General features: G+C 65.1%; 58 protein-coding genes and 4 pseudogenes (2 of these 62 only partly in view). 48 read left to right on the top strand and 14 right to left on the bottom strand.

Translation table 11 applies throughout. The features are described from left to right. Nucleotides 1-504, bottom strand: partial view of an ATP-binding protein gene (locus H276_RS0116145; protein ID WP_026357068.1) — the beginning only. It extends 609 nt beyond the left edge of the window; only the first 504 of its 1,113 coding nucleotides appear in the window; it begins with the start codon at nt 502-504; its stop codon lies beyond the left edge, outside the window. 158 nt (nt 505-662) lie between these two features. On the opposite strand from H276_RS0116145, the pseudogene sfnG reads away from it, so the two are divergent. The 6 genes and pseudogenes from sfnG to H276_RS0116115 all read left to right on the top strand — a co-directional run bounded on the left by sfnG (nt 663) and on the right by H276_RS0116115 (nt 7,206). Further along, a pseudogene (sfnG, locus tag H276_RS23120) lies at nt 663-1,854 on the top strand (dimethylsulfone monooxygenase SfnG). Between the two features lie 71 nt (nt 1,855-1,925). Next, nucleotides 1,926-2,768, top strand: a complete 843-nt coding sequence (locus H276_RS0116135) for a DUF5336 domain-containing protein (protein WP_019972334.1) — start codon at nt 1,926-1,928, stop codon at nt 2,766-2,768. A 60-nt stretch (nt 2,769-2,828) separates the two neighbouring features. Then, nucleotides 2,829-4,319, top strand: coding sequence for a DUF6350 family protein (locus H276_RS0116130; protein WP_019972333.1), 1,491 nt, complete (start codon nt 2,829-2,831; stop codon nt 4,317-4,319). Between the two features lie 10 nt (nt 4,320-4,329). Then, nucleotides 4,330-4,962 (top strand): phosphoribosylglycinamide formyltransferase, encoded by a 633-nt coding sequence (gene purN / locus H276_RS0116125; protein WP_026357067.1) that lies wholly within the window; start codon nt 4,330-4,332, stop codon nt 4,960-4,962. Between the two features lie 10 nt (nt 4,963-4,972). Next, complete coding sequence (gene purH, locus H276_RS0116120; protein WP_019972331.1) at nt 4,973-6,544, top strand: bifunctional phosphoribosylaminoimidazolecarboxamide formyltransferase/IMP cyclohydrolase; 1,572 nt, start codon at nt 4,973-4,975, stop codon at nt 6,542-6,544. An 11-nt stretch (nt 6,545-6,555) separates the two neighbouring features. Then, entirely contained in the window at nt 6,556-7,206 is a 651-nt protein-coding gene (locus H276_RS0116115) for a hypothetical protein (RefSeq protein ID WP_019972330.1), read from the top strand. 8 nt (nt 7,207-7,214) lie between these two features. On the opposite strand, the gene H276_RS0116110 is transcribed toward H276_RS0116115, so the two are convergent. Further along, complete coding sequence (locus tag H276_RS0116110; protein WP_026357066.1) at nt 7,215-9,023, bottom strand: LpqN/LpqT family lipoprotein; 1,809 nt, start codon at nt 9,021-9,023, stop codon at nt 7,215-7,217. 110 nt (nt 9,024-9,133) lie between these two features. On the opposite strand from H276_RS0116110, the gene H276_RS0116105 reads away from it, so the two are divergent. Continuing rightward, the gene (locus tag H276_RS0116105; protein WP_196807934.1) at nt 9,134-10,546 is read left to right on the top strand and encodes a sigma 54-interacting transcriptional regulator; all 1,413 of its coding nucleotides are present in this window, start codon (nt 9,134-9,136) and stop codon (nt 10,544-10,546) included. After that, complete coding sequence (locus H276_RS0116100) at nt 10,539-12,554, top strand: VWA domain-containing protein (protein ID WP_019972328.1); 2,016 nt, start codon at nt 10,539-10,541, stop codon at nt 12,552-12,554. Before H276_RS0116105 ends, H276_RS0116100 begins: the two co-directional genes overlap by 8 nt. On the opposite strand, the gene H276_RS23115 is transcribed toward H276_RS0116100, so the two are convergent. Further along, entirely contained in the window at nt 12,551-13,147 is a 597-nt protein-coding gene (locus tag H276_RS23115; protein WP_081625487.1) for a YdcF family protein, read from the bottom strand. The two genes, H276_RS0116100 and H276_RS23115, sit on opposite strands and share 4 nt — an antisense overlap. A 127-nt stretch (nt 13,148-13,274) precedes the next feature. Between H276_RS23115 and treS the strand changes: the two genes are divergently transcribed. Further along, nucleotides 13,275-15,545, top strand: a complete 2,271-nt coding sequence (treS, locus tag H276_RS0116090) for a maltose alpha-D-glucosyltransferase (RefSeq protein WP_019972326.1) — start codon at nt 13,275-13,277, stop codon at nt 15,543-15,545. Nucleotides 15,546-15,595: 50 nt separating this feature from the next. Here the strand turns inward: treS and H276_RS25340 are convergent. The 5 genes and pseudogenes from H276_RS25340 to H276_RS0116070 all read right to left on the bottom strand — a co-directional run. Beyond that, nucleotides 15,596-15,673 (bottom strand): annotated as a pseudogene (locus H276_RS25340) (hypothetical protein); the annotation flags it as partial. Nucleotides 15,674-15,716: 43 nt separating this feature from the next. Beyond that, complete coding sequence (locus H276_RS0116085) at nt 15,717-16,025, bottom strand: SDR family NAD(P)-dependent oxidoreductase (protein ID WP_019972325.1); 309 nt, start codon at nt 16,023-16,025, stop codon at nt 15,717-15,719. 462 nt (nt 16,026-16,487) lie between these two features. Further along, nucleotides 16,488-17,072: a DUF1707 domain-containing protein gene (locus H276_RS0116080; RefSeq protein ID WP_019972324.1), complete on the bottom strand. Its 585-nt coding sequence runs from the start codon at nt 17,070-17,072 to the stop codon at nt 16,488-16,490. Between the two features lie 95 nt (nt 17,073-17,167). Beyond that, nucleotides 17,168-17,929: an SDR family oxidoreductase gene (locus tag H276_RS0116075; protein ID WP_019972323.1), complete on the bottom strand. Its 762-nt coding sequence runs from the start codon at nt 17,927-17,929 to the stop codon at nt 17,168-17,170. 93 nt (nt 17,930-18,022) lie between these two features. Continuing rightward, the gene (locus tag H276_RS0116070) at nt 18,023-18,436 is read right to left on the bottom strand and encodes a DUF3060 domain-containing protein (RefSeq protein WP_019972322.1); all 414 of its coding nucleotides are present in this window, start codon (nt 18,434-18,436) and stop codon (nt 18,023-18,025) included. Nucleotides 18,437-18,611: 175 nt separating this feature from the next. Here H276_RS0116070 and H276_RS0116065 point away from each other — a divergent pair, with 175 nt between their 5' ends. The 9 genes and pseudogenes from H276_RS0116065 to H276_RS0116025 all read left to right on the top strand — a co-directional run bounded on the left by H276_RS0116065 (nt 18,612) and on the right by H276_RS0116025 (nt 26,456). Next, nucleotides 18,612-19,163, top strand: a complete 552-nt coding sequence (locus H276_RS0116065) for a DUF3558 domain-containing protein (RefSeq protein ID WP_026357065.1) — start codon at nt 18,612-18,614, stop codon at nt 19,161-19,163. 2 nt (nt 19,164-19,165) lie between these two features. Further along, entirely contained in the window at nt 19,166-19,681 is a 516-nt protein-coding gene (locus tag H276_RS0116060) for a DUF3558 family protein (protein WP_019972320.1), read from the top strand. Between the two features lie 34 nt (nt 19,682-19,715). Beyond that, a pseudogene (locus H276_RS24185) lies at nt 19,716-19,850 on the top strand (TetR/AcrR family transcriptional regulator); the annotation flags it as partial. Nucleotides 19,851-20,168: 318 nt separating this feature from the next. After that, nucleotides 20,169-20,543 (top strand): 30S ribosomal protein S12, encoded by a 375-nt coding sequence (gene rpsL, locus H276_RS0116050; RefSeq protein ID WP_003881867.1) that lies wholly within the window; start codon nt 20,169-20,171, stop codon nt 20,541-20,543. Further along, nucleotides 20,543-21,013, top strand: a complete 471-nt coding sequence (rpsG, locus tag H276_RS0116045) for a 30S ribosomal protein S7 (protein ID WP_018601866.1) — start codon at nt 20,543-20,545, stop codon at nt 21,011-21,013. The genes rpsL and rpsG overlap by 1 nt, the downstream gene beginning before the upstream one ends. Before the next feature lie 86 nt (nt 21,014-21,099). Continuing rightward, nucleotides 21,100-23,202, top strand: a complete 2,103-nt coding sequence (fusA, locus tag H276_RS0116040) for an elongation factor G (RefSeq protein ID WP_019972318.1) — start codon at nt 21,100-21,102, stop codon at nt 23,200-23,202. 165 nt (nt 23,203-23,367) lie between these two features. Next, complete coding sequence (tuf, locus tag H276_RS0116035; protein WP_019972317.1) at nt 23,368-24,558, top strand: elongation factor Tu; 1,191 nt, start codon at nt 23,368-23,370, stop codon at nt 24,556-24,558. Between the two features lie 242 nt (nt 24,559-24,800). After that, nucleotides 24,801-25,583 (top strand): cutinase family protein, encoded by a 783-nt coding sequence (locus H276_RS0116030; protein WP_019972316.1) that lies wholly within the window; start codon nt 24,801-24,803, stop codon nt 25,581-25,583. 69 nt (nt 25,584-25,652) lie between these two features. After that, complete coding sequence (locus H276_RS0116025) at nt 25,653-26,456, top strand: SHOCT domain-containing protein (RefSeq protein WP_019972315.1); 804 nt, start codon at nt 25,653-25,655, stop codon at nt 26,454-26,456. Between the two features lie 39 nt (nt 26,457-26,495). Here H276_RS0116025 and H276_RS25535 read toward each other — a convergent pair whose 3' ends face one another. The 3 genes from H276_RS25535 to ddaH form a co-directional block, all read right to left on the bottom strand. Next, nucleotides 26,496-26,624, bottom strand: a complete 129-nt coding sequence (locus H276_RS25535; RefSeq protein WP_019972314.1) for a hypothetical protein — start codon at nt 26,622-26,624, stop codon at nt 26,496-26,498. A 98-nt stretch (nt 26,625-26,722) separates the two neighbouring features. Beyond that, nucleotides 26,723-27,958, bottom strand: coding sequence for an ornithine--oxo-acid transaminase (rocD, locus tag H276_RS0116015; RefSeq protein WP_036461201.1), 1,236 nt, complete (start codon nt 27,956-27,958; stop codon nt 26,723-26,725). A 2-nt stretch (nt 27,959-27,960) separates the two neighbouring features. After that, nucleotides 27,961-28,815 carry a dimethylargininase gene (gene ddaH, locus H276_RS0116010; protein WP_196807933.1) on the bottom strand — a complete coding sequence of 285 codons (855 nt, stop codon included), beginning with the start codon at nt 28,813-28,815 and terminating at the stop codon, nt 27,961-27,963. A 118-nt stretch (nt 28,816-28,933) separates the two neighbouring features. Here ddaH and H276_RS0116005 point away from each other — a divergent pair, with 118 nt between their 5' ends. Then, on the top strand, nt 28,934-29,380 hold the full coding sequence (locus tag H276_RS0116005) for an Lrp/AsnC family transcriptional regulator (protein ID WP_019972311.1): 447 nt from the start codon (nt 28,934-28,936) through the stop codon (nt 29,378-29,380). 134 nt (nt 29,381-29,514) lie between these two features. On the opposite strand, the gene H276_RS0116000 is transcribed toward H276_RS0116005, so the two are convergent. Both H276_RS0116000 and H276_RS0115995 read right to left on the bottom strand, forming a co-directional pair. Beyond that, nucleotides 29,515-30,843, bottom strand: coding sequence for a VOC family protein (locus H276_RS0116000; protein WP_019972310.1), 1,329 nt, complete (start codon nt 30,841-30,843; stop codon nt 29,515-29,517). Further along, a complete protein-coding gene (locus H276_RS0115995; RefSeq protein WP_019972309.1) occupies nt 30,840-31,355 on the bottom strand; it encodes an RNA polymerase sigma factor in 516 nt (171 codons plus the stop codon). The genes H276_RS0116000 and H276_RS0115995 overlap by 4 nt, the downstream gene beginning before the upstream one ends. A 732-nt stretch (nt 31,356-32,087) precedes the next feature. On the opposite strand from H276_RS0115995, the pseudogene H276_RS0115985 reads away from it, so the two are divergent. The 7 genes and pseudogenes from H276_RS0115985 to H276_RS0115965 all read left to right on the top strand — a co-directional run. Then, nucleotides 32,088-32,449: pseudogene (locus tag H276_RS0115985) on the top strand (alpha-hydroxy-acid oxidizing protein); the annotation flags it as partial. 147 nt (nt 32,450-32,596) lie between these two features. Next, nucleotides 32,597-33,241 (top strand): mycofactocin biosynthesis peptidyl-dipeptidase MftE, encoded by a 645-nt coding sequence (mftE, locus tag H276_RS0115980; RefSeq protein WP_196807932.1) that lies wholly within the window; start codon nt 32,597-32,599, stop codon nt 33,239-33,241. Continuing rightward, the gene (gene mftF / locus H276_RS0115975) at nt 33,238-34,650 is read left to right on the top strand and encodes a mycofactocin biosynthesis glycosyltransferase MftF (RefSeq protein ID WP_019972306.1); all 1,413 of its coding nucleotides are present in this window, start codon (nt 33,238-33,240) and stop codon (nt 34,648-34,650) included. The genes mftE and mftF overlap by 4 nt, the downstream gene beginning before the upstream one ends. 157 nt (nt 34,651-34,807) lie before the next feature. Then, a complete protein-coding gene (locus H276_RS25700) occupies nt 34,808-35,191 on the top strand; it encodes a hypothetical protein (RefSeq protein ID WP_369758490.1) in 384 nt (127 codons plus the stop codon). After that, on the top strand, nt 35,125-35,739 hold the full coding sequence (locus H276_RS25695; protein WP_026357062.1) for a GMC family oxidoreductase N-terminal domain-containing protein: 615 nt from the start codon (nt 35,125-35,127) through the stop codon (nt 35,737-35,739). Before H276_RS25700 ends, H276_RS25695 begins: the two co-directional genes overlap by 67 nt. Then, nucleotides 35,679-36,158, top strand: a complete 480-nt coding sequence (locus H276_RS25690) for a hypothetical protein (protein WP_369758493.1) — start codon at nt 35,679-35,681, stop codon at nt 36,156-36,158. The genes H276_RS25695 and H276_RS25690 overlap by 61 nt, the downstream gene beginning before the upstream one ends. Then, a complete protein-coding gene (locus H276_RS0115965) occupies nt 36,091-37,626 on the top strand; it encodes a carboxylesterase/lipase family protein (protein WP_196807936.1) in 1,536 nt (511 codons plus the stop codon). The genes H276_RS25690 and H276_RS0115965 overlap by 68 nt, the downstream gene beginning before the upstream one ends. A 68-nt stretch (nt 37,627-37,694) precedes the next feature. On the opposite strand, the gene H276_RS0115960 is transcribed toward H276_RS0115965, so the two are convergent. Beyond that, nucleotides 37,695-38,180, bottom strand: coding sequence for a hotdog fold domain-containing protein (locus H276_RS0115960; RefSeq protein ID WP_019972304.1), 486 nt, complete (start codon nt 38,178-38,180; stop codon nt 37,695-37,697). A gap of 473 nt (nt 38,181-38,653) precedes the next feature. Here H276_RS0115960 and rpsJ point away from each other — a divergent pair, with 473 nt between their 5' ends. From rpsJ to H276_RS0115850, 22 genes are all read left to right on the top strand, one after another. After that, nucleotides 38,654-38,959 carry a 30S ribosomal protein S10 gene (rpsJ, locus tag H276_RS0115955; RefSeq protein WP_003883485.1) on the top strand — a complete coding sequence of 102 codons (306 nt, stop codon included), beginning with the start codon at nt 38,654-38,656 and terminating at the stop codon, nt 38,957-38,959. 27 nt (nt 38,960-38,986) lie between these two features. Next, nucleotides 38,987-39,640 (top strand): 50S ribosomal protein L3, encoded by a 654-nt coding sequence (gene rplC, locus H276_RS0115950; RefSeq protein WP_026357060.1) that lies wholly within the window; start codon nt 38,987-38,989, stop codon nt 39,638-39,640. Then, nucleotides 39,640-40,296, top strand: a complete 657-nt coding sequence (gene rplD / locus H276_RS0115945; protein ID WP_019972302.1) for a 50S ribosomal protein L4 — start codon at nt 39,640-39,642, stop codon at nt 40,294-40,296. Before rplC ends, rplD begins: the two co-directional genes overlap by 1 nt. Further along, nucleotides 40,296-40,598, top strand: a complete 303-nt coding sequence (gene rplW, locus H276_RS0115940; protein ID WP_019972301.1) for a 50S ribosomal protein L23 — start codon at nt 40,296-40,298, stop codon at nt 40,596-40,598. Before rplD ends, rplW begins: the two co-directional genes overlap by 1 nt. A gap of 28 nt (nt 40,599-40,626) precedes the next feature. Continuing rightward, on the top strand, nt 40,627-41,463 hold the full coding sequence (gene rplB, locus H276_RS0115935; RefSeq protein ID WP_018601838.1) for a 50S ribosomal protein L2: 837 nt from the start codon (nt 40,627-40,629) through the stop codon (nt 41,461-41,463). 12 nt (nt 41,464-41,475) lie between these two features. Beyond that, nucleotides 41,476-41,757 (top strand): 30S ribosomal protein S19, encoded by a 282-nt coding sequence (rpsS, locus tag H276_RS0115930; RefSeq protein ID WP_003892827.1) that lies wholly within the window; start codon nt 41,476-41,478, stop codon nt 41,755-41,757. Continuing rightward, nucleotides 41,757-42,248, top strand: a complete 492-nt coding sequence (gene rplV, locus H276_RS0115925) for a 50S ribosomal protein L22 (RefSeq protein ID WP_019972300.1) — start codon at nt 41,757-41,759, stop codon at nt 42,246-42,248. The genes rpsS and rplV overlap by 1 nt, the downstream gene beginning before the upstream one ends. Next, nucleotides 42,248-43,084 (top strand): 30S ribosomal protein S3, encoded by an 837-nt coding sequence (rpsC, locus tag H276_RS0115920; RefSeq protein ID WP_019972299.1) that lies wholly within the window; start codon nt 42,248-42,250, stop codon nt 43,082-43,084. Before rplV ends, rpsC begins: the two co-directional genes overlap by 1 nt. Nucleotides 43,085-43,086: 2 nt before the next feature. Further along, nucleotides 43,087-43,503, top strand: coding sequence for a 50S ribosomal protein L16 (gene rplP / locus H276_RS0115915; protein WP_018601835.1), 417 nt, complete (start codon nt 43,087-43,089; stop codon nt 43,501-43,503). Next, nucleotides 43,503-43,736 (top strand): 50S ribosomal protein L29, encoded by a 234-nt coding sequence (gene rpmC / locus H276_RS0115910; protein ID WP_019972298.1) that lies wholly within the window; start codon nt 43,503-43,505, stop codon nt 43,734-43,736. The genes rplP and rpmC overlap by 1 nt, the downstream gene beginning before the upstream one ends. Then, the gene (gene rpsQ, locus H276_RS0115905) at nt 43,736-44,047 is read left to right on the top strand and encodes a 30S ribosomal protein S17 (protein ID WP_019972297.1); all 312 of its coding nucleotides are present in this window, start codon (nt 43,736-43,738) and stop codon (nt 44,045-44,047) included. The genes rpmC and rpsQ overlap by 1 nt, the downstream gene beginning before the upstream one ends. Before the next feature lie 381 nt (nt 44,048-44,428). Next, nucleotides 44,429-45,994, top strand: a complete 1,566-nt coding sequence (locus H276_RS0115900; RefSeq protein WP_231376695.1) for a hypothetical protein — start codon at nt 44,429-44,431, stop codon at nt 45,992-45,994. Between the two features lie 80 nt (nt 45,995-46,074). Next, entirely contained in the window at nt 46,075-48,000 is a 1,926-nt protein-coding gene (locus H276_RS0115895; RefSeq protein WP_231376694.1) for a hypothetical protein, read from the top strand. Between the two features lie 43 nt (nt 48,001-48,043). Beyond that, nucleotides 48,044-49,531, top strand: coding sequence for a glycosyltransferase (locus H276_RS0115890; protein WP_051111466.1), 1,488 nt, complete (start codon nt 48,044-48,046; stop codon nt 49,529-49,531). After that, a complete protein-coding gene (locus tag H276_RS0115885) occupies nt 49,528-51,225 on the top strand; it encodes a glycosyltransferase family 39 protein (protein WP_019972293.1) in 1,698 nt (565 codons plus the stop codon). The genes H276_RS0115890 and H276_RS0115885 overlap by 4 nt, the downstream gene beginning before the upstream one ends. Before the next feature lie 115 nt (nt 51,226-51,340). Beyond that, a complete protein-coding gene (locus tag H276_RS0115880) occupies nt 51,341-51,853 on the top strand; it encodes an NUDIX domain-containing protein (protein ID WP_019972292.1) in 513 nt (170 codons plus the stop codon). 271 nt (nt 51,854-52,124) lie between these two features. Then, nucleotides 52,125-54,476 carry an arylsulfatase gene (locus H276_RS0115875; protein ID WP_019972291.1) on the top strand — a complete coding sequence of 784 codons (2,352 nt, stop codon included), beginning with the start codon at nt 52,125-52,127 and terminating at the stop codon, nt 54,474-54,476. A gap of 26 nt (nt 54,477-54,502) precedes the next feature. Beyond that, nucleotides 54,503-55,381 (top strand): formylglycine-generating enzyme family protein, encoded by an 879-nt coding sequence (locus H276_RS0115870; protein WP_019972290.1) that lies wholly within the window; start codon nt 54,503-54,505, stop codon nt 55,379-55,381. A 281-nt stretch (nt 55,382-55,662) separates the two neighbouring features. Then, on the top strand, nt 55,663-56,031 hold the full coding sequence (gene rplN / locus H276_RS0115865; RefSeq protein ID WP_018601827.1) for a 50S ribosomal protein L14: 369 nt from the start codon (nt 55,663-55,665) through the stop codon (nt 56,029-56,031). Then, a complete protein-coding gene (rplX, locus tag H276_RS0115860) occupies nt 56,032-56,349 on the top strand; it encodes a 50S ribosomal protein L24 (protein ID WP_019972289.1) in 318 nt (105 codons plus the stop codon). Nucleotides 56,350-56,351: 2 nt separating this feature from the next. Further along, nucleotides 56,352-56,924 (top strand): 50S ribosomal protein L5, encoded by a 573-nt coding sequence (rplE, locus tag H276_RS0115855; RefSeq protein WP_018601825.1) that lies wholly within the window; start codon nt 56,352-56,354, stop codon nt 56,922-56,924. Between the two features lie 4 nt (nt 56,925-56,928). After that, nucleotides 56,929-56,969 carry the 5' end (the start) of a type Z 30S ribosomal protein S14 gene (locus H276_RS0115850; RefSeq protein ID WP_019972288.1) on the top strand. The gene runs 145 nt beyond the window's last position, so the window shows 41 of its 186 coding nt (coding positions 1-41); the start codon lies at nt 56,929-56,931; its stop codon lies beyond the right edge, outside the window.

The following is a 56,969-nucleotide window of genomic DNA, read 5'->3' as shown; positions in this document are numbered from 1 at the left end:
GTTGTCCTGTCGGAAGCGGCGCAGCAGGTGCAGGAATGCGTCGCCGCCGCCGGGCTTCTCGCGTTCCAGGTTGCGCGCCAGCACGGTGACTTCGTCGATGAACAGCACCAGCGGTCCACGCTCGGCGCGGCTCACGGCGCGCTGCAGCAGATCATCTAGGGCGGCCTCGGCGTGGGTTCGTTCGAAGCGGATCGGTCCGGTGACGAACGCGACCTTCCACCGTTCGACTTCCTGACGCAAGGCATTGTCGACGCGGCCCAACTCGCCCGCCAACGCGGTGACAAACTCGGCGTAGGTCTGGCGTTCGGCGCTGACCGAGACGACTGTCAGTCCCTGCTGGCGAGCGGTATGCGCGACGAGCCGCGCCAACGACGTCTTGCCGTGCCGCCGGTCTCCGACCAGCGCCGCGCCACCGTCGGGCAGGCTCGCGAGGATCTCCTGCTCTTCACGGACCCGGCCGACGACGTTCGCCGGCGGCACGATACCGCCCACGACCAGGGTCATCGGTCGGATCGGCCAGGTCATGGTCCAAGTCTACGTTAGTACCGATGTACGTTATATTTGATGTACGTCTGGTGAAACGTACAATTGCTGCTGTGATTGCGCGCGTATGGCTTCCAGGTGCCCGCGCAGCATGGTGTGGCGTTGTCCGACGGACCCTTGTGGCCGGTGAGTTCGTCTGTGTTCCAACCGAACGCATTGCCGACCACGTCAAGTTCGCCTACTGGGTGCCCAATGTCAGTGGTGGCCTGGTAACCAGCAATATCGAGTAGTGCACCGACTGGAACTATCACTACAACGCAAAACTGGCACAGACCGCGGAGAACAGCGGGTCCAAGTACGCGTTGAGTCAGGTTCGCTATGAGGCCAGCTACGGCGCTGAGTTCCAGCACGAATCGACCAGTTTCAGCCTTGCTTTGTTGTTGGCAACGCAGCGGCTCAAGGTCATCGCGGCCGTCCACCCGGGTCTGTGGCAACCGGCCGTGCTGGCCAAGCTCGGCGCGACCGCCGACCACCTGTCGGGCGGCCGGTTCGCGGTCAATGTGGTGTCCGGCTGGTTCAAGGATGAATTCACCCATCTGGGCGAACCGTGGCTCGAACATGACGAGCGCTACCGCCGCAGCGCCGAGTTCCTGCAGGTGCTGCGCAAGATCTGGACCGAGAACAATGTCGACTTCCGCGGCGACTTCTACCGCAACCACGACTTCACCCTCAAGCCCAAGCCACTGAACACCGCCGAACGTCCCAACTCGGAGCTGTTCCAAAGTGGTAACTCCACCGCCGCACGTCACAACGGCGGCTACTACGCCGACTGGTACTTCTCCAACGGCAAGGATTTCGACGGGCTGACCGATCAGGTGATCGAGGTGCGCGACCACGCGCGGGCTGCCGACAGGGAGGTGCGGTTCGGACTCAACGGCTTCATCATCGCCCGCGACACACAGAAAGAAGCGAAGGAGACGTTGAAAGAGATCATCGCCAAGGCCGACAAACCCGCGGTGGAAGGGTTCCGCAACGCCGTGCAGCAGGCCGGAAATTCGACCGGTGACAAGAAGGGGATGTGGGCGGATTCCAGCTTCGAGGATCTGGTGCAAGTACAACGACGGATTCCGCACTCAGCTAATCGGTACTCCGGAGCAGATCGCGGAACGTATTGCCGCGTACCGCAAACGCGGTGTCGACCTGATCCTCGGCGGATTCCTGCATTTCCAAGAGGAAATCCGCTGGTACGCGAAATCGAGGCGGCCGAACAGGATTCGGTCAATGCTCCTGTTCTGGTACCGGCTTGAGACCGGAATGACACCCGGAGCGTGTGCCAACCACACCTCCCGGTGCGCTAGCGTGGAAGCTTGAAACGCTCAGGCGGTCGTGATGATGCCCGCGTGAACGCGCTACGCGACGCCCGACCAGCACAGGAGAGGTTCATGTCCTACCCGCCCAGCAGCCCCGGATACCCGTCTGCCCCGCAGCCGACCTCGCCGTACGGTGCGCCCCAGCAGCCCAGCCGGCCCACCGCCTCCGCAGCTCCCGCAGGGGAGAGCCCGCTGCCCACGTATCTGCTCGCCGCCGTGGCCGGCCTCGGTGTGGTGACCTATGTGCTGAGTTTCGCTCTCGACGCCAAGGACGGTGTCGGGCTGAATGTGACGCTCGCGCTCACCGCAGGTCTGCTGGCCGGCGTGGGCGTCCTGCCCAAGCAGAAGAACATCGCGGGTGTCGCCGCGGTGCTCTCCGCCGTGGCTTTCCTGCTGACCCTTTCCGCGGTGGTGGCCGCTGGCGACGGTGGTTGGGCGCTGTATGTCGTCCTGGGCCTCACCCTGGTTCAGACTGGCGTCGCTGTCTGGGCCCTGCTGTTGCAGTCGGGCGTCATCGCGCCGCCGGTACCCAAGCCGCAGTTCGAAGCGCAGGTCCCGCAGTACGGCCAGTACGGTGGCCCGTCGCAGTACTACGGGCAGCAGAGTCAGCCCCAGCACGGCGGTCAGCCGTATCAGCAGGCGCCGCCGCAGCAGCGCTCGAGCTACCCGTCGCAATACGGCAGCTACTCCGGCGGTCCCAACACCGGTGGATTCTCCGTTCAGAGCCAGCAAGGCGGGCCGCAGGGTAGTCACAGCAGCTCGGCGACCCCGCCGACCGGTTTTCCCGCATTCGGACAGCCGCAACAGCAGCCGTCGTCCAGCAGCTCGAATGCATCTGCGCCGACCACCCAGGTTCCGACGCAGCAACCGACGCAGCCGTCGTCCTCCCAGCAATCTGGCCCCTCACAGTCGTAAGCTGGTCCGCGCGTGTGCAACCCGCGCACGCGTGATCACCTGCGAGGAGCGGCCCACCCCGTGAGCAACCGGCCAGCCGGCACACGCCAGGCGCGTGAACTGCTTCGGGTCGCGTTCGGTCCGTCCGTCGTGGCGTTGGTGATCATCGCAGCAGTCACACTGCTGCAGTTGTTGATCGCCAACAGCGACATGACCGGCGCGTTCGGTGCGATCGCCAGCATGTGGCTCGGCGTGCACCAGGTGCCAGTGTCCATCGGTGGCCGGGTACTCGGAGTAATGCCGTTGTTGCCGGTGCTGTTGATGGTGTGGGGGACGGCACGCACCACGGCGGCGGCAACCGCGTCCAACTCGTCCTGGTTCGTCACGCGGTGGGTGGTGGCCTCGGCGTTGGGCGGCCCGATGCTGATCGCCGCGGTCATGCTGGCCGTCATCCACGACGCATCATCGGTGATCACCGAGCTGCAGACTCCCGGCGCGCTGCGGGCTTTCACCGGCGTACTCGCCGTGCACGCAATTGGTGCGGTCCTGGGCGTGGGGTGGAAGGTCGGTCGACGCATCCTGCAGCGGTCGCCGCTGCCGAATTGGCTTCCCGACGCGCTGCGTGCGGCCATGGCCGGCGCCGTCGCTCTCTTCGGACTGTCCGGTGCGGTCACCGCCGCTTCGCTGGTCGTGCATTGGGGCACGATGCATGACCTGTACGCCATCACCGACACCGTCCTCGGCCAGTTCAGCCTTACCCTGCTTGCCATCCTCTACATACCCAACGTGATCGTCGGGACGACGGCCATCGCCGTTGGCTCCAGCGCCCATGTGGGATTGGCGACCTTCAGCTCGTTCACCGTCTTCGGTGGTGACATCCCCGCGCTGCCTGTGCTGGCCGCCCTGCCGACGCCCCCGCTCGGGCCGGTGTGGGTGGCGCTGCTGATCGTCGGGGCCGCATCCGGGGTCGCGCTGGGGCAGCAGTGTGCGCGCCGCCCGCTGACCCTGGGGCCCGCGGCGGCCAAGCTCGCGGTGGCGTCGGCGGTCGCCGCGGTGATGATGGTGGTGTTGGCATACGCCGCAGGCGGCCGGCTCGGCAACTTCGGTGAGGTCGGCGTCGACCAGGCCACGTTCGGGCCGGCGGTGTTCGTGTGGTTCGCCGGGATCGGTGGGCTGACCGTGGTGATGTCGGGAGGCATTGCCCGCTCGGCGAGGCGAGTCGCCGAGCCTGTACCCGAGCCGCAGGCCGCAGAGCCGTTCGACGACGAGGTGGCAGCTGAGTATCAGGCTGATGAGTACGAAGCTGATGAGTACGAAGCTGAGCCCGCTGACTATGAGGACGAAGCCGAAGTCGAGTACGAGAACCGTCACCACCCCGATGACGAGGAGCCTCCGCTCGACGTCGAGGAAGTAGACGTCGACATCACCGACGACGAACCGCTCGTGGCGTGGTCGAGTAGCGATACTGCCGCAAGCACCGACCGTTCCACTCACTACCCGGAAGATCCGGAGGAGCACTTCATCGTCGATCATGACGTGACCGGCGATGAGCCGCGCGACAGAGCCGACTAGGCTGCTGCGCGTGCAGCAACCGCTTCATGTGCCCCCCTGTGCGCCCGCGCGGCTTGTCGTGTTGGCTTCAGGCACGGGATCGCTGCTGGCTTCGCTACTGGCCGCCGCTGTCGACGAATATCCAGCCCGGGTGGTTGCGGTCGGGACGGACCGCGCGTGTGCCGCGCTCGATATCGCCGCAGAGGCCGGGGTGCCGTCCTATACGGTCCGCTTGGGCGACCATGCCGATCGGGCCGCCTGGGATGCGGAGCTGACCGCCGCGACGGAGGTCCACGAACCTGATCTGGTGGTCTCCGCGGGCTTCATGAAGATCCTTGGGCCCCAGTTTCTTTCGCGCTTCAACGGCAGGGTGGTCAACACCCATCCGGCGTTGCTGCCGGCATTCCCGGGAGCGCATGCGGTGCCTGAGGCGCTGGCGTACGGGGTGCGCGTGTCCGGGTGCACGGTGCACCTGGTCGACGCCGGAGTGGATACCGGGCCCATCCTCGCGCAGCGCGCCGTGGAGGTGGACGACGGGGACTCTGAAGAGACGTTGCACGAGCGCATCAAGGTCGTCGAACGGCGACTTCTGGTGGACGTGCTGGCCGCGCTGGCAACCCGCGGCGTGACCTGGACCGGACGAAAGGCGACCTTCGGATGTTGAGGACACAGCGATGAGCGACAAGCGACCGATCCGGCGCGCATTGGTCAGCGTCTACGACAAGACCGGCCTCGCCGACCTGGCCCGCGGCCTGCACGAGGCCGGCGTGACCATCGTCTCCACCGGTTCGACCGCGAAAACCATTGCCTCGACCGGTGTTCCGGTGACACCGGTCGAAGAGGTGACTGGCTTCCCCGAGGTGCTCGACGGCCGGGTGAAGACTCTGCACCCGCGCGTGCACGCCGGTCTGCTGGCCGATACCCGTAAGCCGGAACACCTTGCCGCCCTCCGGGAGTTGAATGTCGAGGCGTTCGAGTTGGTGGTGGTCAACCTCTACCCGTTCACCGAGACCGTGGAATCCGGTGCGTCGGTCGACGAATGCGTCGAACAGATCGACATCGGCGGCCCGTCGATGGTGCGGGCGGCAGCCAAAAACCATCCGAGCGTCGCGGTGGTGGTGGACCCGCTGGGCTATGACGGTGTGCTGGCCGCGGTACGCGGTGGCGGTTTCACCCTGGACGAGCGAAAGAAGTTGGCGTCGTTGGCGTTCCGGCACACCGCCGAATACGACGTCGCGGTGGCCGGCTGGATGGCGTCGACGCTGGCACCCGCAGAAGGCTCTGGGCCCGCGTCCGTCTTGCCCCAGTGGTTCGCCGGCACCTGGCACCGCAGCGCGGTCCTGCGGTACGGCGAGAACCCGCATCAGCAAGCCGCCGTGTACCGCGACGATTCCGTGTGGCCGGGCCTGGCGCAGGCCGAGCAGCTGCACGGCAAAGAGATGTCCTACAACAATTACACCGACGCCGACGCCGCATGGCGGGCCGCGTTCGACCACGAAGAGATCTGTGTCGCGATCATCAAGCACGCCAACCCGTGTGGCATCGCGATCTCGTCGGTTTCGGTCGCCGACGCGCATCGCAAGGCGCACGAGTGCGATCCGCTGAGCGCGTTCGGCGGCGTCATCGCCTCGAACACCGAGGTCAGTCTGGAGATGGCCGAGGCGGTCGCGGACATCTTCACCGAGGTGATCATCGCGCCGGCCTACGAGCCCGGTGCCGTGGAAGTGCTTGCGCGCAAGAAGAATATCCGCATCCTGGTTGCCTCGGAGCCGCTGACCGGAGGCGTCGAGATGCGCCAGATCAGCGGCGGTGTGCTGTTACAGCAGCGCGACGCGCTCGATGCCGAAGGCGACGACCCGAACAACTGGACGCTGGTCACCGGTCAGCCGGCCGACGAGCAGACGCTGACCGATCTGACTTTCGCCTGGCGGACCTGTCGGGCGGTCAAATCCAATGCCATCGTGGTCGCCAAGGACGGCGCCACCGTCGGTGTCGGAATGGGCCAGGTCAACCGGGTCGACGCGGCGCGCCTGGCCGTACAGCGCGCGGGGGACCGCGTGGTGGGCGCCGTCGCGGCCTCAGATGCGTTCTTCCCGTTCCCTGACGGGCTCGAGACTTTGACGCAGGCGGGGGTCAAGGCCATCGTGCACCCCGGCGGGTCGATGCGCGATGATGCGGTCACCGATGCCGCCGCCAAAGCGGGAATCAGCCTGTACCTCACGGGCGCCCGGCATTTCGCCCACTGAAATTGGCGACCATGGCGACTGCATCGAGGAAGGCCGTTGCATTGGCAGCCGCGGCGCTGGTGTTGACGTCGTGCACGCGTCTGACCGACGGCCACCCGATGGCCTCACAGGATCTGTTGGCGGCGGCGAAAACCGGAGAGCTGAAATGCAATCCGGTCGATGCACCACTGGTCACCGTGCCACGGGTGGACGCCGACGAGCCCACCATCAAGATTCCCCAGCCTCCGGGCTGGGATCGCATCGAGGGCCGCGACAACGACCTGCTGCGCTACACGATGACCAACAAGAACCTGCAGAACGGCAACTTCAGCCCCACGATCGTGATTGCGTTGGAAAGTGTGGCCGAGGCGATGACGCCGGACGACGTGTTCGCCGCGCAGCGTAAGTCGATCTCCACCCTTGGCGTGCCCGAAAGTGCCATGAAGGTCGACAACATCAAGATCTGCGGTCTGCCGGCGCAGACCGTGAATTACCAATTACCGCAGATGGGTGTGCTGCAACCACATCCGGCGACCGCGCTGTTCGTGGCCTACCGCAGCAAGCTGCGGACGTACTGCGCGGGGCTGACGGTGCAGACGACGGCACCCGACAACCCCATCTACAAGCGGGATTCCGAGATGATGGTGTCAGGCTTCCAGGTGTTGCCGGTGCAGCACCCTTAGGGCGCGCCTCAGTGCATCGCGATGGTGGCCTGCGCGTCGATGATCTTGTTGATGTCGGTCAACGAGCTCATGTCGCGGTACAAGGAGTCGGCGTTGATCTGCAGCACGAACGCGCCGCCAGGGGCGGGCACCGTCACCGTCTTCTGCGTGATGGCCCGGCGCCGGCCGTCCTTGACGTAGGACCCGCCCAGGGACACCGACGGGAATCCGTTGAGGTTCCCGCGGGTGACGCTGCCGACCGGCTCGTACTCGGAGAGATTCTGCAATTCGCTGGGCGCGAATTCGAGCAGCTTGTCGGTGTCCACGTCACCGACGAGCTTCGAGATCAACGAGATGGCCGACGGCGGATCCGTCGGGGTCACACTGTCGTTGACGATCGCCGAATAGGCCCATGCCGGGGTGCGGGTTCCGGCGTCGGCCCACGGCGGCGGGGTGGGCATGGTGAACACCGGCGCACCGGCGTCCCCGCGGTGGATGGATATTTCGGCGAACTTGTTGTCGTGGATGTAGTCGGCGATGGTGTATGAGTGGCCGGGCGGCTGCGACGGGGTGGACGCTGCCGTGAGACTCGGGGCGGACGCCGCCGTGGTGGTGTCCGGACCTGAGGTCGGTTGGTTGCCGCCGGACGTCACCGCCAGGGTGACACCGCCGACGAGCAGCACGACTGCGGCGATCGCGCCCGCGATCAGCAGCACCTTGCGCTTGCCCCGCGGCTTCTTCCGCGGCGCGATGAAAGGCGGTGGCGGCGGACCGAAGGTGGTCGACGGTGGCGGCATCGGGTTTATCGGACGTTTGCGGTGCGGCTCGGCAACCGCCCAGGGGGGCTCTGCTGGTGGCGCCGGCCACGGAGAGTGTGGATTCGACGGGGGCATCGGCCGCGGCGGCACGGGCATCGGCCGCGATACCGCGTGCGGTGTAGCCATCGGACCTACCGCAGGCGGGCGGGCGAGTGCCGGCATCTTGAGTGTCGCAGTGGTGCTCGCGGCGGCTTCGGCCAGCGCGGTGGCGAAGTCGTGGCAGCTGTCGTAGCGGTCCTTGGGATCTTTGGCCAACCCTTTGGCCATCACGGGATCAAATACGGTCAGTTCAGGTTTGGTCGCGGCAAGTTTGGGAACCGGTGAGCTCAGGTGGTGGCTGATGACTACTGCCGGGTTGCTGTGTGCATATGGCGGTGACCCGGTGAACAGCCGGTAGGCGGTGGCGGCCAGCGAGTATTGGTCGGCCCGGCCGTCCAGCATCTGGCCCAGCAGCTGTTCGGGCGCGGTGTAAGACATCGAGCCCACCGTGATGTTGGTGGAGGTCAGCCCGTTGACCTCGTCGGCCCGGCGCGCGATGCCGAAGTCGGTCAACATGATGCGGCGCTTGGTGCCTTGGTTGCCGGTGATGAGGATGTTGGCCGGCTTGACGTCGCGATGCAGTAGCTTGCGCTGGTGCGCGTAGTCCAGCGCGTCGCCCACCGCGGCTATGATCTCGATCACATCGTCGGCTGGCATTCCGGACGGATAGACGTCGTGGAGCAACCGGGCGGCGTCGTGGCCGTCGACGTAGTCCATCGAGATCCACAACCGGTCCTCGAACTCACCCCGGTCGTGCACACCGACGATGTGCGGATGCCACAGCGTGGCCGCCATGTCGGCTTCGAGGATAAACCTCTGACGGAACTCGTTGTCCGCGCTAACGGTCTGAGGAAGCACCTTGAGGGCATCCTCGCGCGGCAGCCGGGGGTGGGCAGCTAGATACACCTCACCCATGCCGCCGATGCTCACCAACCTGACGATGGTGAACCCCGCGAAGACCTGACCGCTTGCCAACGGCATGCGCGCAGAATACCGGTCCAGCGGCAGTCGCCACGACTTTGTCGGCCTACGGCGACCGGGAGTCAGGAAGTAGCCATGCCGAGCCGCGGGCGCAGTCGTAGCGTGGAGTCGTGAGCCAACCCAGAAACGATGGTCGCCGGCAGCCCGGCTCCGGCGATCTCCCTCGCACGGTCGGTGAGCTGCGCGCATCCGGGCATCACGAGCGGGGGGTGAAGGCCGAAATCCGGGAGAACCTGCTGGCCGCCCTTGCGGACCGGCGAGACGTGTGGCCCGGCATCCTCGGCTTCGACGACACCGTGATTCCGCAACTGGAACGGGCGCTGATCGCCGGACACGACGTGGTGCTGCTCGGGGAGCGCGGCCAGGGCAAAACCCGGCTGCTGCGGGCGCTGACCGGGCTGCTCGACGAGTGGACGCCGGTGATCGCCGGCGCCGAGTTGGGCGAGCACCCGTACAGCCCGATCACCCCGGAATCGATCCGCCGCGCTGCCGATTCCGGCGAGGACCTGCCGATCGAATGGCGGCACCGCAGCGAGCGTTACACCGAGAAGCTCGCCACCCCTGACACCAGCGTCGCTGACCTGGTCGGTGACATCGATCCGATCAAGGTCGCCGAGGGCCGTAGCCTCGGCGATCCGGAAACCATCGCCTACGGTCTGATTCCCCGCGCGCACCGCGGCATCGTGGCCGTCAACGAGCTGCCCGACCTCGCCGAGCGGATCCAGGTGGCGATGCTCAATGTCATGGAGGAACGCGACATCCAGGTGCGTGGCTACACCCTGCGGCTGCCGTTGGACGTACTCGTCGTCGCCAGCGCCAACCCGGAGGACTACACCAACCGCGGTCGCATCATCACCCCGCTCAAGGACCGGTTCGGCGCCGAGATCCGCACGCACTATCCGCTGGAAATCGAATCGGAGATCGGCGTGATCCGCCAGGAGGCACACCTGGCGGCCGAGGTGCCGGAGTACCTGCTGGGTGTGCTCGCCCGGTTCGCCCGCAATCTGCGTGAATCGAGTTCGATCGACCAACGCTCCGGGGTGTCGGCGCGGTTCGCGATCGCGGCGGCCGAGACGGTCGCGGCGTCGGCTCGGCATCGCGCGGCGATCCTGGGCGAGGACGACCCGGTGGCGCGCGTTGTGGACCTCGCCACGGTGATCGACGTGTTGCGCGGCAAGCTGGAGTTCGAGACCGGCGAGGAGGGTCGCGAGCAGGCGGTGTTGGAGCATCTGCTCCGACGGGCCACCGCCGACACCGCGCAACGGCTGCTCGGCGGCATCGACGTCGGCCCGGTGGTGGTCGCGGTCGAGGAAGGCTCCCCGGTGACCACCGGCGAGCGGGTCTCGGCCAAGGACGTGTTGGCGGCACTGCCTGCGCTGCCTGCCCTGGATGCGGTGGCCGCTCGCCTGGGCGCCCGGTCCATAGGGCAACGGGCTGCGGCGGTCGAGCTCGCGTTGGAAGCGCTGTACCTGGCCAAGCGCATCGACAAGGTGAGTGGGGAGGGGGAAACCGTCTATGGGTAGTGGCCACGCTGCCGGTGGGCACGGGCACACCTCGCGGTACTCCCGCTACACCGGCGGGCCGGATCCGCTGGCGCCGCCGATCGATTTGCGCGACGCGCTCGAGCAGATTGGTCAGAGCGTGATGGAGGGTAGCTCGCCGCGCCGCGCGTTCTCAGAGCTGCTGCGCCGCGGTACGCGCGATATGCGCGGCACCGACCGGCTGGCCGCCGAGGCGAACCGGCGACGACGGGAACTGCTGCAGCGCAACAACCTCGACGGCACGTTGCGGGAGATCAAGAAGCTGCTCGATGAGGCTGTGCTCGCCGAGCGTAAGGAGCTGGCTCGCGCTCTGGACGACGACGCGCGGTTCGGCGAACTGCAGCTCGATTCTTTGTCGCCGTCACCGGCCAAGGCTGTGCAAGAGCTCTCGGAGTACTCGTGGCGCTCACCCGAGGCGCGCGAAAAGTATGAGCAGATCAAGGATCTGCTCGGTCGAGAGCTGCTCGATCAGCGCTTCGCCGGTATGAAAGAGGCGTTGGAGAACGCGACCGACGAGGATCGTCAGCGCGTCAACGACATGCTCGACGATCTGAATGACTTGCTGGACAAGCACGCTCGCGGTGAGGACACCGAGCAGGACTTTCAAGATTTCATGGCCAAGCACGGCGAGTTCTTTCCGGAGAACCCGGCCAACGTCGACGAGTTGCTCGACTCGCTGGCGCAGCGGGCGGCCGCCGCTCAGCGCTTCCGCAACAGCCTCTCGCCGCAGCAGCGTGCCGAGCTGGACGCCCTTGCCGAGCAGGCTTTCGGATCGCCGTCGCTGATGAACGCCCTGAACCGGCTCGACGCGCATCTGCAGGCAGCCCGCCCCGGCGAGGATTGGACAAGTGCGCAGCGGTTCTCCGGCGACAACCCCATGGGCATGGGGGAGAGCACGCAAGCGCTGGCCGACATCGCCGAGCTGGAGCAGTTGGCCGACGCGTTGTCGCAGAGCTATTCCGGGGCCACGATGGAGGACGTCGACCTCGATGCGCTGGCCCGGCAACTCGGCGACCAGGCCGCCGTCGATGCCCGCACTCTGGCAGAGCTGGAACGGGCACTGGTCAATCAGGGCTTCCTGGATCGCGGATCCGACGGGCAGTGGCGGCTCTCGCCCAAGGCCATGCGTCAGCTCGGGCAGGCGGCGTTGCGGGATGTGGCACAGCAACTTTCGGGACGGCACGGGGAACGCGACACACGCCGCGCCGGGGCGGCCGGCGAGCTGACCGGGGCCACCCGGCCGTGGCAGTTCGGCGATACCGAACCGTGGAACGTCACCAGGACCGTGACCAACGCCGTGCTGCGCCAAGCCGGCAGGCGGGCGGACGGCCCAGCGGTGCCGATTCAAGTCGCGGTTCAGGATGTCGAGATCTCCGAGACCGAGACGCGCACCCAAGCATGCGTGGCGCTGCTGGTGGACACGTCGTTCTCGATGGTGATGGAGAACCGCTGGCTGCCGATGAAGCGCACCGCGCTGGCTTTGAATCATCTGGTCAGCACCCGGTTTCGGTCGGATGCCCTGCAGATCATCGCGTTCGGCCGCTATGCCCGCACCCTGAGTGCCGCTGAATTGACTGCGCTGGAAGGGGTTTACGAGCAGGGCACCAACCTGCATCACGCGCTGGCCCTGGCGTCGCGGCACCTGCGTCGTCACCCCAATGCGCAGCCCGTGGTGCTTGTGGTCACCGACGGTGAGCCGACTGCGCATCTCGAAGGATTCGGCGGCGCTGGGGCTGATTCCGCGTCAGCGCCGGAGGTGTTCTTCGACTACCCACCGCATCCCCGCACCATCGCCCACACCGTGCGGGGTTTCGACGAGGTCGCTCGGCTGGGTGCCCAGGTGACGATCTTCCGGCTCGGCAGTGATCCCGGGTTGGCCCGCTTCATCGACCAGGTGGCCCGACGCGTCGCAGGTCGCGTGGTTGTGCCGGATCTCGACGGTCTCGGCGCCGCGGTCGTCGGCGACTATCTGCGGTCCCGCCGGCACTAGCCGGTTCGTGCCCGCCAGACCGTTCGCCGGACGAGTTCGTGTACTGCCATGAGCGCGTGCAGTGGACCCCACTCGGCGGGGATGTAGTCGCGTGCCCGGACCAATCGGGCTGCCAATTCCGGCGATTCGTCGCGCAGGATGTACCGGGCACGCCGAGCATGAAAAGTGTTCGACGCGATCTTGATGGCCGGGGCATCGGCCAGCAGGGGAATCGAATTGGTGATGTTCTCCACCGTCGTCCGCGATTGGTCGTCGAGACGGATGTTGACAGCAGGAACTCCGAGTGACACGACGGCGTAGTTGGCCATCATCTGGGCTTCCGAAAGCGCCGACCGCACGGCTCCGCCGGAGAATACGAACCGCGCATGCGACGGGTCCGTAGAACGCACAGCGATGCGCACTCGCCAACGGTGCAGGGCAGGTGACGGGCAGCCGAGAACAAGAACGGCCTCACCGGCGGCTATCCGACGAGGATCTAGACCGTCGGACGGCAGGGCTTCCCGAGATGCCCGCCATGTTCGCCACTCACACCATGCCAGCCCCGCACAGGCCGCGACCGTGACGACACGGAGGTTTCTGCTCCAGGTGCTCATTGCGCCATTATCGTGCGCCCATTTCGCCGAAAGTGTCGCGCAGACGCGCTCAGCGACATTCTCGTCGAATTCGCGGCGGGATGCCTAGGCTGGAGCCACGACGCGTCCAAGTCCGGAGAGGGGATGCATGTCTCAGGTGGCAGAGCCGGAACCCGACGATCAGACCAACGAGCCGACTGAAATCACCTTCGACGAACACTTGCACCCAGCCCGGCCTCGGGCGTTGCGGTTTCGTCCGAGGGTCAAGGCGCCGTTCATCCGCCGTTCGGTGGCCCAGGACGGGCCCGCCACGGGTGACAACCCGGCGTATGTGTCGTGGCTGCTGAGCCAGTCGATGCTGGCCGACGCCAACGAGATCAGCCAGCAGTTCTCCGGCCAGGGTTCGATGTGGCAGAACCCGTACGCCACGCCCAGCCCGCGGGGCGCCGTCGACACCGCGGCGGTGTGGTTCACTGCCTATCCGCTTTCGCTGATCACCCGGCCGGGGCAGTCGTTTCTCAAGGCCATGGCCGATGAGGACATGTGGAAGGCGTTCGCCGAGATCGGTGTTGACGCCATCCACACGGGTCCGGTCAAACGGGCGGGTGGCATATCGGGCTGGCAGCTGACGCCGAGCGTCGACGGGCACTTCGACCGCATCAGCACCCAGATCGACCCGGCCTTCGGCACCGAGGAGGAGTTCCGGCAGATGTGTGGGACCGCCAACTGGTACGGCGGCACCATCATCGACGACATCGTGCCCGGCCACACCGGCAAGGGTGCGGACTTCCGGTTGGCCGAGATGAAGTACGCCGACTATCCCGGCATCTACCACATGGTCGAGGTCGACCCGCTGGACTGGGACCACCTGCCCGACGTGCCGCACGGGCGCGACTCGGTCAACATCGACACCGTGACCGAGGACTGGCTCGACAAGGCCGGGTACATCATCGGGCGGCTGCAGCGGGTGATCTTCTACGCCGAGGGTGTCAAGGAAACCAATTGGAGTGTCACGCGACCGGTGGTGGGCATCGACGGCGTCGAGCGGCGCTGGGTGTATCTGCACTACTTCAAGGATGGGCAACCGTCGATCAACTGGCTGGACCCGTCGTTCGCCGGCATGCGGCTGGTGATCGGCGATGCGTTGCATTCCCTGACCGATCTGGGTACCGGTGGGCTTCGGTTGGATGCCAATGGTTTTCTCGGCGCGGAGAAGACCGCGGCCGAGGACAGTACGGCCTGGTCGGAGGGGCACCCGCTCTCGGAGGCGGCCAACCATTTGATCGCGAGCATGGTCCGCAAGGTCGGCGGGTTCACCTTCCAGGAACTGAACCTGACCATTGACGACATCCGCGAGATCGGGCAGGCCGGCGCAGACTTGTCGTACGACTTCATCAACCGCCCGGCCTACCAGCACGCGCTGGCGACGGGCGACACCGAGTTCCTGCGGCTGACCCTGCGGACCACCCTCGAACTCGGGGTCGAGCCGGCATCGCTGGTGCATGCGTTGCAGAACCACGACGAGCTGACCTATGAACTCGTGCACTGGTCGACCGGCCACCGCGACGACATCTACACCTTCCGGGGTGAAGAGGTCACCGGGGAAGCCCTCGGCGACATCATCCGTGGCGACCTCACCGAGAAACTGACCGGTGAAAATGCGCCGTACAACTTGGTTTTCACCACCAACGGTATCGCCTGCACCACGGCCACCGTCATCGCCGCCGCGCTTGGCATCACGGATCTGGACGAGATCGACGCCGCCGGAGGCGAGCGAAGCGACGGGGTGTCTGTGGACCAGATCCGGCGCGCGCACCTGCTGCTGGCGATGTTCAATGCGCTGCAGCCGGGCGTGTTCGCGCTGTCCGGCTGGGATATGTGCGGGATGCTGACGCTTCCGGTGGCCGACGTGGAAGCACTTCTGCACGGCGGAGATACGCGCTGGATTCACCGGGCCGCGCATGATCTGATGGGCCACAACCCGACGGCGACCCGATCGATCGCCGGAATGCCGAGGGGGAGAAGCCTTTACGGGTCGATCCCGGAGCAGCTGGTCGACGAGACCAGCTTTCTGCGACAGCTCCAGGCCATCCTCCGCGTCCGCAAGCACTACGAGATCGCCACCAGTCGCCAGGTCGACATTCCCGAGGTGTCCCATCGCGGCATGCTGGTGCTCGTTCACGAGTTGGCCAACGGTGACCACCAACTCACGGTGCTCAACTTCGCGAACGAGGACATCGCGGGTACCGTGCGCTCGAAGGCGCTGCCGCCTGGGGCGTCGGTGTCGGACATGTTCACCGGCAAGACGCTGGCCACCGTTGACGATCTGCACAGCTTCGCCATCGAAATGCCTGCCCACCATGGCATGTCGCTTTTGGTGGACGGATTGCCTACGCCGCGGGGCGAAGTCGGGCAGTGATGCCGCCGAGGTCGAAGGCGAACATGTCGGGCCGGAAGACGTGGCCGCCGAGCATCGAAGCCAGCCATCGAGAATCCACCGACCGCTCGGCCGTTGTACTCGGCGTACGTACGGAAGTTCGCCTCGATCCTCTCGGAACAGATGGCCCTTATGAGATCGATCAGCCGGCCGTCAGGACGCCAGCGCGAGCGGGCGGGCCTCGCCGTCGGTACCGACAATACGGTCGACGGCGTGGCCGAACCGGTGCTCGATGCGGTCCATGAGATGGTGGAACTGGGCTGCATCCGAGATATCGGCGGTGATCGCGATGATCTGAGATGCGCTGTAGCCATGCATGATTCGGGTTAGGGGCGCTGGGTGGCGGGCTGTGACGGCGACCCGACACCCGGCCTGTAGCAGGCGGCGGGCGGTGTCGCGGCCGGTGTCCGTATCCGCGTCGAGGACCAGGACGACTTCGCTGCTGCGGGGCTGTGTCGACATCGTTTCTCCTTCGCGTTCGGATGTTTTCAGCTAACCGCCGTCACCTTGGCGGCCGATGAGAAGCCGATGTGATGTGCACTTGAATTGTGGGAGGGGATTCGCCCGTTGTAGACGTGCGGCACCCGGGGAATCGGGCCGAGTGCCGCACGCCCGGCCCTCGGGGGGAAGGGCCTTCCACCGGAATGAACGCGGTGGATGGCGCGATACGCGGCCGGACACAACGTCTTGTCCAGCAACGGATTCCGAGCGGATGGCGAGCCGTGGAAAATCCAGCCTACGAGTGCGCACTGGGCGGCTGGTGAGCGTTGGCTGGGAAATCGATGTGGTGCCGTAGTCGTCGGTTTGCGAGCGGCTGTCGGCAAAGTTTGTACTGGATTCGGCCGATATGCCGGCGAGTGGTCGCTACAACCTGCAACCGCTGATCGGTATGTGACGCAGAAAGAGCGGCCCGTTTGGGTGTCGTTATTCTTCGATTTGGTTGCGTCGCTTCTTGCGTTTGATCCCGACGCTGCCCCACAGTGAGAAGCCGCGGATATGTACCCGCGGGGCGCCGGGGGCACCCTCGCCGTTGACCGAATGGGCGAAGCTTCCCATAACAGCGTGCCCACCGATATCCACATTCACTTCCGGCGGCACCAGAATGGTCTGCCCGCCGCAAATCGAATAGGACCGGATTTCGACATCAGGTGCGGTGAAATCGGCGTAGCGCATATCGACAACACCGCCGCCGAAAAGCGTGAATGTGGTGAGTCTCTTCGGCACATTCCAGCGGCCGCGGCGCTCGAATCCACTCATGATGGCCAGCAGTAGAGTCGATGGTGCGGGATGGCAGGCACCATTGGGACACGGAATAACGCCGAGCAGATCATTGCTCAACCGGGCCAAATCGTCATACGTCTGCGCGGAGTAAGCCTTGGTCAACCGGTCCTCGTACTCCGTCATGGGCAGTCGACCTGTGGCCGCCGCGTCAGTGAGCAGCTGCGCCACCTGAATCCGATCGGTGTCGGCAGCTCGCGTCGAGCGGTTCTGCGGCGCTGAAGTGCTCATCAGGCACGAGCCTACGACGAACGTCGGTACATGCAAGACGGTTGACCAAACTGTGCCGTCGGTCTCAGCAGCGAACCGGGAACCTGTCAATACTTTTATTGGGCTGAACTGAGGTGATCCCGGAAAGTTGTGGCGCCGACCGCATTATCGGGGACCAAATTGGCACCTGATTTGTAACCTGCGACAATGCGGCCGCCGAGCGTGAGTCTGACCACACGACGCCTGCTCGCCCGTGCCGCAAGGTACATACGACCCAATTCGTCATGATCGCGCACCTCGGGACCGCCGATATCGGCCACCCGACCGGCTGGCGCGGAATCGACCAATTCGACCAATCTGGCAGCGACGTCCCGGGTGCTGATCGGTTGGAACCGCACACCCCGCAGGGCGCACAGCACCGGCGAGAATCGCTGGACGGCGAAGATCTTCTCGATCAGTTCGTGGAACTGCGTCGCGCGCACGACCGTGTGGCCGATGTCCGAAGCTGCCAGTGCCTCCTCGGCCCGCAGCTTGGCCTTGTAGTAGGGCAGCGGGATGCGGTCGATCCCGACGATCGAGATGTACACGAGATGCTCGATGCCGGCTCGGTCGGCTGCGGCGATCAGGTTCTCCGTGGCCCTGACGTCCTTGTTGCCGGTGGGCTGAGTCGCGCAGTGGACGACGACGTCGACGCCGTCGAGCGCGGCGTCCAGTCCGGTCCCCGCGCTGAGATCGCCCTGACACCAATGCACGCCGGTGTATCCGATGTGCTTGTGGCGGCTCAGGGCCCGGACGGAATGACCGGCGGCCGTCACCTCCGGCACCACGTGGTGGCCGAGCGTTCCGGTGGCGCCGGTGACCAATACGCACCGAGGCATGCTCTCCAGGCTAGATGCGTGGAGGAAAAACGACACCCCCGCGGAACTGCCTCGTCGAACCGGACGAGGACCAGTAGCTGCCCCGGGACCCGGTCAGCCCTTGTTGACCGTGTTGTTGCTGCCGGTGTTCGTAACCTTCGGGTCGCCGGCCTTGTAGGTCACGGTGTTGTTGAACCCGAGCACGGCCAGATCTTTGTCGATCTGCTCGAAGGTGATCTTGTTGTCCGAACCGCCGATGTTGACGCTGGCGCACGTGCCTTTGACGGTCAGGGTGTTGTTGGTACCACCGACAGTGAGTGATTTGCCGTTGGCGCAATCGATGTCGGCAGTCGTCCCGACGGACGCGTAGTTGATCGTGTTGCCGATTTCGACGTTGAGACCCGAACTGCCGGCTGTCGCTGACGGCGAAGAGTTGTTCTTGTTGTCCGAGCTGCCGCATGCGGACAGCGCGCAAACCGTGGCACCCGCCGCAACGACGCCGATGATCCCGGTGATGTAGCTATGCATGTTCTCTCACTTTCCGATCACGCGACGGTGTTGCCCTTCGGTCTAATCCGGTGTCACGACATCTGATGCAGGGAAGCGTACGTTGCGATGCCACCGCTTCGGCGGCTCTTGGTCGGTTCGGTGTGCCTGGGTGATTAGTCGCGTGAGTTCACAGTGCTCGGTAGCGTGTTGTCCGATGCGTCGGCGTGTTGTGGAGGCTGCTGCCGTGGCGGTCACCGCGATCGTGACTGTCGCGGGGTGCTCGCACATCGTCAGCGGGACGGCGCAGCGGGCCGACGCCGGTAGCGCGGGCTCGGACCGTGGTTACGGATATGTCGATGACCGATGCGGTCTGTTGGGCGACACCTCGGTCCAGGAATTTCTCAAGGCGGACAACATCGTCCGTCCCTACAGCGGCGCGGTCTGTCAGTACGTGCTGTCGCGCAGGGGCGGGCCGAACGCTGCGCCGCTGATGCTCGACGTGGTGTTCTCGTGGTTCGAATCGGGATCTCTTGAGCGTGAGCATGCGGTGGCCCAAGATCGGAAAGCGCAGATCACCGACATTGTCGTCGACCGCCATCAGGCATTCCTGGCGCGCCGTGACGTTACCGGCGCGGCGTGCTCCGCCACCGCAGCGGCGGGTTCGGGCGTGCTCAGCTGGTGGGTGCAGTACCGCGGCCAGAATGGCGGCGATCCGTGCCAGGACGCTCAGATGCTGTTGTCCAAGACGTTGCAGGCGGAGCTCTGACCATGGTTACGCGCACCGTGATCGCAGGTGCCGCTTTCGGTGCGCTGGTGCTGGTGGCGTGTGGAACGTCGGAGCGCCCGGACTTGCCGCCGGCGGCCGTAGCCGGCGGCGGCTTCCACGCCACGGACTGCAACGGCGTCACCGATGCCGACGTGACCAAGGCCGCCGGTCCGATGTTCACCAAGACCGTGGTCAACGACTCGGGCTGCTTCTGGCAGGAGAACACCGTGCTCGGCACCTTCGGTGCTGGCATGGGCATCTCCACCTGGTGGTACCGGGGGAGTGACATGGACACCGAGCGGGCGCTGGAAGAACACGCCGGGCGCACGCTGACCGAGCTGTCCCTCAACGGGAACAAAAGCTTCAAAGCGGCCGACGCGAACGTCTGCAGCATCTATGTCAGCAAGGGCGCTGACGTCATCACCTGGTCGATCCAGTCGATGAACCCCGCCGTCTTGCCGGATCTGTGCACGATCACCGAGCAACTCGCCCAAGTCAGCCAGGGCCGCGTGAACTGAAACGACGAGTCGGACGGACTACAGTTTCACGGCCGACATCATCTCGATGCTGAACACCGTGGCTCAGGGGCGTACCCGCGAGGACGCCATCGTGGCGATGGCCAGCGCCTATCGCAGCTGTGCCCACCACCATCCCGGCCGGTATTCGGCGTTCACCCGGATGCTGTTGCACTCGGCGTCTGGTATGGAGCGGCGATAGGCGTAGGCTCTGACCTGCGATTAGTCGACTGCGTACGAGTTTGGTTCGGCGCGGTCGGCCCTGGTATTGTGGTGGATCGTGCCTGGCCGGAAAGGCGCATGCGGCTGAGTGTTTTCGCAAGCGTGCCCGCACGCCGGGCTAATTTGCATGTCTAACACGTATCGGAATTATTCCGACGTGGGCGCGTGCGACACGCCCGGGCGCGGGGTACGTACCCGGGGGGAACCCGCAGTACAGAGACTTGAAGAACGACAGAGCAGCACAAAGCAACACACAGAAAGCCGGTACATGCCAACCATCAACCAGCTGGTCCGCAAGGGTCGCCGCGACAAGGTCGCGAAGGTCAAGACCGCGGCCCTCAAGGGCAGCCCGCAGCGCCGCGGCGTGTGCACCCGCGTGTACACCACCACCCCGAAGAAGCCGAACTCGGCGCTTCGTAAGGTTGCCCGCGTGAAGCTGACCAGCGGGGTTGAGGTCACCGCTTACATCCCGGGTGAGGGTCACAACCTGCAGGAGCACTCGATGGTGCTGGTGCGTGGCGGTCGTGTGAAGGACCTCCCCGGCGTCCGTTACAAGATCATCCGCGGGTCGCTGGACACCCAGGGTGTCAAGAACCGCAAGCAAGCCCGTAGCCGTTACGGCGCCAAGAAGGAGAAGAGCTGATGCCGCGCAAGGGTCCCGCGCCGAAGCGTCCGTTGGTCAACGATCCGGTCTACGGGTCGCAGCTGGTCACCCAGCTGGTCAACAAGGTCCTGCTGGACGGCAAGAAGTCGCTGGCCGAGCGCATTGTCTACGGTGCGCTGGAGCAGGCCCGCGACAAGACCGGCACCGATCCGGTCGTCACCCTCAAGCGTGCGCTCGACAACGTCAAGCCCGCTCTCGAGGTGCGTAGCCGCCGCGTCGGTGGCGCGACCTATCAGGTCCCGGTCGAGGTGCGCCCCGATCGCTCCACCACGCTGGCATTGCGCTGGCTGGTCAGCTTCTCCAAGGCCCGTCGCGAGAAGACCATGGTCGAGCGCCTCGCCAACGAGATCCTCGACGCCAGCAATGGCTTGGGTGCCGCGGTCAAGCGTCGCGAGGACACCCACAAGATGGCCGAAGCGAACCGGGCTTTCGCGCACTACCGCTGGTGATATCCGCGCCCGGCATCCAGAGTCGGGTGCCAGTGGGCGCGTAATCGAACACCTAATCAAGCAAGCGAAAGAGTGGGAAGACTTCCGTGGCACAGGACGTGCTGACTGACCTGAGCAAGGTCCGCAACATCGGCATCATGGCGCACATCGACGCCGGCAAGACGACGACGACCGAGCGCATCCTCTACTACACCGGCGTCAACTACAAGATCGGCGAGACGCACGACGGCGCCTCCACGACCGACTGGATGGAGCAGGAGCAGGAGCGGGGTATCACCATCACCTCCGCCGCTGTGACGTGCTTCTGGAACGGCAACCAGATCAACATCATCGACACCCCCGGGCACGTCGATTTCACCGTCGAGGTGGAGCGCTCGCTGCGCGTGCTCGATGGTGCGGTCGCCGTCTTCGACGGCAAGGAAGGCGTCGAGCCGCAGTCCGAGCAGGTGTGGCGACAGGCCGACAAGTACGACGTCCCGCGTATCTGTTTCGTCAACAAGATGGACAAGTTGGGCGCGGACTTCTACTTCACCGTGCAGACCATCAAGGACCGCCTCGGTGCCAAGCCGCTGGTGATCCAGCTGCCGATCGGTGCCGAGAACGACTTCGAGGGCATCGTCGACCTGGTCGAGATGAACGCCAAGGTGTGGCGTGGCGAGACCAAGCTCGGTGAGAGCTACGAGACCGTCGAGATTCCCGCGGAACTGGCCGAGCGGGCCGCCGAGTACCGTGCCGAGCTCCTCGATACCGTCGCCGAGACGGACGAGGCGCTGCTGGAGAAGTACCTGGGCGGCGAAGAGCTGACCATCGACGAGATCAAGGGCGCGATCCGCAAACTGACGGTATCCAGCGAGCTGTACCCGGTGCTGTGTGGCAGCGCGTTCAAGAACAAGGGCGTGCAGCCCATGCTCGACGCGGTCATCGACTACCTGCCGTCGCCGCTGGACGTCGAATCGGTCCGCGGCCACGCCCCGGGCAAGGAGGACGAGGAAATCCTGCGTCGTCCGTCCACCGACGAGCCGTTCGCCGCGCTGGCGTTCAAGATCGCCGTGCATCCGTTCTTCGGCAAACTGACCTACGTGCGTGTGTACTCGGGCAAGGTCGAGTCCGGCGCGCAGGTCATCAACGCCACCAAGGGCAAGAAGGAGCGTCTGGGCAAGCTGTTCCAGATGCACGCCAACAAAGAAAACCCAGTGGACACGGCCAGTGCGGGTCACATCTACGCGGTGATCGGTCTCAAGGACACCACCACCGGCGACACCTTGAGCGATGCGAACAACCAGGTCGTGCTGGAGTCGATGACCTTCCCGGACCCGGTCATCGAGGTGGCCATCGAGCCCAAGACCAAGAGTGACCAGGAGAAGCTGGGTACCGCGATCCAGAAGCTCGCCGAAGAGGATCCCACCTTCAAGGTGCACCTGGACCAGGAGACCGGCCAGACCGTCATCGGCGGCATGGGCGAGCTTCACCTGGACATCCTGGTGGACCGCATGCGCCGCGAGTTCAAGGTCGAGGCCAACGTCGGCAAGCCGCAGGTGGCCTACCGCGAGACCATCCGCCGCAAGGTGGAGAAGGTCGAGTTCACCCACAAGAAGCAGACGGGTGGCTCGGGCCAGTTCGCGAAGGTGCTCATCGACCTGGAGCCGTTCCACGGCGAGGACGGTGCGACCTACGAGTTCGAGAACAAGGTCACCGGTGGCCGCATCCCGCGTGAGTACATCCCGTCGGTGGATGCCGGTGCGCAGGACGCCATGCAGTACGGCGTGCTGGCCGGCTACCCGCTGGTGAACCTGAAAGTCACGCTGCTCGACGGCGCCTACCACGAGGTCGACTCCTCGGAAATGGCGTTCAAGGTCGCCGGCTCGCAGGTGCTGAAGAAGGCCGCGCAGGCCGCGCAGCCGGTCATTCTCGAGCCCATCATGGCTGTCGAGGTCATCACGCCTGAGGACTACATGGGCGAGGTGATCGGCGACTTGAACTCCCGCCGTGGTCAGATCCAGGCCATGGAGGAGCGCAGTGGTGCGCGCGTCGTCAAGGCGCAGGTGCCGCTGTCGGAGATGTTCGGCTACGTCGGCGACCTCCGGTCGAAGACCCAGGGCCGGGCGAACTACTCCATGGTGTTCGATTCGTACGCTGAAGTTCCGGCGAACGTGTCGAAGGAGATCATCGCGAAGGCGACGGGTCAGTAAAGCACTGAAGGCCGCTTGCGGCCGAGGCGCCAACTGAGCCGGAGTCGAGCAGTCGATCCGAGTGAAGGCGACGGGCCAGTGACCCGGTAGCCTCGCAGACCGCACAACTGAACACATCAATACTGCTTTAAGACAAAGCACCAACAAGTCCAGGAGGACACCACAGTGGCGAAGGCGAAGTTCGAGCGGACGAAGCCGCACGTCAACATCGGGACCATCGGTCACGTTGACCACGGCAAGACCACGCTTACTGCAGCAATCACCAAGGTTCTGCACGACAAGTACCCGGAGTTGAACGAATCGCGCGCATTCGACCAGATCGACAATGCGCCTGAGGAGCGTCAGCGCGGTATCACCATCAACATCTCCCACGTGGAGTACCAGACCGACAAGCGTCATTACGCCCACGTGGACGCCCCCGGTCACGCTGACTACATCAAGAACATGATCACCGGTGCGGCCCAGATGGACGGCGCCATCCTGGTGGTCGCCGCCACGGACGGCCCCATGCCGCAGACCCGCGAGCACGTGCTGCTGGCCCGCCAGGTGGGTGTGCCCTACATCCTGGTCGCGCTGAACAAGTCGGACGCGGTGGACGACGAAGAGCTCATCGAGCTCGTCGAGATGGAGGTCCGCGAGCTGCTGGCCGCGCAGGACTTCGACGAGGACGCCCCTGTCGTTCGGGTTTCGGCGCTCAAGGCGCTGGAAGGCGACGAGAAGTGGGTCAAGTCGGTTGAGGACCTGATGGACGCCGTCGACGAGTCGATCCCGGATCCGGTTCGTGAGACCGACAAGCCGTTCCTGATGCCCGTCGAGGATGTCTTCACCATCACCGGTCGTGGCACCGTGGTCACCGGCCGCGTCGAGCGTGGTGTGGTCAACGTCAACGAAGAGGTCGAGATCGTCGGCATCCGCCCGACCACGACCAAGACCACCGTCACCGGTGTCGAGATGTTCCGCAAGCTGCTCGACCAGGGCCAGGCCGGTGACAACGTCGGTCTGCTGCTGCGCGGCATCAAGCGTGAGGACGTCGAGCGTGGCCAGGTTGTGGTCAAGCCCGGCACCACCACCCCGCACACCGATTTCGAAGGCCAGGTCTACATCCTGTCCAAGGACGAGGGTGGCCGCCACACGCCGTTCTTCAACAACTACCGTCCGCAGTTCTACTTCCGCACCACCGACGTGACCGGTGTTGTGACGCTGCCGGAGGGCACCGAGATGGTCATGCCCGGTGACAACACCGACATCTCCGTCAAGCTGATCCAGCCCGTCGCCATGGATGAGGGCCTGCGCTTCGCGATCCGCGAGGGTGGCCGTACCGTCGGCGCCGGCCGGGTTACCAAGATCAACAAGTAGGCCCGCCTACGTGATCAACAAGTAGGCCCGCCTACGTGATCAACAAGTAGTTGTTGATCTGACGCTCGCAGAAAGCGGCGCTCACCTTCGGGTGGGCGCCGCTTTTGTTTGCCGGTTGCGAGCGGTGTAACGCCTGTGACTTCTGAGGCGACTTCCTAGGTAAGCTAGCTTTGTCTGTGGAAAAACAGGGGGTCGCTGTGTTCCATCGTCCGTTTGTGGCGGTATGTGCCGCTATCGGTGTCATGGGGCTGGCGGGCTTGTCCGCTGCTCCAGCGCATGCCGCCCCGGGATGTCCTGACGTGCACTGGATCGGTGCCGCCGGCTCGGGCGAGCGGAACAATCCGACGGCCAATGGCGGGATGGGCCGGGTGATCTACCAGTCCCTGCAGGATCTTTCCCGGCAGGTCCAACGCGACGGTCGCACCGTCACCGCCGAGGCGGTCAACTATCCGGCGGTGGCCGTACCCGATACGGGCAATCTGCTGGGCTGGGCCGGTTTCATGAACAGCGTCGATACCGGGGTCACCGCGTTGGCCAATCAGTACGCCGCCTTCACCCAGCAGTGCCCATCCACCAAGGTGGTGCTGGCCGGATACTCCCAAGGCGCGATGGTGGTGCACCGAAATCTGCAAACGCTCGCGAGCAGTCCGAATCTGGCCGCCGTGTTGTTGGTCGCCGATGGTGATCGGTTGCCGGCCGACCCGACGTACAACCTGGGTAGCGCTACCGCGGCGCAGGCCGGGGGAGGGATGGGAATGGCACAGCAGTGGCCGATCATGGCGCATGCGCCCACCTCCCCGCTGCCGCTGTCTGTCGGATCCCGCACGATCAGCGTGTGCGATGTGGGCGATCCAGTCTGCGATGCCATTTCAGATGACGACGATGTGACTCCTGCGGGCGTGGCGATTCACACGGGCTACGGTCGTTCGCGTGCCGGCGGGTACGCGTGGACCTGGCCGCTGTATCAACTGCTGGCTCCGACGGTGTCGGTCAGCCAGCTCACGCCTGTCGGACCGCCGATGTGACCGGTGCTCGCGGCTGAGTGGGCGATACTCTGACGGACAATTTCGCGTTGGCGTTCTGGGGAGGGCCAGATGATCGGGCGATATCTGAAGGCTCAGCTGTGGGTACTGCTCTGCGGCGGTCTGGTCGGGCCGATTTTTCTTGTCGTGTATTTCGCGATCGGCGAGGCGAGCTTGCTGCGGTGGATGTTCTGGACCGGTCTGCTCATCACCGCGGCGGATGTCCTGATAGCCCTGGCCATCACGAACTACGGCGCCAAGTCCGCGGCCAAGTCGCAGTTCTTGGAGCAGGATGGTGTCCTTGCGCTGGCCCAAGTCATCGGCATCGCCGAGACCGGCACTCAGATCAATGATCAGCCGTTGGTGAAGCTCGACCTGCGCATCGAAGGTCCTGGGCTGGCACCGTTCGAGAGTCGGGACCGCGTCATCGCCTCCGTGACGCGACTGCCGCTGATCACCGGACGCAAACTGGTCGTCCTGGTTGACCCTGCCACCAACGACTATCAAATCGATTGGCAACGAAGCGCTTTAGTAGGCGGACTGGTGCCGGCCCAGTTCACTGTGGACGAGGACCGCCGCACCTATGATCTGTCCGGACAAGCCGGCCCGCTGTTGGAGATCCTGCGGATCCTCAAGGCCAACAACGTACCGATGACCGGTGCCGTCGATATCAGGTCCAATCCTGTGGTGCGCCAACAAGTCATAAATGTGGTGCGCCGCACTACCGCGCAACAGACTCCACTCCCACCGACCATGCAGGCTCCCCAACCGTTGACCGCGCAACGGTTGCAGGAATTGGAGACGTTGCGCGCCACCGGTGTCATCACCGACGCCGAGTACTCAGCCAAGCGGCAGCAGATCATCGCGGAGCTATAGCAGTGGATCATTTGTGATCCGTAGCGGTGGTGACTATCGCTAAGTTGCTTCACCGGCTTTGCGCCGGACCAACAGCATCGGCAGGAGCAGCGTAGCCAGCGCCGTCACCAGCCGTCCGATTGCCGCGGAACCGAGAAAGACTGCCACCCGCACCAGGAAACGCACCATGCGGTCGATCGTATGTCCATGCGGGCGTGGTCTTCCGCGAGCAGACACGGCGGTACGCGACACGCCGTGGTTCGGGTGCCGCCGCGTCTGCTCGGCGGCTAACGCGACTGGCGCGCTTCGGCGAGGGCGTCGGCGAATTGACTGACGGCCCAGTCGATCTCATCAGCAGTGACTACCAACGGCGGCGCGAACCGCAATGTTGAGCCGTGGGTATCGTTGACCAGCACGCCGCGTTGGGCCAGGGCCAGGCACAGCTGTTTGCCGGTGCCCAGCTCTGGTTCGATGTCGACACCCGCCCACAGGCCGAGGCCCCGTACCGCGAGCACGCCGTGGCCGAGCAATGCCCGCAGCCGGGCATGCAGCTGCGCGCCGAGTTCAGCTGAGCGGGACTGGAATTCACCACGCTGCAGGATGGCCACCACGGTGCTGCCGATCGCGGCGGCCAGTGGGTTGCCACCGAAGGTCGAACCGTGCTCGCCGGGATGCAGCACACCGAGCACATCGCGGTCGGCCACCACCGCCGACAGTGGCAGCACACCACCGCCCAGCGCCTTGCCCAGCAGATAGACATCGGGGATGACGTTCCAGTGTTCACACGCGAAGGTGCGGCCGGTACGGCCGAGGCCCGACTGGATCTCGTCGGCGATCATCAGTACGTTGCGCTCGGTGCAGATCTGGCGTACCCGCGGCAGGAAGTCGGCGGGCGGGACGATGATGCCCGCCTCGCCCTGGATGGGTTCGATGAGTACCGCGACCGTGTTGTCGTCGACCGCCTCGGTCAGTGCATCGGCGTCGCCGAACGGTATCGAGCGGAACCCGGGCGTGTAGGGGCCGAAGCCGCGGCGTGCCGTCTCGTCATCGGAGAAACTGATGATGGTGGTGGTGCGACCGTGGAAGTTGTTGTGGGCAACCACGATATTGCCTTGGCCGGGAGTGACGCCCTTGACGTCGGTGCCCCACTTGCGGGCCACCTTGATGCCGCTCTCGACGGCCTCGGCACCGCTGTTCATCGGCAGCACCATGTCCTTGTTGCACAGCCCGGCCAGCGCGGCGCAGAACGGTGCCAGCCGATCGGCGTGGAATGCGCGGCTGACGAGCGTCAGAGTGTCCAGCTGGGCGTGCGCCGCAGCGATGATCTCGGGGTTGCGGTGGCCGAAGTTCACCGCCGAGTACGCCGCCAGGCAGTCCAGATATCGCCGGCCGGTCACATCGGTGATCCAGGCCCCCTCGGCGCTGGCGGCCACCACCGGCAAGGGGGCGTAATTGTGTGCGACATAACGCTCGTCGAGTGCGATGGCGGCACTGACCACGTCGGAGTCCATGCCATGCAGCATGCTCACGGGTGCAGCTCCAGGGTGCAGCATTTCACGGATCCGCCGCCTTTCAACAGTTCGCTGAGATCGATGCCGATCGGCTCGAATCCGGCGGAGCGAAGTTGTTCCGCGAAACCTGTTGCCGCCGAAGGCATCACGACGTGGCGTCCGTCGGAGACGACGTTGAGACCGAGGACATTCGCGTCGGCGCCGGCGACCTCGATGGCGTCGGGAAACAGCTCCGTTATCCGACACCGACCGGCGTCGGTGAAAGCCGCCGGATAGTAGGCGATGGTGGTGTCATCGAGGACGGCCAAGGCGGTGTCGAGATGGTAGAAACGCGGGTCGACCAGTTCCAGGCTGACCACCGACAGTCCCGTGATGGCCGCGACTTCCTCATGCGCGTCGCGTTCTGTACGAAAACCCCACCCCGCCAACAGGGTTGATCCTACGAGGAGGAAGTCGCCCTGCCCCTCGTTGACATGGCAGGTGTGGATTGGCGCCAGACCTCGACTGGTCATCCAGTCGGCATAGGCGTCGGCCTCGGCGGCGCGCTGTGGGTAAGCAAACTTCGCCACCACGGCGGTATCGCCGACGACGATGCCACCGTTGGCGGCGTAGACCATGTCGGGTAGACCGGGGCGTGGCGGAACCAGGTCGACAGTATGGCCGAGATCGAGATACATCCGACGCAGGGCGTCCCATTGATCCATCGCTCGCTGCGGGTCGACCGGTGTCGACGTGTCCATCCACGGATTGATCGCGTACTCCACGGCGAAGTACCGAGGCTCGGTCATGGCATAGCTGCGGGTGACGGCTCGGCGCGGCGTGGAAGTAGTGGCATCGGAGATGGGCATGACCTCGCCAAGAGTTGTCATGAATCGACGATATGAACGTGCCGACACGCAATCAATTGCTGCCTGTTGCGTGTCTACCATCGATACGTTGCACAATAAACACAGATACGACGTTCTGTTGCGTGGATCGGGGTCTGATATGGAACATCTGGACGAGACCGACGAACAGATCCTTGCCGGGCTTGCCGCGCACGCCAGGGCCACCTACGCGGAGATCGGGCAACAGGTGAATCTGTCGGCCCCTGCGGTCAAGCGGCGGGTGGACCGCATGGTCACCGCGGGGGTGATCCGCGGCTTCACCACCCTGGTTGATCGCAATGTGCTTGGGTGGCGAACCGAGGCCTATGTCCAGGTGTTCTGCCATGGCACCATCGCGCCTGCGGAGCTGCGCGCGGCCTGGGGTGATATTCCCGAAATCGTCAGTGCGGCAACCGTAACCGGGACTGCGGATGCGATCCTGCACATCCTCGCGCGGGATATGCGGCATCTGGAAGAGGTGCTCGAACGCATTCGGGCGAGCACCGACATCGAACGCAGTGAGAGCATCGTGGTGCTCTCGAACCTCATCCAACGCGCGACGCCGTAATCGCACATGTCGGCCGGCGTACATCGCGCGATGATCGGGTAGAAAGCCCCGCGTCGGTGCTCGGGCAGACGATCGGTGCTCTGATCGCCCGACTACACCGGCCCAACAATAGGCGGGTCTACATCTGCTCGCGATCAGAACTGGCCGAGGTAGAACCGGCTGCCCTGGTCGTCGGCGCACTCGGCCGTCAATCCGTAGGGCTGCTGGGTCGGTTCCTGCAGCACCGTTCCGCCGGCCTCCCGCACCCGGGCTACCGCGGCATCGATATCGGTGACGGTCCACATCGGCACGGTGGTCGTGGTTGGGTTGCCCCCGGCCATGCCTGACATCGGCTGGCTGCCCTGGATGCCCCAGCCGTCGTCGATATGGCCCGGTTCGAACGTCCAGGAGAACACTCGGCCGTAGAACTCCTTGAACGCTGCCGAATCGGTCACCTCGTAGGTGAGATACGAAAGTTCTCCTGGCCCTGTGCCATTGAGGGCGGGACGGGGGACTTCGGTGGACGGCTGGAACACCGCGAAGGCCGTACCGCTGGGATCGGTGGCGTCCAGGACCGTGCCGAATTCCATCGGCTGGGCTTCTCCGGCGACCCCGCCGCCCGCGGTGATGGCCTGCCGGGCCGCGTCCAGATCGGCGACGGCGTAGCAGCAGAACAGCGTGGGCGCACCCGGCATCGGATAGATCCCGATGTGCTGCACGGTGTTGGTGACCTTGCGGGCGACCGGGTCATAGATCCAATCCAGGACATGTCCGTAGAACGCCGCGGCCTTATCGGGGTCGGGGGCCCACACCGACACATACCCGACATCGCCGTGCTGGATCAGCGCCGGTGAACCGGTAGACGGCCCGGTCAGCATCCAGCGGTGACCAGCCGGGTCGATGATGGTCGCGTTGCGCGATCCATAGTTCTCGTATGGCTCCCGTTGCACCTGCGCGCCATGTCGGCGGGCCCGATTCAATACCGCATCCGTGTCGGTCACCTGCAGCAACAGGCTCACTGAATTCGCCTGCGGTGCCGGGGCTTTCAAACCCATCTCGGGAAGTTCGTCGGCCAGGTACAGTGCGCCGCCGGCGAGTGTGAGTTCGGCGTGGCCGATGCGGCCGTCATCCATCACGATCGGCTCGCCGACCTGCACCGCGCCGAGCGCCTCGACGTACCAGGCGATGGCGGCGCGGGCGTTGGGCACGGCCAGGTAGGGGACCGCGGCGGGCCGCGGAGATGATGTGGCGGCGGGCCGCGGAGATGATGTGGCGGCGGGCCGCGGAGATGATGTGGCGGCCGATTCAGAGGCCAGTGCGGCCATGGCGTTATCGGTTCCGGTCATGACAACTCCTTGAGTTCGATTCGGAAGTGTGAGAGCCGATTCCAGACGCGTGCGCAGCCGGGCGGCGAATTGAGGGTCCGGGGCAAGCGGGAGGTCGGCGTCAGCCAGCACGGTCAACGGGTCACGATTGTTGATCATGACTTCCCTCCTTCCGGTCCTGGGTATTGCATTCGAAATGCCCGGCGGGCCCGCACCAGCAGAGCTTCGGTGGCATGCACGGTGCGACCGATCAACTCGGCGCATTCGGGCACTGTGCAGTCGTCCATGTATCGCAGGGCGAGCACCGTGCGATGTTGCTCCGGCAGCCGGGCCAGCACGCCTTCGGCGACGATGCGGTCCAACTCCGCATCCCAGTCATCGACCGGGTCGACCGGTTCGGGCAGTTCGGCCACCGGAATGCTGAATCGGTCGTGGCGCCGCCGGTAGTGGTCGGCCAGCTTGTGCCGGGCCACCCCGATCAGCCATGGCACCGAGAGCTGCGGCGGGGACGGTTTGCGGGCGGCATCCATCGCCGCCAGGAATGTCTCCGACGTCAGATCCTCGGCAGTTCCGCGGTTACCGCAGCGCCGGACGAAGTATCCGTACACCACCGGAAGCGCCTCGTCGTAGAGCGCTAGCAGTGCCCGCGGAGCGTCTGTTTCGGCGCTCACATCTCTATCGTCGCCGTTGAGGCCGCAACTCCGACACCCCAATTTCGACGAAAATCCATTCGCGTCTCGGATCGCGTGTGGGCGATGGTGGATGACGTGATCGATGTCGACGCATTCATCCGGGACGGGTTCGTCAAGGTGGAGCAGGCGGTGCCTCGCGAGATCGACGAGGAGGCAAGGGATCTGCTGTGAGCGCAGATCGGCCTGTCGCCTGCACAACTCTCGACGCGGTGCGCGGTGTCGGTGGTTGGCAGCCCCGCCGCACGCTGGGGACATCCCGGTGCGGTTTCCGTTCCGTCAGAGGTGGGGCCCGACGACGCGCCGACCCGCATCCGGTTGGGATCGCACCGCGACGTTGCGACGGTCTTGTGTGGAGAGTCGGTGGACGCGGTCACGGCGGGTGCGATGGTGGCAAGGCTGGTTGCGGCCGGCGGGTTGCTCACGCGACGGGGCTACCGGGCGACATGTACCTGCTGTATCCGTTCACTGTGCATGTGGCTGAGGAATGTCGTGGAAGTACAACAAGATTCATGTCGCAAACGCCGATAGTGCTGATCGAACCGCTCACTCGGGACGGCGATTCGGCACTCGCCTGCGTATGACGCTGGCAACGTTGCCAGCACGTCCAGCCCGGGTGCGGATCGAGCCGTTTCGTGCGTTGCTGTATCACCTTGGTACCCACAAGCTTTCGTTCCTTGAAGAAGAGAACTATCGTGCTGATCGGCTTGGGGCACGATGTCCAACCATGGCGGCAACAACCTGGACGACACGCCTGCGACGATCCGGTGTTTGCCCGCCATTGCCGAGTCGGTCGGCGACCAGGTCGAGGTTTGGCTCGATGATGGCGTACGCCGAGGCAGTGATGTGGTCAAGGCCGTGGCATTGGGTGCTCGCACGGTCATGATCGGTAGGGCCCGCCTGTGGGGTCTGGCGGCCAAAGGGCAGGCCGGCGTGGAGAACGTCCTGTCGGCGGGATCGACTCGGCGTTGCGTGAGCTGAGGAAGGCCTCGATCCACGCCCTGACAACCAATGACGTCTTGGTGCCGCTGGGATTTCTGCGCACGCTGGGGGTGCCACCGAGCACTGGCAATTGACCAGGGGACTGGCCGGGGCGGCTCGTAACGCGTAACCTCCTCGTGACAAAGGTGGCTGGAGAGGCGCACGTGATGGCTTTGGGGGGCCGGCGGAAAAGTTCCGGGGGATCGACCGCTGTTGATGCGTCAACAATTCGCGCACGCCAGGTGAATTCGGCCTACCATCGGCACGTGGCTTCCCCCAGCGAGCTCGGGAACTCGACATCGAGGCAGCTACGCAACGTGTCATCCATGTTGGTAATCCCGGTCGGTTCTACCGAACAGCACGGACCGCACTTGCCGCTGGACACCGATACGCGCATCGCCTCGGCAGTTGAGCCTGCTGCAGTGGAGCGCCTCGACGGAATTGCCGGTTTGTTGATGGAGTACGGCAGATCAGCCATGACCTGGGTGTCGCGGCTGGTGTTCGTCAACGGCCACGGGGGAAACGCGGCAGCGATGGCGGCGGCCACGGGGCTGCTTCGGTCCGAGGGGCGCGACGTCGGTGGGGTGCCGTGCATGACGGCTGACGCTGACGTCCATGCCGGTCATACGGAGCCTTCTGTATTGCTACACATGGCACCGAGCGATGTGCGGTGCGACGAGTTCGTGCCGGGGAACACCGCACCACTGGCAGAATCGATGCCGCAGTTGCGCCGCGGCGGCATGGCCGCGGTCAGCGCGGTCGGAGTACTCGGTGATCCGACCACCGCCACTGCGTCCGAGGGGGAACGTATCTTTGCTGAGATGGTAGAGGGGTGCATCGGCCGGATCCGGCGGTGGCGGCCTGACCGGAACGGGATGCTGACATGACCGGTCCGAGGCTGCCCGACGGCTTTGCCGTGCAGGTGGATCGCCGAGTCAAGGTGCTCGGTGCGGGGGCGGCTCTGCTCGGCGGATCGCCGACGCGTCTGCTGCGGTTGGCGCCGAATGCGCAAACCATGCTCAACGGCGGTCGCCTCGAGGTGCACGACGCTGTCAGTGCCCAACTGGCGCGGACCCTGCTTGATGCCACCGTAGCCCACCCGCGACCGGCGAGCGGGCCGTCGCATCGCGATGTCACCGTGGTTATTCCAGTACGCGACAACGTTTCTGGGTTACATCGGTTGATCGGAACGCTGCGCGGGCTGCGGGTCATCGTGGTCGACGACGGCTCCGCAGTCCCAGTGTCGGCGGACGAATTCGCCGCTATGCACTGCGATGTCCAAGTGCTGCGGCACGCTCACAGCAAAGGACCTGCCGCTGCTCGCAACAGCGGTCTGTCAGCCTGCGAGACAGACTTCGTGGCATTCCTCGACTCTGACGTCGTCCCGCGCCGTGGCTGGCTTGAGGCTTTGCTGGGACACTTTTGCGATCCCGCCGTCGCGCTCGTGGCGCCGAGGATCGTCGGGCTGCGCACCACGGACAGCCTGGTTGCTCGGTACGAGGCTGTGCGCTCCTCGCTCGACCTGGGTGTGCGGGAGGCGCCGGTGGTGCCCTACGGAACGGTGTCCTATGTACCTAGCGCTGCGATCATCTGCCGGCGGTCGGCTCTGGTCGCGGTCGGTGGATTCGACGAGACCATGCAGTCCGGCGAGGACGTCGATCTGTGCTGGCGTTTTGTCGAGGCCGGCGCCCGGCTGCGGTATGAGCCCATCGCCGTGGTCGTCCACGATCATCGCACCGATCTTCGAGAGTGGCTCAGTCGCAAAGCCTTCTACGGCACATCGGCAGCTCCGCTGACAGTGCGGCATCCCGGCAAGACGGCGCCGCTGGTGATCTCCGGCTGGAGCTTGGTGGTCTGGTTGTTGCTGGCGATCGGCTCGTGTGTGGGCTACCTGGCGTCGCTGGTCGTTGCCGTCATGACCGGGCGTCGCATCGCGCGTTCTCTCAGCACGGTCGACACGGAGCCCAGGGACGTCGCCGTGGTGACCGCCACCGGACTGTGGTCTGCGGCGCTGCAGTTGTGCTCGGCGATCTGTCGGCATTACTGGCCCATTGCGCTGGTCGCCGCGCTGCTTTTCCGCCGAGCACGGCAGGCGGTGTTGCTGGCGGCGGTGGTCGACGGGGTCGTGGACTGGGCGACCAGGCGCGGCAACGCTGACGACGACACCAAGCCCGTCGGCTTGCTGACCCACATCCTGCTCAAGCGCCTCGATGACATCGCCTACGGGGCGGGGCTGTGGGCCGGCGTTGTCCGCGAGCGCAATTTCGGCGCGCTCAAACCGCAGCTGCGGAGTTAGCGCTGCGCTATTACTTTTGCTCCTCACGTCCGCAGTGTGTTTTTTGCTCCTCACGTCCGCGCTACTATCTCTGCTCCTCACGTCCGCAGTGTGTTTTTTGCTCCTCACGTCCGCAGTGACATTCTGAATCGTCGGCACCGGCAGCGCCGGATCAGTCTTGGCCGAACGACTTTCCGCCGACCCCGACTGCCACGTGTGCGTCGTGGAGGCCGGCCCGGCCCCCTCAGATCCCCGCGTCGCCACCCAGATCAGCGACGGGCTGCGGCGTCCGATCGGCACCGCGAGCGGCGTGGTGCGCCAGTACCGGTCAGCCTCGACCGAGCACTCGCCCCGCCCCGCTGAGATCATCTGCGGGTCGATCGTCGGCGGCTCGGGAACAGTCAACGGGGCTATTTCTGCCGCGGGCTGCCCGGTCACTGCGACGGTTGTCGGGCCTCTCTCGTATCGGCGGCGACTGGGGCAGGCTTCGGCTGGTTGCCCGATTTCAACGGATCCGACGCTGACGCGGCGTTGCGGGCCGGGGTGGGTGCCGTGCCACTGAACATCGACGGCGGCACCCGTCCAGGGTCGGCGGTGCGTACCTGCCAGCCCGCGCGGCACCGCGACAATCTCGAGGGCCGCGCCGTCGGTGCCGGGCGCATGGGCGGTGAGATCCTCGCTGCAGATCGAATTATATTGTGCGGCCGTGCAATCGGATCGGTTCAGCTCTTGATACTCTCCGGTATTGGTCCAGCGGCCGACCTCGAGCGATTGGGGATCGCGGTCGTGGCCGGGTTACCCGTCGGCACCTCGACGGTGGACCATCCGGAATGGGTGCCGCCTGTCGGCTGGCCGCCGACCCATGACCGGCCTCCGGTGGAGGTCGTGCTGACCACGGCGGGGGCGTCGAGGTCCGGCGTACACCGCAGGGTTCGCCGCCAAGGTCCACGGGCTCGGTCATGCTCCAGCAGAGCTGCGGCACCTCGGGATGGCGCTCACGCGGCCGCGTACGGCTGGCGTCGGCTGATCCGTCAGCTTCACCGATCATCGTGCACCGCTCCGACACCAGGGCAGAAGATGTGGTGGCGCTGCGCGACGGAACTGCTCTGATCCGTGAATTACTCAGTGGCACTGTAGAAGTCGGCGAACCGTCGTGGTCGACGTCGCAGCACCTTGCCGGTACGGCCCCGATGGGTGCCGGTGCTCGGGTGGTGGACAGGTCGATCATGCCGGCGATCACCAGCCCTGGGCCGCACGCGATCATCGCGGGCGCTCGTGCGGAAACTCTCCCAAACAGCATTAGACGGGTGTCAAATAACCACGTGTGTGACCGCCGCCAGTTCGGGTATCGGAATGGCGGATCGCAAACGGCTAGGCTCGGCGACTGTGCAGCCAGCAAAGGTGTGCCAGTCGAGCCGTCGTCTCACGGCCATCGCCGCCGTGATCGTCTTCACGGCGGCGATGGCCCTTGCCGGTTGCGCCCGCGGAGCGGGTCGCACGGTAGCGGGTTCGCCAGTGCCGACCGGTGACCCGTCCTTTGTTCACGTCGCGCAGGGAATATTGCGTGGCAATGTGGCGATCGACCACCGGCTATTCGCCGGAATTCCTTACGCCGCACCGCCTGTCGGACCGTTGCGATTCGCGCGGGCAGTTCCGGCCCCTGACTGGTCGGGGGTGCGCGACGCGTCCCGGTTCGGCCCCCGATGCGTCCAGGACCCGTCGGCAGACCCCGAACGGGGGCGCAACACCTCCGAGGATTGTCTGAGTCTAAACGTGTGGACACCGCCGGTGTCCGGCGAACGCCGGCCGGTCATGGTGTGGATCCACGGCGGCGCCTTCGTCAACGGCAACAGTGGGGTTTACGACGCGCGCTGGCTGGTGGCGCGCGGCGATATCGTCGTCGTGACCATCAACTATCGCCTCGGCACGCTCGGATTCCTGGCTCACCCCGCGCTCGGGCCCGCGGGCGATATCGGTAACTACGGGCTGACCGACCAGCAGGCGGCGCTCCAGTGGGTACACGACAACATCTCCCAGTTCGGTGGTGACCCCGACCAGGTGACCATTGCCGGTGAATCCGCCGGCGGCATGTCGGTGTGCGACCATCTCGTGGCTCCCGGCTCTGCAGGACTGTTTCGGGCGGCGATCCTCATGAGCGCGCCGTGCCAGGCGCAGGCGGACTTGGCGACCGCGCAACGCCGCAGTCTCGACTACGCTGCGGCCGTCGGTTGCCCGGACCCGGCCACCGCCGCGGTCTGCCTGCGCTCCCTTCCGGTAGACCGACTGCGAAAACCGGTCTGGTACTACAACATCGGCAGTGACGAACTGACCGGTCCGATCACCGGAACGAAGGTGCTGCCGGTTGCGCCGCTAGCGGCATTTGCGGCTGGGCAGGCAGCCCGGGTGCCGGTGCTGATCGGCACCACCCGTGACGAGTTCACGTTGTTCGTGGCGCTGCGATACCTGCTGCAGGGGGAGCGCTTTACTCCCGACGACTACCCGAGGCTGCTCGCCGAGACATTCGGCGCCGACGCCGACAAGGTCGCCGCGCAGTATCCCGCGAGTCGGTACGGTGGTGTGGCGCAAGCGTATTCAGCGACAGTCACCGACAGCGATTTCGCCTGCGTGGCTGACCGGATGGCAGGCGCGCTGCCGGGACCGGTGTACGTCTATGAATTCAACGACCGGGATGCTCCGGCGCCAGAGCCCTTGCGAACCTTGCCGTTCCCGGTCGGCGCGAGCCATTCGCTGGAGCTGCGGTATCTGTTCGACATCGGCGGTGCACCGCCCCTGAATCCGGCTCAGCAGAAGCTGTCCGACGCCATGGTCGACGACTGGAGTCGATTCGTCTCCACCGGCAGTCCGGGATGGCCGGCCTCTGTCGGCACGCCCAGCCCGGCAGTCCGGATGTCGTTGCAGGCCGACGGCAGCCACATGGCCGACGGATTCGCGCAGGAACACCAGTGCTCGTTCTGGGCTGGATTGAAAGGCCGCTGACGATATTGAAAGGCCGCTGACGATACTGACACCGCGGCAAGGTCACGGTACGTACTTCGAGTAGAGCGTCAGGCCGGGGTGACCCAGGTGGTGATGTCGGCGTGCACGACCTCGACGCCGTGGCGGTCGGTGACGCTGACGGGTACCACGATGTCGGTGCCTTCGGTGATGTGCGCGAAGTCCGGCGGATCGAGCCGTGCCGTCGCGCGCAACGAGGTGGTGGCCTTGGCGAGGTAACTCACCGTCATCGCCTTGGGGATCCACCGGTGGCTGGTGGGCACCGTCGCCTCCATCAGCATGCCCATGGCCATCTCGGCGGCATTGCACGCCGCGATGGCATGCACGGTGTGCAGGTGGTTGTAGACGAAGAACCACTTCGGCGCCGTCACCTCGGCCAGGCCGGGTTCCATGCGTACGACGTGCGGCACGATTGAGGCGAAATAGGGGACCCGGGCGGCCGCTGCCATGGAGAACAGCCTGGTGCCAAGCGGCTTGCCGGCCAATTGCTGCCATGCTCGATAGGTGCTGGTCGGCGTCCCTGATACGGGGGTCATGGCAACAATCTTACTGAGAAGTAAGATAAGTTGCGGTCGGCGGACGCCTGCCCGATGCGCCGAGATTCACCTCAGGGACAGATCCGACGGCTAATCTGTCCCTGAGGTGAATCTCGGCGCGTACGAGTACTCGGCCCATGCTCCCAATGCTGCAGGAAGTCGTTTGACCAGGGATTTGGAGCGGGCTGGGATCTAAGGCATACTGTTCGGGTTGCCCTGCGCCAGGTACTCCCTGGCCGGGCATCCGACCGGCGTCCAAACGGACGCATCCGGTCCCAGCCTCGATCGTGACGGATTTCCTGAGCGGGCGAGTGTGCACGAGGGCGACACGCCCGACCGCGGGGGCCGGTGGACCATAGACAGGTAAACAGCGGCGGCAAATCTCGGCGCGATCCGCGCCGGGGCACCAGGCCCGACGGGTTCGTCCCGGGACGGCCGGCCGATGTACGAAGCAGGAGCGAGGTAGGAGAAGCGTGGCGGGACAGAAGATCCGCATCAGGCTCAAGGCCTACGACCATGAGGCCATTGATGCCTCGGCGCGCAAGATCGTCGAAACGGTCACCCGTACCGGTGCCAGTGTGGTGGGCCCTGTGCCGCTGCCGACCGAGAAGAACGTGTACTGCGTTATCCGGTCCCCGCACAAGTACAAGGACTCGCGGGAGCATTTCGAGATGCGCACGCACAAGCGGCTGATCGACATCCTCGACCCGACGCCCAAGACCGTTGACGCTCTTATGCGCATCGATCTGCCGGCCAGCGTCGACGTCAATATTCAGTAGTTATCCCAGTAGGAGATCCCGAATCAAATGGCTAGAAAAGGCATTTTGGGCACCAAGCTGGGTATGACGCAGGTGTTCGACGAGAACAACAAAGTCGTCCCGGTGACGGTCGTCAAGGCCGGCCCCAACGTGGTGACCCGTATCCGCACCCCCGAGCGCGATGGCTACAGCGCTGTGCAGCTCGCTTACGGCGAGATCAGCCCGCGCAAGGTCAACAAGCCGGTCACCGGTCAGTACGCCGCCGCGGGCGTGAACCCGCGCCGGCACCTGGCCGAGCTGCGGCTCGATGACGAGGCCGCCACCACCGAGTACGAGGTGGGCCAGGAACTGACCGCCGAGATCTTCGCCGACGGTGCTTACGTCGACGTGACCGGCACCAGCAAGGGCAAGGGCTTCGCCGGCACCATGAAGCGTCACGGTTTCAGTGGCCAGGGCGCCGCACACGGTGCCCAGGCAGTGCACCGCCGCCCCGGTTCGATCGGTGGCTGCGCCACCCCCGGCCGCGTGTTCAAGGGCACCCGGATGTCGGGCCGCATGGGCAACGATCGGGTGACCACCCAGAATCTCAAGGTGCACAAGGTCGATGCCGAGAACGGCGTGCTGTTGATCAAAGGTGCCATCCCCGGACGTAACGGTGGACTGGTTGTTGTCCGCAGCGCAATCAAGCGAGGCGAGAAGTAATGACACTCAAAGTTGACGTCAAGACTCCGGCAGGTAACACGGACGGCACGGTGGAACTACCGGCCGACCTGTTCGATGTCGAGCCCAACATCGCACTGATGCATCAGGTGGTCACCGCACAGCTGGCCGCCAAGCGCCAGGGCACGCACGCGACCAAGACTCGTGGTGCGGTCTCCGGCGGTGGAAAGAAGCCGTACCGGCAGAAGGGCACCGGCCGCGCCCGTCAGGGCTCGACCCGCGCGCCGCAGTTCACCGGTGGTGGCGTCGTCCACGGCCCGCAGCCGCGCGACTACAGCCAGCGGACCCCGAAGAAGATGATCGCCGCCGCCCTGCGCAGCGCGCTTTCGGACCGTGCCCGCAACGAGCGCATCCACGCAGTCACCGAGTTGATCGAGGGCCAGACCCCGTCGACCAAGGGCGCCAAGGCATTCCTGGGCACGCTGACAGAGAACAAGAAGGTGCTCGTCGTCATCGGTCGCACCGACGAGGTGGGCGCCAAGAGCGTGCGCAATCTGCCTGGCGTGCATGTGATCTCGCCGGATCAGCTCAACACCTACGACGTGCTCAACGCCGACGACGTGGTGTTTTCGGTCGAGGCGCTGAACGCCTACATCGCCTCGAGCACCAAGGATCAAAAAGAAGGAGCGTCGGTCTGATGGCTACGATTACAGACCCCCGCGACATCATCCTGGCTCCGGTCATCTCGGAGAAGTCGTACGGGCTGATCGAGGACAACGTGTACACCTTTGTGGTGCACCCGGATTCGAACAAGACGCAGATCAAGATCGCTGTCGAGAAGATCTTCAACGTCAAGGTCGATTCGGTGAACACCGCCAACCGGCAGGGCAAGCGCAAGCGCACTCGCGCTGGTTTCGGGCAGCGCAAGAGCACCAAGCGCGCCATCGTCACGTTGGCCGCGGGCAGCAAGCCAATCGATCTGTTCGGAGCACCGGCCTAGAGCCGGGAACTAAGAGGATTTAACTGATATGGGAATTCGCAAGTACAAGCCGACGACTCCGGGTCGTCGCGGTGCCAGCGTCTCCGATTTCGCCGAGATCACTCGTTCGACTCCGGAGAAGTCGCTGGTTCGCCCGCTGAGCGGCACCGGTGGGCGTAATGCCCACGGCCGCATCACCACCCGACACAAGGGTGGCGGCCACAAGCGCGCCTACCGCGTCATCGACTTCCGTCGCCATGACAAGGACGGCGTCAACGCCAAGGTCGCGCACATCGAGTACGACCCGAACCGGACCGCGAACATCGCGCTGCTCCACTTCCTCGATGGCGAGAAGCGCTACATCATCGCGCCGCAGGGCATCAAGCAGGGCGACGTGATCGAGTCGGGCGCCAACGCCGACATCAAGCCGGGCAACAACCTGCCGCTGCGCAACATCCCGGCCGGCACCGTGATCCACGCCGTGGAGCTGCGGCCCGGTGGTGGGGCCAAGCTGGCCCGTTCCGCCGGTGTCAGCATCCAGCTGCTCGGCAAGGAAGGCACCTACGCCTCGCTGCGTATGCCGTCGGGTGAGATCCGTCGTGTCGACGTCCGCTGCCGTGCCACCGTCGGCGAGGTCGGCAATGCCGAGCAGGCCAACATCAACTGGGGTAAGGCCGGCCGTATGCGGTGGAAGGGCAAGCGTCCCACCGTCCGTGGCGTCGTGATGAACCCTGTCGACCACCCGCACGGTGGTGGTGAGGGTAAGACCTCCGGTGGCCGTCACCCGGTGAGCCCGTGGGGCAAGCCTGAGGGCCGCACCCGTAAGCCCAAGAAGGCGAGCGACAAGCTCATCGTCCGACGCCGGCGCACCGGCAAGAAGCGCTAGGAGTAAATAGCGATGCCACGCAGCCTGAAGAAGGGTCCGTTCGTCGACGACCATCTGCTCAAGAAGGTCGACGTTCAGAACGAGAAGAACACCAAGCAGGTCATCAAGACCTGGTCGCGTCGGTCGACCATCATCCCGGACTTCATCGGGCACACCTTTGCGGTGCATGACGGCCGCAAGCATGTCCCGGTGTTCGTGACCGAGGCGATGGTCGGACACAAGCTCGGCGAGTTCGCCCCGACGCGCACGTTCAAGGGTCACATCAAGGACGACCGCAAGAGCAAGAGGCGCTGATGACTACGACGACTGAGTATCCGTCCGCTACGGCGAAGGCGCGCTTCGTGCGCATCTCGCCGACCAAGGCCCGTCGCGTCATCGACCTGGTCCGCGGCAAGAGTGTCGAGGAAGCCCTCGACATCCTGCGGTGGGCGCCTCAGGCTGCCAGCGAGCCGGTCGCCAAGGTGATCGCGAGCGCTGCCGCCAACGCGCAGAACAACGAGGGATTGGATCCGACCACGCTGGTTGTCGCCACCGTCTACGCAGACGAGGGCCCGACCGCCAAGCGCATCCGTCCGCGTGCCCAGGGCCGTGCCTTCCGAATTCGCAAGCGCACCAGCCACATCACCGTGATCGTCGAAAGTAGGCCGAGCCGTTCCGAACGGGGTGGCTCCGCGGGCTCTGCACGCAGCCGTCGTGCTCAGGGAAGCAAGGCTTCCGCTGCCGCGAAGGCGGCAGCCTCAGACACGGCCGCGAAGTCCGCTGACTCGAAGGGAGGCTCGGAGTAGTGGGCCAGAAGATCAACCCCCACGGTTTCCGACTCGGTATCACGACCGACTGGAAGTCCCGGTGGTACGCCGACAAACAGTACAAGGATTACGTCAAGGAAGACGTCGCGATCCGTCGCCTGCTGGCCACCGGCCTGGAGCGGGCCGGTATCGCCGATGTGGAGATCGAGCGCACCCGGGACCGGGTTCGCGTTGACATCCACACCGCGCGCCCCGGCATCGTCATCGGTCGCCGTGGCACCGAGGCCGACCGGATTCGCGCCGACCTGGAGAAGCTGACCGGCAAGCAGGTGCAGCTGAACATCCTTGAGGTGAAAAACCCTGAGTCGCAGGCTCAGTTGGTCGCCCAGGGTGTTGCCGAGCAGCTGAGCAACCGTGTCGCGTTCCGTCGCGCCATGCGCAAGGCGATCCAGTCGGCGATGCGTCAGCCCAACGTGAAGGGCATCCGGGTGCAGTGCTCGGGTCGCCTCGGCGGTGCTGAGATGAGCCGCTCGGAGTTCTACCGCGAGGGCCGGGTCCCGCTGCACACGCTGCGGGCCGACATCGACTATGGCCTGTACGAGGCCAAGACCACCTTCGGCCGGATCGGCGTGAAGGTGTGGATCTACAAGGGCGACATCGTCGGTGGTAAGCGCGAGCTCACTGCCGCCGCGCCGGCCGGTTCCGACCGTCCGCGCCGTGAGCGTCCGTCGGGTACCCGTCCGCGTCGTAGCGGTTCGTCGGGCACCACGGCGACGAGCACCGAGGCCGGCCGCGCTGCGACCGGAGATGCGCCCGCCGCTACTGAGGCCGCTGCTGTCGAGGCTGTGCCGGCCGCTGAGAGCACGGAGAGCTGAACATGTTGATTCCCCGTAAGGTCAAGCACCGCAAGCAGCATCACCCCGAGCAGCGTGGCATCGCCAGCGGCGGCACGTCGGTGAGCTTCGGTGACTATGGCATCCAGGCGCTGGAACACGCCTACATCACCAACCGGCAGATCGAGTCCGCTCGTATCGCCATCAACCGGCACATCAAGCGTGGCGGCAAGGTGTGGATCAACATCTTCCCGGACCGCCCGCTGACCAAGAAGCCCGCCGAAACCCGCATGGGTTCCGGTAAAGGTTCGCCGGAGTGGTGGGTCGCCAACGTCAAGCCCGGACGCGTGCTGTTCGAGATCAGCTACCCCGATGAGAAGATCGCCAAGGAAGCGCTGACCCGTGCAATCCACAAGTTGCCGATCAAGGCACGCATCGTGAGTCGAGAGGAGCAGTTCTGATGGCAGTGGGAACTTCGCCTGGTGAACTGCGCGAACTGACCGACGACGAGTTGAAGGACAAGCTCCGCGAGTCCAAGGAAGAGCTGTTCAACCTGCGCTTCCAGATGGCGACCGGGCAGCTCGCGAACAACCGGCGGCTGCGCGTCGTGCGCCAGGAGATTGCACGGCTTTACACCGTGCTGCGTGAACGTGAGTTGGGCCTGGCTTCCGGGCCCAGTGGTGAGGAATCGTAATGGTAGAGAATGACAAGGGCGCTCAGTCCGGTCCGAGGCACACGCCGGCCACCGAGAAGCCCCGTGGCCGTCGCAAGACCGCCATCGGCTACGTGGTCAGCGACAAGATGCAGAAGACCATCGTGGTCGAGCTGGAAGATCGTAAGAGCCACCCGCTCTACGGCAAGATCATCCGCACCACCAAGAAGGTCAAGGCGCACGACGAGAACGGCGATGCCGGCATCGGTGACCGCGTGTCGCTGATGGAGACTCGGCCGCTGTCGGCCACCAAGCGGTGGCGGCTGGTCGAGGTGCTGGAACGCGCCAAGTAAGTACCGGGAGCAGAGATTAAACTGCCCCTCTTCTTCGGAAGAGGGGCAGTTTTGCGTCTCAGCCTCATCGATTTCGGCGTGACAGCTGCGATAGCGATCGAACTATGGCCGTAAACTGAACCAATATTTTGGTTATCTTTGCCTGGCACTGCAGCATTGAACAGAAGTTCGTCTTCCAAAGTGGTCATCGTCTCCTGTACGGATTTGCTCAATTCACATCACGGGGTGACACGCTGCCCAGCCTTGTTGATTTGTGTTTGCTTATCGATGCGGCTGTCATACCATCGCGCGTATGGGAGCGGGGAAATGGCATGCGATTGAAGAGCATTCGGCTGAACTAAGCCGAAGCCGCGGACCTGCGGCCCGGTTAGCCTTGCGGGTTTGGCCCTAGCGGCTGTGACGGCGACATCCGCGGCGACTTCGCCGTCGACAGTCTCGACGGGCCGGCCCGGACTGACGACGCTCCTGGCGCGGTACTACGCAGTCCATCCCTTTTACCGCGTGGCCCTGCGGTGGGCTTTGATTGTCGCCCTGACGGCTTTCGCGTTCTACGACAGCTTCGGCAGTCTGGTCGCCACCACCAGGGCGGGCGGCATCGGCGGCTACATCTGGTTTGTGCCGGTGGCGGCTGCGCTGGTGGCCATAGGGGTCTCACGACGGGACCGCACCGAGCTCCCGATCCACGACCGCCAGACCGACATCATCGTGGGCGTCATGTGTTTGGGCTTGGCGCTGATGATCAAGGCCGGGCTGCTCGAGCGATACGCGCTGTACTTTCATCTGTTGCGTCTGGACCTGGTTGCGGCGTGGCTGTTCGTATTGTGCTGCTGCATCGTGCTGTTCGGCCTTCGTCCCGCACTGCGGTTCTTCTGGGTGTGGACCCTGTTCGTGATTGGGTTCTCATTGCCGTACTACCTGACGGTGGTGATACTCGGCGGTGGAAAGTTCGCGGCCGGCGCCGCGACGCTGATCATCGCCGCGATCGGCACCAGTATCTCCGTCGGTCGGACCGTTCGGCGCGGTGTCATCGGGGCGGTGGGTGCGTGGTTGTTCGGATTCGCGGTGCTCATCACCATCAGTGCGGTGCACCCCGCGGCGCCGCTGATCGTCTATCAACAACTGCCCGCCCTGTCGGCGATCTGTGTGGTCAACGTCGTGATGTATCTGGTGGCGCGCCGGGGTGTTCCGAAGCGGTTGTTGGACCGCAAAGTGGAACCGCTGGCTGCCAGACAGGTGTGGGCGGGCGTTCCCCTGGTGGTCGCGGTCGCGGTGGCGTTGTCGTTCTGCGCGTTGCCGACCCAGGTGACGACGGCTGCGATCACTCGTGCCAGCCCCGGTGCGCTGTGGCCGGCCCGGGAGTTGGTCGCTCCGCCGGGGTGGTCGACGATAGCTCGCGAGAACTACAGCAAGGTGCAGCGGCTCTATGGTGACCATGCCGTTCTGGTGCGCCAATACATGCGTGCGGACACCGGAAATCCGAGCTGGGACAAAGCGGCCAAGCCGCGCACCCTCGTGGTGGACAGCATCGTCAGTGAGCGTCCGTTCGCATTCGGGGTCTATCCGGCACGTGTCGTGTACGGGCTGACTGGCGCGCGGATGAGCGAGCTGCGCCCGGTCGACCTCGGTAACGGGGTACATGCCCAGATGGTGTCGGTGGTCGACGACGATCTCCTGGTGACTTGGAACGCGTTGCAATTCGCCTGGGGCGAAAAGAATCTGGCGCAACGTGTGACGGTCTTCGCCGTTGACAATCACGAACCGAATGCACCCTTTCCGCGTCCGTCGGACGACATCATGTCCATTCTGCGGACATTGGTCACATTGTTGTTCCGCGGCAACGCCGTTCTCGATGAGCGGACCCCGTCTTTCAAGGACGGTGAACTCCTCACCCTCTTCGGGCGAGCGTTGGTGGCCGCGCAGTTTCCCTGCGGCGGGAAATGCCAATGACTTTCATGCACCGGCCGTACGGACGTAACAATCCTTGTGCATTTGGGCGCGTCCGCGATGTTCAGCTTAGGCTTCTCCGTGTGACTGTACGGATGCTGCCGCTGTTCGCTACCGTGATCGTCGTTGCCGGAACTGTGCTCCCCGGGGCGGCGACTGCTGCGCCGGAAGATGTTCCTGCGCTGGCCGATTCGCCGACACTGAGTCTGAGGACTTTGGGTTCTGAACCGGACATTGCGCTCTACGGCGTAGAAGGTGTGCAGACGATGTCGGTCCCGGTGCAGCCGGGACTCAGTGCGGCCGAGTTGGTCGCTACCGCAGTGCTGCCGGTGAATGCGCGCGGCGGAACACTCGAAGTCACCCAGGAGAACCGCACATTGGCCCGGATTCCGCTACCGCCGGACCAGGGGCGCATAGCCATCCCGCTGGCCGCTGCCCGGGTCGTCGACAACGCGGTCATGGTGTCGCTGCGCAGCTATCTGACGCTGCCGGACGGGTACTGCGGCTATGACGCGGCCAATCCACTGCGGCTGGTCGACGCTGCGATCCGCTATACCGGCCAGGAACTGCCTCCCGCCACGATCGCCGACTTCCTGCCCCCGGTGCTGCAGAAGCTCACGCTGTTCGTACCGCCGAATCCGTCGAAGGCCGAATCGGACGCGGCGCTGCGTCTCGTTACGGCGACCGTGGCGCGCTACGGCCTGCAACGCACTGCTGTCGACCTCGTCCCCACCGATGGCGGGCCCGTGCCGCCTCCGGCCCCAATGGAACGACAGATCATAATACGCGAAGGGCAAGCGCCTGGCCTGAGTCTGGAGGGACCCAATATCGTTCCTGCGCTGTTAGTTTCGGGTCCTGTCGGCGAACTGACCAATCAGGCGCGGTTGCTGTCCAGTGACATTTCGAAACTTGCCGTTCGCTCCAAAGCCGTCGCCGGACCGTTGTCGACGACCCCGCAGCTGCCCGGTGACCTGACCACCATCCGCCGGCTCGGCCAGCCCGGTGTCAACGCCACCGCACTGGCCAATCCGCGGGTGACCGTGCCGCTGGACCAGACCCGGCTCGGCAGGTCGGTTCACGGCGTCAGAGTCCAGCTGCAGGGGTCCTACACGCCACTGCCGTCCAGCGTCGCCGGGCAAGTCGTGGTGAGCATCGGGGGACAGACCATCGACAGGTGGGCGACCGAGCCCGATGGCCGCATCGACCGCTGGATCGACGTCCCGGACCACTCGTTACAGCGATACATCAACCTGGACATCGCAGTGAATGCCGCGGGAAACACCGGACGGTGCGGGGAATTCGAGCCCATCACCTTGACCATCGACGGTGCTACAGCGGTCGAGAGCAAGCTGGCCAAGCCTCCTTTCCCGGGCGGCTTCCAGGCGTTGCCGCAGGCGTTGATGCCGCGGCTGGAAGTCGGAATCGACGACGGTTTCGCCAATCTGCGGCGGGCGGCGTTGATCCTCACCGGTCTGCAGCGCCTGAGCGCGCTTCCGTTCGACACTGCCGTTGTTTCGCGCCAGGACGCCATCACGTCGTCGAACCCCGCCATCGTGGTGAGTCCCGATCACTGGGACGCCGACTCGATCGCCCTGCCGGTGTCGGTTGATTCGCAGGACATGATCACCGTCGAGAATGCCGACGACAGCGGCACATCCAGCACACTCACGTTGGATCCGACGATCGGATTCGGCTCGTTGCAGACGCTCTACTCCGGTGGGCGCACCCTGCTGGTCGCCACGTCCACCAATACCCCGGATGAGCTCGACCGGCTGCTCGGGTGGCTGAACGGCGACACGGCTCGCTGGTCCGGCCTGACCGGCAACGCACTGATCGCGGTGGCCGATCGTGATCCCATCCAGGTCAACGCTGAGACGGCACAACCGGAGTCGGTGACCGCGAGCAGTGGCCGCAAGGCGTTGTACCTCGGTATCGGTGCTGTCGTGGTCGTGATGGCCGCCCTCGGTGCCGGGGCGATCGCCTGGCGCGGCCGGCGGTCGCGGGGCTGACCATGACCGGCGACGCCCACGCGTGGCGATGGGAGACCGGGCGATGAAATATCGCGGAACCTTCGACCCGGAAACCGCCACCGGCGATCAGCGCGAGTATGCACTGCACCGCGCGATCAACGGCCTGCGGGAAGACGATCCGGTGCACTCCGCGTCCACCCCGCTGCTGGGCTGGCAGAAGCCCGTGCTGTGGGGTCTGCTGGTCATCGTCGTCGCCTTCGGGGTGTGGCGGCCGATGCAGACAGCGGTTGTGCTCATCGGGTTGTGCACACTGTCCTACCTGTTGACGCTGGGTGACCGAGTGCTGATCTTCAAGCGCGGGTTGGCATCCCGGCCCGTAGTAATCTCCGACGAGGCCGCGTGGTCGATTCCGGACGCCGATCTGCCGGAGTACACAATCCTGGTCCCGGCGTACAACGAACCCGAGGTGGTTGCCGATCTCATCGGCGCGATGGACGCCCTGGAATACCCGCGCGACAAGCTTCAGGTGTTGTTGTTGCTGGAGGCTGACGATCAGGTCACCATCGACGCCGCCGAGGCATGCGGTGAATTCGATGCCATCACGATCCTGCTGGTGCCGCCGGCAGAACCCCGCACGAAGCCGAAGGCGTGCAACTACGGTCTGCATTTCGCGACCGGAGATATCGTCACGATCTTCGATGCCGAGGACTTGCCCGAACCGTTGCAGCTGCGACGCGTGGTGACGGCCTTCCGCCAGCTGCCCGACGATGTGGCGTGTGTGCAGGCCAAGCTCGTCTACCACAACGGGCACCAGAACCTGCTGACCGCGTGGTTCACCGCCGAGTACGCGCTGTGGTTCGGCTATCTGCTACCCGGGATGATGGTCAGCACGTCACCGATCCCGTTGGGCGGCACGTCGAATCACCTGCGCATTGACATCCTGCGCAAGATCGGTGCCTGGGATCCGTTCAACGTGACCGAAGACGCCGACCTCGGGCTGCGTATCGCGTCGCACGGATATCGCACGGCCGTCATCGACTCGTTCACGCTGGAAGAGGCCAACAGTGACGTGATCAACTGGATTCGGCAGCGATCCCGGTGGTACAAGGGCTATCTGCAGACCTGGCTGGTTCACATCCGCCAGCCGCTCAAGCTGTACCGCACTCTCGGCCTGCGCAGCTTCATCCGGTTCACCCTGGTGCTCGCGGGTACGCCGATCATCGCGGTGCTGAACCTGCTGTTCTGGTTCATCACGGTGCTGTGGTTCCTCGGCCAGCCTGCTGTGGTCGGCGAGGTGTTCCCCGTGTTCATCTACTTCCCGGCGCTGATCGCGATGGTCATCGGCAACTTCACCGTGATGTACATGAACATGGTGGCCCTGCGTGAGGACGACCGGTCGGATCTGCTGTTGGCGGCGCTGAGTGTGCCGCTGTTCTGGCTGATGATGAGTGTGGCCGCGGCCAAGGGCTGCTATCAGATGATCCGGCAACCATCGTTCTGGGAGAAGACGTTTCACGGTCTGGCCGAGCGTCCCGCCGACACCGCAACGGACGAGGCGGCCGCGGCATGACCGGCGCGGTGCTCGCGGGATCCGACCGCCGGCTCAAGTTCACCGTCTTCTTCGTCTTCCTTGTCCTCTACCTCGCGGTGGGGTATTGGCTGCAGATCCGCCACGGATTCATCATGGGCGACACGCTCTCCCGGGTGGCGGCCACGCAGTCCGTGTTGTTCAGCCGCGACCCGCATCTCGCCGCGCTGGGCTTCATCTTCACGCCGGTCGCGGCGATGGTGCAGATACCGGCCATCGCACTGAGCACGCTGTGGGCGGATATTGCCGCACGCGCGTTCTCAGGCACGATCATGTCGGCGGCCTTCATGGCGGGCGGTGCCGTGCAGATCTTGAGCATGGGCACCGATCGTGGTCTGCCGCGGGCGTATTCGCTGACCATCACGATGCTGTTCGCGCTCAATCCGATGATCGTGTTCTACGGCTCCAACGGCATGAGCGAGGCGCCGTTCATCTTCTTCATGTCCTGGACGGTGCGCCGGCTCATCATGTGGATGGTCGACGACGACGTGCACCACCTGGTCACCGCGGGCGGTATCGCGATGGGGTTGGCCTACCTGACCCGCTACGACGCCGCGGCCTGCGTCGGGGCGGCGGGGATCCTGGTGGGTCTGACCACCTATGTGCGGGCCACCCCTCGGCCGCGATTGCAGCGTGCGATCCTGGATCTGTTGATCGTGAGCGGTCCTGGCGTGCTGGCCTTCCTGGGCTGGGCCGCCGCGAGCTGGTTGATCACCGGTGAGGCTTTCGCGCAGTTCACCTCCCAGTACGGCAACATTGCGATTCTGGAGCAATCAGGCCAGACCGCACCGGATTTCGCTCACGGCGTGCAGTTCGCGCTGGTGTGCATCATGCTGTTGGCCCCGACGATGCCGCCACTGTTGTTGTGGGTGCTGAAGCAGCGGTGGGGGCGGCCCAACTGGCAGGTGCTGCTGGTGCCGGTGGCGTTGTTCGGTGCCGTGCTCGCATTCCAGGCTTACAGTTACGCGGTTGGATCGACGTTTCCGTTCTTGCGGTTCTTCATCATCGCGATTCCGTTGACGGCATGCCTGGCGATGCTCGCCGTCCCCGACGGTGTGCTCGCGACACCGACCCGTCGTGGCAGGTACGCACCCGAGGTGGTCGCGACCGCTGCCGAGGCACCGCAACGACACCCGGCCGCACGGTACGCGGTGGTCGCGGCCACCGTCGCGATCGGCATCCCCGTGACGCTCGTGGGCATGGCCCAACCCGACTACGCCCCACAGGAATATGGGCTGGGCGCGGTGCTGAAACCGGACCCGTACAACGTCACGGTGCGTAAGACGACCGAACACCGGATCGCCCGGACCTTCGGCACCGAGCGCAGGATCGCCGAGTATCTGCAATCGTTGAACCTGCCCGACAGCTCGGTGATCACCGACACCGTCTACGGCTTCGGTATTCTTGCTGCGTCGCCCCGTCCGCGGGTCTTCGTCATCCCGTCCGACCCGGACTTCACGGAGTTACTCAACGATCCGACCGCCAACGGCATTCGGTATCTGCTTGCGGTGCCGCCCATTGGCCGCGGTACCTCCGACGCACTCAACCTGCGGTACCCGACGCTATACCACACCGGAGCCGACGTCGCGACCCTGGAGCTGGATATTCCCAACGACGGTGACGGGCAGCCTAATTGGCGGCTGTACCGGGTCAATGAACGGGTGGGGACACGTTAGAGCATCCCAGAATCCTTGGGCTGCCGCGGTACCAACCGTGCGAGCAGACATGGCGATACGCGAAATGCGGCGTGTCGGGTACTTTGACGTCTGCTCGGCGGGGAAAGTGGCACGCATGACCGACGAACTCGTGACGGTGTACGACGCGGACGGCAACATCACCGGCACGGCGGCCCGCTCGCGGGTGTACGCCGAAGGCCTCTGGCATGGCAGTGCCGGGGTCCTGGTCCGATCGGCCGACGGTAACCGGATCTATGTGCACCGACGTACCCCGACCAAGGCTGTGTTCGCCGGTATGCACGATTGCCTGGCCGGGGGAGTGGTCGACCCCGGCGAGACACCGCTGCAGACCGCGACCCGCGAGCTTGCCGAGGAACTCGGCATCACCGGCGTGCCGCTGACCCCGCTTGCGTCCTCGGCATGGGACGGGCAGTGGGCCGGAAAACCCATGCGCTGCCACGTGTTTGCCTTCGAGACGCGCTACGACGGCCCGATCCGTCACCAGCCCGAGGAGATCAGCGCCGGCTGGTGGTGGACCGACGACGAGTTGGCTGCTCACCTGGCTGATCCGGACTGGCCCTTCGTCCCCGACACCCGGGTGCTGATCCCGCAACTGCTGCGGGTCTGACCGGCGAGCCGCTTACGTCAATGCCGTTGAGCCAAGACGGCGGATGCTTCTCAATGTGCTGCGACCGAACTCGGTACGTACCGAAGACGCTTTCGCGATAACTGCGAAAACGACGGCGATCACCCCATTGCGCACGTCGGCGCCCAACCCCGAAGGCCGACAGCGTGTTGTCCGCGTCATCAGTTTTCCCAGCAACCGTCAGCATGCGGGTGTAATCTCCGGGCGACCGCCCCAATCGGCGACTTTCGTCAAACCTGGATCGAGGCTCACCATGGCTACCGAGTTCAACGGCAAGATCGAGCTGGATATCCGGGACTCCGAGCCCGACTGGGGGCCGTATGCGGCGCCGACCGCCGTCGAGAACGCGCCCAACGTGCTGTATCTGGTGTGGGACGACACCGGCATCGCGACCTGGGACTGCTTCGGCGGACTGGTGGACATGCCCGCGATGAGCCGCATCGCCGAACGCGGGGTGCGACTGTCGCAGTTCCACACCACCGCGTTGTGCTCGCCGACCCGGGCCTCGCTGCTCACTGGCCGCAACGCCACGACGGTGGGGATGGCCACGATCGAGGAGTTCACCGACGGATTCCCCAACTGCAACGGGCGGATTCCGTTCGACACCGCGCTGCTGTCGGAGGTACTCACCGAGAACGGTTACAACACCTACTGCGTGGGCAAGTGGCATCTGACGCCGTTGGAGGAGTCAAACCTCGCTGCCACCAAACGGCATTGGCCATGCTCGCGCGGTTTCGAACGGTTCTACGGATTCATGGGCGGCGAGACCGATCAGTGGTATCCGGATCTGGTGTATGACAACCATCCCGTCGATCCGCCGGGCACGCCCGAGGAGGGCTATCACCTGTCGAAGGATCTCGCCGACAAGACCATCGAGTTCATCCAGGACGCCAAGGTAATCGCCCCGGACAAGCCGTGGTTCACCTATCTGTGTCCCGGGGCCGGCCACGCCCCCCACCATGTGTTCAAGGAGTGGGCCGACCACTACACGGGCCGATTCGACATGGGCTACGAGCAGTACCGCGAAATCGTGCTGGAGAATCAGAAACGCCTCGGCATCGTGCCGCCCGACACCGAGCTGTCGCCGATCAACCCGTACGCAGACATCAAGGGCCCCAACGGGGAACCGTGGCCGCTCCAGGACACGGTACGACCGTGGGACACGCTCGGCGACGACGAGAAGCGGCTGTTCAGCCGGATGGCCGAGGTGTTCGCCGGATTCCTCTCCTACACCGACGCCCAGATCGGGCGCATCCTCGACTATCTCGACGAATCCGGTCAGTTGGACAACACGATCATCGTGGTGATCTCCGACAACGGGGCCAGCGGTGAGGGCGGTCCGAACGGATCGGTCAACGAGACGAAGTTCTTCAACGGCTACATCGACACCGCCGAGGAGGGGCTTCGGTTCATCGACCTGCTGGGTTCGCCGGATACCTACAATCACTATCCGATCGGCTGGGCCATGGCGTTCAACACGCCGTACAAGCTGTTCAAGCGGTATGCCTCCCACGAGGGTGGTATCGCCGACACCGCAATCATCTCGTGGCCCAACGGAATTGCCGCGCACGGCGAGGTGCGCGACAACTACGTCAACGTCTGCGACATCACCCCCACGGTGTACGACCTGCTCGAAATCACGCCGCCCGCCACTGTGCGCGGGGTTGCGCAGAAGCCACTGGACGGGGTGAGTTTCAAAGTGGCGCTGGATAATCCGACTGCGCCGACAGGCAAGGAGACCCAGTTCTACACGATGCTCGGCACCCGTGGCCTCTGGCACAAAGGCTGGTTCGCCAACACCGTGCACGCTGCCACGCCGGCCGGCTGGTCTCATTTCGACGCCGACCGCTGGGAGCTGTTCCACATCGAATCCGATCGCAGCCAGTGCCACGACCTGGCCGCCGAGCAGCCGGACAAACTCGAAGAACTCAAGGCGCTCTGGTTCAGCGAAGCCGACAAGTACAACGGTCTGCCTCTGGCCGATCTCAACATCCTCGAGACCATGACGCGGTGGCGCCCGTATCTGGCCGGCACCAGGTCCACCTACACCTACTATCCGAACACGGCCGAGGTCGGTCTGGGCGCGGCCGCAGAACTGCGCGGGCAGTCGTTCAAGGTGCTGGTCGAGCTCACCATCGACAGTCCCGACGCCCAGGGCGTGTTGTTCAAACAGGGTGGCGCACACGGCGGGCATGTCTTGTACGTCGCCGACGGACGGCTGCACTACGTGTACAACTTCCTCGGTGAGATCGAGCAGCAGCTGACCTCACCGGATCCGATTCCGTTGGGAAGGCACATCTTCGGTGCGCGGTACCAGCGCACCGGCACAGTCGAGAACAGTCACACGCCGCTGGGCGACACAGCGTTGTTCATCGACGACGTCGCAGTGGCCGAACTGCCGGATATGCGGACCCACCCGGGCATGTTCGCGCTCGCCGGGGGTGGCATCTGCATAGGACGCAACACAGGCTCGGCGGTATCGAAGAATTATCGTGGGCAGTTCGGCTTCACCGGCGGAACCATCGCCAGGTGCACCGTCGACCTGTCGGGCCAACCGTACGAAGACGTCGAAGCCGCTCTGGCCTTGGCCTTCTGCAAGGACTGAGGAAACGGCACGCCTACCCTGATCGCATGCACACCGAACGGGTCGAACTGCCCGGGGGAGCGTTCCGCATGGGTTCGACGCGCTTCTATCCGGAAGAGGCGCCGGTGCACACCGTGACGGTCGCGTCGTTTGCGATCGACAAGTATCCCGTCACCAATGCGCAGTTCGCCGAGTTTGTCGCCGCCACCGGATATGTGACCGTCGCCGAGCGCCCGCTGGACCCAGCGCTGTATCCCGGTGTGGCGCAACAGGATCTGTTACCTGGGGCGCTGGTGTTCCGGCCCACCGCGGGTCCGGTGAACCTGCGGGACTGGCGACAGTGGTGGGACTGGGCGCCCGGCGCGAACTGGCGACACCCGTTCGGTCCGGACCGCGACGCCGGTCATCCTGACCACCCCGTCGTACAGGTGGCCTATCCCGACGCGGCGGCCTATGCGGCGTGGGTCGGCCGTCGGCTGCCCACCGAAGCCGAATGGGAGTACGCCGCACGCGGGGGAGCCGACACCGTCTACGCCTGGGGCGACGATGTCATGCCCGGCGGGCGGCTGATGGCCAACACCTGGCAGGGACGATTCCCGTACCGCAACGACGGCGCCCTGGGCTGGACCGGCACCTCGCCGGTGGGCTCCTTCCCCGCCAACGACTTCGGGCTCTACGACATGATCGGCAACGTGTGGGAATGGACGACGACGCCGTTCTCGGCCCATCACCGGCCCGGCGCGGCCCAAGCCGCGTGCTGCCCACCGGCGGATGCAGATCCCAGCGTCAACCAGACCCTCAAGGGCGGCTCGCATCTGTGCGCCCCCGAGTATTGCCACCGGTACCGTCCGGCGGCGCGCTCTCCGCAGTCCCAAGACAGTTCGACGACGCACATCGGGTTCCGTTGCGTCGTGTCGCGAGAGTGAATCCTCTGCGAAAAAACGGCCCGGAACCCGCACCCGTTTCACGTTCGCGGACGCCGGCGTGTGCTGCACTGGGGCGTCGGCGGCGCGTAGCCTGGGTCCGCAGCGGGCAGAGCTGCGGCGATTTGGTGCATTGCCCGAGCTCACCTACTATGTAGGGGTTGTCTTGGGTAGACCGTGGTTGGTTGCTGTTTCGGATCAACCCCGCGTGTCCATAGATGATAAAGACCGCGCGCGTCCAGGTCGGAATCTGGCGTGCATAAAAACCCAGGTCAGGAGATCGAGTGATTCAGCAGGAATCGCGGTTGAAGGTCGCCGACAACACGGGTGCCAAGGAGATCTTGTGCATCCGCGTGCTCGGTGGCTCGTCGCGACGCTACGCCGGCATCGGCGACATCATCGTGGCGACCGTCAAGGACGCCATCCCGGGCGGCAACGTCAAGCGTGGTGACGTCGTGAAGGCCGTCGTCGTGCGCACCGTCAAAGAACGTCGTCGCGCAGACGGCAGCTACATCAAGTTCGACGAGAACGCCGCAGTCATCATCAAGAACGACAACGACCCCCGCGGCACCCGCATCTTCGGGCCGGTCGGTCGCGAACTGCGAGAGAAGAAGTTCATGAAGATCGTCTCGCTGGCACCGGAGGTTTTGTAAATGAAGGTCCACAAGGGCGACACCGTTCTGGTGGTCTCCGGTAAGGACAAGGGCGCCAAGGGCAAGGTCCTAGTCGCCTACCCCGAGCGCAACAAGGTTCTCGTCGAGGGCGTCAACCGGATCAAGAAGCACACCGCGCAGTCGCAGAACGAGCGTGGGGCTTCGACGGGCGGCATCGTGACGCAGGAGGCGCCGATCCACGTGTCCAACGTGATGGTGGTCGACTCCGACGGCAACCCGACCCGCATCGGCTACCGCGTCGATGAGGAGAACGGCAAGAAGGTTCGTGTCTCCAAGCGCAACGGCAAGGACATCTGACTATGACCACCACTGAAAATGCCGTGAAGACTCCGCCCCGTTTGAAGCAGCGCTACCGCGAGGAAATCCGCGAGTCGCTGCAGCAGCAGTTCGAGTACGGCAACGTCATGCAGATCCCCGGCGTGGTGAAGGTCGTCGTCAACATGGGTGTCGGCGACGCTGCCCGCGATGCCAAGCTGATCAACGGCGCAGTCAACGATCTGGCCCTCATCACCGGTCAGAAGCCCGAGGTCCGCAAGGCCCGCAAGTCCATCGCCCAGTTCAAGCTCCGCGAGGGCATGCCCATCGGCGCCCGCGTCACGCTGCGTGGTGACCGCATGTGGGAGTTCCTGGACCGGCTGATCTCCATCGCGCTGCCCCGTATCCGCGACTTCCGCGGCCTGTCGGCCAAGCAGTTCGACGGCACCGGCAACTACACGTTCGGTCTGAACGAGCAGTCGATGTTCCATGAGATCGACGTGGATTCCATCGACCGGCCCCGCGGCATGGACATCACCGTCGTCACCTCGGCGACCAACGACGACGAAGGCCGTGCGCTGCTGCGGGCGCTGGGCTTCCCCTTCAAGGAGAACTGAGCACATGGCAAAGAAGGCTCTGGTCGACAAGGCCAACAAGAAGCC

Source organism: Mycobacterium sp. 141 (assembly GCF_000382405.1).
Lineage (GTDB): Bacteria > Actinomycetota > Actinomycetes > Mycobacteriales > Mycobacteriaceae > Mycobacterium.
Note: the sequence above shows the minus strand (reverse complement) of the source record. Positions and strands in the feature narration are given on the sequence as shown.

Bases quoted from the DNA above. Each gene is read 5' to 3' on its own strand.
- H276_RS0116135 (WP_019972334.1), top strand. From the start codon at position 1,926: ATGTCCTACCCGCCCAGCAGCCCCGGATACCCGTCTGCCCCGCAGCCG.
- purH (WP_019972331.1), top strand. From the start codon at position 4,973: ATGAGCGACAAGCGACCGATCCGGCGCGCATTGGTCAGCGTCTACGAC.
- H276_RS0116115 (WP_019972330.1), top strand. From the start codon at position 6,556: ATGGCGACTGCATCGAGGAAGGCCGTTGCATTGGCAGCCGCGGCGCTG.
- H276_RS0116110 (WP_026357066.1), bottom strand. From the start codon at position 9,023: ATGCCGTTGGCAAGCGGTCAGGTCTTCGCGGGGTTCACCATCGTCAGG.
- H276_RS0116100 (WP_019972328.1), top strand. From the start codon at position 10,539: ATGGGTAGTGGCCACGCTGCCGGTGGGCACGGGCACACCTCGCGGTAC.
- H276_RS23115 (WP_081625487.1), bottom strand. From the start codon at position 13,147: ATGAGCACCTGGAGCAGAAACCTCCGTGTCGTCACGGTCGCGGCCTGT.
- treS (WP_019972326.1), top strand. From the start codon at position 13,275: ATGTCTCAGGTGGCAGAGCCGGAACCCGACGATCAGACCAACGAGCCG.
- H276_RS0116085 (WP_019972325.1), bottom strand. From the start codon at position 16,025: ATGTCGACACAGCCCCGCAGCAGCGAAGTCGTCCTGGTCCTCGACGCG.
- H276_RS0116080 (WP_019972324.1), bottom strand. From the start codon at position 17,072: ATGAGCACTTCAGCGCCGCAGAACCGCTCGACGCGAGCTGCCGACACC.
- H276_RS0116075 (WP_019972323.1), bottom strand. From the start codon at position 17,929: ATGCCTCGGTGCGTATTGGTCACCGGCGCCACCGGAACGCTCGGCCAC.
- H276_RS0116070 (WP_019972322.1), bottom strand. From the start codon at position 18,436: ATGCATAGCTACATCACCGGGATCATCGGCGTCGTTGCGGCGGGTGCC.
- H276_RS0116065 (WP_026357065.1), top strand. From the start codon at position 18,612: ATGCGTCGGCGTGTTGTGGAGGCTGCTGCCGTGGCGGTCACCGCGATC.
- H276_RS0116060 (WP_019972320.1), top strand. From the start codon at position 19,166: ATGGTTACGCGCACCGTGATCGCAGGTGCCGCTTTCGGTGCGCTGGTG.
- rpsL (WP_003881867.1), top strand. From the start codon at position 20,169: ATGCCAACCATCAACCAGCTGGTCCGCAAGGGTCGCCGCGACAAGGTC.
- rpsG (WP_018601866.1), top strand. From the start codon at position 20,543: ATGCCGCGCAAGGGTCCCGCGCCGAAGCGTCCGTTGGTCAACGATCCG.
- H276_RS0116030 (WP_019972316.1), top strand. From the start codon at position 24,801: ATGGGGCTGGCGGGCTTGTCCGCTGCTCCAGCGCATGCCGCCCCGGGA.
- H276_RS0116025 (WP_019972315.1), top strand. From the start codon at position 25,653: ATGATCGGGCGATATCTGAAGGCTCAGCTGTGGGTACTGCTCTGCGGC.
- H276_RS25535 (WP_019972314.1), bottom strand. From the start codon at position 26,624: ATGGTGCGTTTCCTGGTGCGGGTGGCAGTCTTTCTCGGTTCCGCGGCA.
- rocD (WP_036461201.1), bottom strand. From the start codon at position 27,958: ATGCTGCATGGCATGGACTCCGACGTGGTCAGTGCCGCCATCGCACTC.
- ddaH (WP_196807933.1), bottom strand. From the start codon at position 28,815: ATGACAACTCTTGGCGAGGTCATGCCCATCTCCGATGCCACTACTTCC.
- H276_RS0116005 (WP_019972311.1), top strand. From the start codon at position 28,934: ATGGAACATCTGGACGAGACCGACGAACAGATCCTTGCCGGGCTTGCC.
- H276_RS0116000 (WP_019972310.1), bottom strand. From the start codon at position 30,843: ATGATCAACAATCGTGACCCGTTGACCGTGCTGGCTGACGCCGACCTC.
- mftF (WP_019972306.1), top strand. From the start codon at position 33,238: ATGACCGGTCCGAGGCTGCCCGACGGCTTTGCCGTGCAGGTGGATCGC.
- H276_RS0115965 (WP_196807936.1), top strand. From the start codon at position 36,091: ATGGCCCTTGCCGGTTGCGCCCGCGGAGCGGGTCGCACGGTAGCGGGT.
- H276_RS0115960 (WP_019972304.1), bottom strand. From the start codon at position 38,180: ATGACCCCCGTATCAGGGACGCCGACCAGCACCTATCGAGCATGGCAG.
- rplC (WP_026357060.1), top strand. From the start codon at position 38,987: ATGGCTAGAAAAGGCATTTTGGGCACCAAGCTGGGTATGACGCAGGTG.
- rplD (WP_019972302.1), top strand. From the start codon at position 39,640: ATGACACTCAAAGTTGACGTCAAGACTCCGGCAGGTAACACGGACGGC.
- rplW (WP_019972301.1), top strand. From the start codon at position 40,296: ATGGCTACGATTACAGACCCCCGCGACATCATCCTGGCTCCGGTCATC.
- rplB (WP_018601838.1), top strand. From the start codon at position 40,627: ATGGGAATTCGCAAGTACAAGCCGACGACTCCGGGTCGTCGCGGTGCC.
- rpsS (WP_003892827.1), top strand. From the start codon at position 41,476: ATGCCACGCAGCCTGAAGAAGGGTCCGTTCGTCGACGACCATCTGCTC.
- rplV (WP_019972300.1), top strand. From the start codon at position 41,757: ATGACTACGACGACTGAGTATCCGTCCGCTACGGCGAAGGCGCGCTTC.
- rplP (WP_018601835.1), top strand. From the start codon at position 43,087: ATGTTGATTCCCCGTAAGGTCAAGCACCGCAAGCAGCATCACCCCGAG.
- rpmC (WP_019972298.1), top strand. From the start codon at position 43,503: ATGGCAGTGGGAACTTCGCCTGGTGAACTGCGCGAACTGACCGACGAC.
- rpsQ (WP_019972297.1), top strand. From the start codon at position 43,736: ATGGTAGAGAATGACAAGGGCGCTCAGTCCGGTCCGAGGCACACGCCG.
- H276_RS0115890 (WP_051111466.1), top strand. From the start codon at position 48,044: ATGAAATATCGCGGAACCTTCGACCCGGAAACCGCCACCGGCGATCAG.
- H276_RS0115885 (WP_019972293.1), top strand. From the start codon at position 49,528: ATGACCGGCGCGGTGCTCGCGGGATCCGACCGCCGGCTCAAGTTCACC.
- H276_RS0115880 (WP_019972292.1), top strand. From the start codon at position 51,341: ATGACCGACGAACTCGTGACGGTGTACGACGCGGACGGCAACATCACC.
- H276_RS0115875 (WP_019972291.1), top strand. From the start codon at position 52,125: ATGGCTACCGAGTTCAACGGCAAGATCGAGCTGGATATCCGGGACTCC.
- H276_RS0115870 (WP_019972290.1), top strand. From the start codon at position 54,503: ATGCACACCGAACGGGTCGAACTGCCCGGGGGAGCGTTCCGCATGGGT.
- rplX (WP_019972289.1), top strand. From the start codon at position 56,032: ATGAAGGTCCACAAGGGCGACACCGTTCTGGTGGTCTCCGGTAAGGAC.
- rplE (WP_018601825.1), top strand. From the start codon at position 56,352: ATGACCACCACTGAAAATGCCGTGAAGACTCCGCCCCGTTTGAAGCAG.